Here is a 57,065-nt window from a genome sequence, read left to right on the forward strand (position 1 = left end):
CCCGACGCTTCGCGAACGACGGTCTTCACCTTTGTTTCTGGCAACGCGCTTGCGTCAGTCCTGAAGTCGATGCTTCACTGGTTAGTAGTGTTAGTAGTGATGACTAAAGTCGTTGATCGTAAAGCTTCAAGGACTAAAGTCATTACTACAAACAAACTGCTACGGGACTTACGCAAACACCAAAGTTTCTCTGAAAAATCCTTGGTTTGGCAACTAGAGATCTACGTAGAAACTTTGGTGATAGGACTAAAGTCCTTACTACAAACAAACTGCTAGTCTGGCTGATCTTCTGGTAAATGCTTTTTAATCAATTGCAGCAGTTGCTCGGCTGTAAAAGGTTTGGCTAAAAAATCGCTGACACCGACAAGCTTGGCGCGGACTCGGTTAATAGTATTGTCCCAGCTGGTGAGCATAATGATGGGAGTTTTGCGGAAAATAGAACTATGGCGTAAAAAATTACAAACGTTATAGCCGTCGGTATCGGGCATGACTAAATCTAACAATATTAAATCGGGTTTGTATTTAGCGAGGAGACCGATCCCCTGAATTGGATCTTCAACGTACAACAGTCGGTAGCCAGCGGGGGGGAGAATTTCTTTGAGATAGCGTCCGATTAAAGGAGAGTCGTCTATGCAAGCGATCGCAAACTGCTTTTTGCCAATTTTGTCATCCCTCAAGTGACATAGAAAGGGAGGCGTTATATCTGACACCGCTTGCAGTTCCACCACGCCTTGTTGACGGAAGTGATGCAACAAGCGCCCTACCCTAGTCAAGGGTTGCTTCATCTTCAAAGCAAGATCCCACAGGGTGTATCGACCTGTAAATAAGGCGGTTAAGTCGAGAAAAGTATCCACCGAACATTGATCGAGTTCGCAAGGGGACGGTTTGAGGACGGGTACCAAGTCGGGATCGATGTTGCCTATGCCTATCTCCAGCCATTTTTCGTAGAAGCTTTGGCTTTGCTTGATCAGTTGCTTGACTTCTAAAGGACACAAACTCAGGTAAAAAGCTACTTGCAACTTGCGATATTGACGGGGTTGCCAATATCCTGCCAAACTCGCTTGCCGAGTCATGGAAAACAAAACTTCTTGCGTGGTTTCCAGGACGACTGCTTTGACTTGAGCAGCACTCAAGTGACCTTGTGCCATCCCCTGATGCAGCAGCTGACATTCCCAAAGTTCGCTGCTAACCAGTTGGTCAGTTTCCACCACCCAATTCGGACAATGTCGTTTGAGCGCTCGTTGCCAACGTCGGACGCGGTGGTTTTCCCCAATCGCATAAAACAACTGTCCCAGGAAAAAGCAAAGCCGCCACTGGGAGGTGCCGCTGCAAATCATCAACTCTCCCGTAGCTTGCTTTTGGTTGATAGTTAGGAGGTTTCGGTCTAGTTTGCTCAGCCAGTAAGCTGCCGATACTGTTTGCATATGCGTGCCACCGCCAGCCAATTTTTTTGGCAACTACTTACATAGCATAAGCAGTGGCATCGAGTCGGCATAATGGTGGAGTTACCTATTTTTTTGCAGGGGTTGTGTAAAGCTTGGGTGAAATTAAAGATCGCGCTACCTACTCGTGCCACTTACGCAATTTAACTTAAATATTCAAGTTAAATTTATTACTTTTTATGATTCACCTCAATCGTGGTATGGACATTGCCGCGAGGGGAAAAATCGCCTTTAATATGGACTTCCAAGGGGTCGCAAGCGGCAACAAAGTCATCGAGGATTTGATTGACGGATTCTTCGTGGGAAATGTAGCGGTCGCGGTAACTATTGATATACAGCTTCAACGCTTTCAACTCGACTACGGTTTGGTCGGGAAAGTAGGTAATGTAAATCGTGGCAAAGTCCGGATAGCCAGAAAACGGACACTTGCAAGTAAATTCCGGCAACTTAATGTTAATTTGGTAACGTCGCCCCTGGCGCGGGTTGGGAAATGTAATCAGTTTTCCCTCAGCAATGTGACGTTCGCCGTACTTCATTTCTATTGTGGCTGGCTCAGTTTCAGACTCCAAAGAAAAATCGTCAGTAATTGGTAAATCTTTCATCATTTAATAGTTCCTGTAACCTTCCCAATCTGGACAATTTTCTGCTTCCCAACCATAGGGATGCATTCCACAAACGAGTAAGTTACCTCCGTATACTTGACCGTGATAGTGACGGCAACCAACACAAGCGGGATGTTGTTGGGGTGAGGGTTCTACGGTATCAGTTAGGGGCCATTCTGACTCAAAGCTACTTGGATCAAACTCGGCACATGCGTCCAGAATCGGTTGAATTATATCGTTCAAAAACAGTTCGATTTCGGTGGTGATGGCGTTGTTTACTTGGTGGGCGACTTCTTCCGATAGTAACGCGATCGCATCCACTGCGTCGGTAACATCGCTGAAGAACTTCTCTACCTCCTCAGTTACTGTTTCTAGCATGTCGGTTAAATTTTTTTGCCAGTCTTCCATAAGCGCTACGCTACCACCCTTGCTTGTTCTCAAGGGAAAAATTTGCTTTTGTTCGGGAGGACTTTTAGTTTAGATCTCCCTGATACAATTATCAATGGCAATTGAGCGATCGCGACCGTTCGTAGTAGGCGCTTCAGCGACCGTTCTGGAGGCGGCGCAATTCTTCTTGCAATGCGCTTACTTGATCTCTTAACGCATCTACATTTTCCGGCTTGGCTGGGGTTGCTTCTTCTTCATCAGTTACGATTTCAATCCGTCGCGGTTCGCCACTAGGGGCGTTATTGGTAGGCTCTCCAGGCGACTGTTGCTGCGCCCGCTGGATCATTTCGTCCACCATCCGCCTAGCTTCTTCGGTGGTCATTTCGCCCTTTGCCACCATCTCATCGGCTAGCTTTTGGGCTTGCTCTTTCAGTTCGGCTAGAGTTCCACCCGCTTTTTCACCTGCTGAGGCTGCTAGCCCCACTCCCAGGTAAAACGCTTTTTTCACCAGATCTCCGAAACCTGCCATAGCCGCTGCCGTTGCTTAAAAAAAGGGCCTAAAAAAAGGGCGACCCGGAGTCTACGCCTACTACAAGCATCCCGTGTTGCTGCTACCTTCCGGTCCTGACAAGGTTTGGGCGTTGCAATCGCATAGGTCCAGGTCTAAATCTAGAATAGCATCAAATTTGGTAATGGGTAATGGGTAATGGGTAATGGGTAATGACTTTTATTCGACTATAATTTTCCACTCATACAGCTTGTAGGTGACGCAATTATTTTGCACGAGGGGGTCTTGGGCGACAATGGCTTTGGCTTCATCGATGCAAGTCGCTTGGAATATCATCATCCCGCCGCCCCGTTGCGCCCAGTACCCGGTACGCGCCTGGTGTCCTTTGGCGATCAAGTCCTCGACGTAAGCTTTGTGGGCGGGGACATGTTGGTCAAAGGTGGGTTTATCGACTATTCCTTCTTCGATCTTTACAAACCAAGGCATTTTGGATTTTAGATTTTAGATTTTAGATTGGAGATGCTGTTGAGATTATAGATATGGACAAGCGTACAAGCCTTTATTTTATTGCCCTCCTGCCTCCCCAAGAGATCCAAGACTACGCTAATCGAGTCAAGCAGTACTTTGCCTCGCGCTACAATAGTCGCCACGCCCAGAAGTCGCCGCCCCACATTACCCTGCAAGCGCCTTTTGAGTGGGATCAAGAGTCGGTTTCGGTGTTGGAACAATCCTTGCAGAATTTTGCCAATCAAAGACCCAGTATCCCAATTTCCCTATCGGGTTTTGCGGCGTTTCCTCCCAGGGTGATTTATATCAATGTTGTCAAAACGCCGCCACTCCTCACTTTACAAGCTGACTTGATGGATTGCATGATGCGGGAATTGGGTATTGTCGATCCGATGGCGAAGCAACGCCCCTGGGCCCCTCACATGACCGTGGCGTTTAAAGACTTAACCAAGCAGAATTTTAAAGCCGCGTGGCCTGAATTTGAGCATAAACCCGTACAATTCGAGTTTACCGCCAATTATTTGACGCTGCTGATTCACGATGGCGGGCGGTGGCATGTGAGTGCGGAGTTTCCTTTTTTACCTGCAAATGGGTGATGGAGTGCAAAATTGATGGTTCAAAGGCAATATGTAGGGCTCGCTCTAGCCTGTCTGATGGGCATTTTACCAGCACTGGGGGTAGTCCCTCTTGATATACCTGCTCCTGTAGAAGAGTCTCCCTCCCAAGTGCTTGACGCTATTGTGGCTGATAGCGGTTTATCTTCCCCCACGATCGCAATTTGCGACCTTGAGCGCAAATGCCTTAACTATCGCGGTTCGCGCCCACCCCAAAGTGCCGCCAGTTTGATTAAAGTGCCGATTGCGATCGCCCTCCTCCGCAAACTTGCCGCAGATAATCTTAGTTTGGATACAGAGATTTACGTAGAACCCAGTAATTATACGGAAGAGAATTTCTCGTCTATTCGGGTTGGCAGGTCTTATTCTTTTAAGTATTTGCTGACGCAAGCGATCGCTTACAGCAGCAACATTGCGACGAATCAAATTATTGATTATTTGGGATGGGATTATATCAATAAAACTTTGGGCGAACTTGGATATCCCACAACGCGAGTCAGTCACAAACTGAAAGGTTCTGTCACCGATCCATCTAAAAATGTTGGTTGGGAACCGAACCGGATCACGAGTAACGAACTAACTGCGATGATGGTAGAAATTTACAATCGCAAGCACCCAGAATATGAGGTTTTGGCGGAAGTTCTCAGCTATCAGGTAGAAAAAGTGTTGGGATTTCAGGCGTTAAAAGAATCTCCGGGTCGCTGGTTGGGGGAGAAAACGGGAGAAACTTCCCTGGTGAGAGGGACGACAGTTGCTGTAGAAATTCAGGGAAAGATTTACATAATTACGGTGATTGGAAATGGTCGCAAGCGCGAGAGAAAAATTCGCCGATCTCTGTATAAAATTGTGGATTATATTGCTAGTCACGAGGGGATTTAGAAACCGGGTTTCTTGAACAAAGATTTTGCATCATTAGCATCAACCGCCAGGGAATTAATTCCCTGGCTAATAGCGCAAGTCCTCTTCAGAGGACTAAAAATTTATGCAACAAGGATTTCAGTCCATTTTAATGGACTTTGGCTATTAGCCCGGAAATTGATTTCCGGGCGGGTTGGTGGATAAGGAGCAAGATTTAAATCTAAGAAACCAGATTTCTAATGCATCATTATCTCGGTCTGTGGATAATGGTTTCCATGACGCGGCGCTTGGCGTTGGGGTCGATTCCAACTAAGCGGATATATTCGTCACCGTGTTCGGCGAGACAGTTTTCTAATGCTGCGATCGCTTCCCCTTCTTGATTTGCTGCAATCGAAGCGCAACTGATCCAAGAATTCGTCCGAAAGCGGCGTTCATCTACATACTCTATGCCAATTCGATAACCGCTGTTCACCAGTTGTTGCAATTGCTGAATCATTTCTGGACTCAATTGGGCGTTCTTTGCTTGACCGTTGCTTCCATAACCGTTACCATTGCCGGGTGTTTCAGTTTGGATAGCTTGATTTGCTACCTGATGATGTTGCTCGTGGAAGTTTAAAGACTGGTTATATTCTCGCACGAGCCGCATCTTTTCTACCCGCGTTTGTTCGGCGACCATCAGGTTGGCAAATTCGAGTAAGCGCGACAAATTGAAGTCTGGTTTTTGGAATTGAGGTGGCCCTTCTAAACTATTAACCACCCGCGAGGATATTTTTTCAATCCCTACTTTATGGATAAATTGACGAATTTGTTCGTCATAAATTCGCGACCTTAAAGCGCTAAAGAAATCAATCGCTTGCTTGGGAAAAGTATCAACTAGCTGTTCGATGTCGCGCTGAGATAATCCATCTTCTGAAAAAATCCCGCTGACGATGCCAATTTTATCGTCTCGGTTGGGTTCCCAGTAAAATTTTTCCATCCGACCTTCGCGAATTAACGGCGCGTACAGGGTCGAAAAGTCGTTTCCCGTGACGATAATTGGGACGCGGTGGAGGGGATTTTCATCATAACTTCCAGGTAGCTGGACGTTGGTAGGATTATCGGCAATATTCATCAGCGTGGCGTTGACTAACTGAGTATTGACCGTGTATTGCGTCCCTTCATCGAAGCGCCCTGCACCCGCATCCAAATCGTTAATCATGAGTGCGGTCATTCTACCCCGAACTTTGATAAATTCGGCGGCTTCCCGATAGCGTAAGCGAATTAAACGCGCCGGATCTCCGGCGTCGGGACTTTCGAGTTCACCGCCGGAAATGTGTAGGACTTCGATGCCCATTTTCTCGAATACTAATTCGCATTGAAACGATTTACCTTCGCCTTTGCGTCCGTGAATTCCCAAGATCAGGGGGACTCGGATTTTGGGGATGTCGAGGAAGTTTTTGGTGATATGAACGGCAAGTTTGTCAAGAAACCGAGGAGAGATATAGTAGGTCATGGTGTACTGAGTGCGATCGCTTTTCTGCCCATCGTTAAAATTTTATAAAAATCTGGGTGACAATTGTTTAACCAACTGGGTTTTTAGGAGATTTATTTTTATTTAACCGCAGAGGCGCAGAGGACGCAGAGGAAGAAAGTAGAGAGAAGCGATCGCGATTGTGCTTTAGTTATATTTAGTTTTCGATTGTTCATCTAGTTTATGGCAGTCATCAAATCGCTAATTTACTTTATTTTAGCCGGGTTATGCGAAATTGGAGGCGGCTACCTAGTTTGGCTATGGTTACGCGAAGGCAAAAGTGGCTGGTTAGCTTTGGCTGGTTCTATATTACTAACTATTTATGGCTTTGTTGCGACGAAACAGCCTGCTAATTTTGGTCGCGCTTATGCAGCATATGGAGGTATTTTTATTATCCTCTCGATTGTTTGGGGTTGGAAAGTCGATAAGGTTCCCCCAGACCGCTATGATTATTTAGGAGCGGGTATTATTCTTTTAGGCGTTTGGGTGATGATGTATCTACGAAAAAGTTAGCTTTTATACACCTGGCTAAAAGAAACCCGGTTTCTCTGAAAATGAAGAAACCGGGTTTCTGTCGCCGTCGGCGTAAGTACCGATGATATTATTTGATTTTTAGGGGTTATTTAAGCATGAAGCTGGCATTTTTATGGCGAAATTTAGGTAATTCAGTCGTTTACTATCCCAAGCTGGCTAAGGTAACGGGTGGGGTGACGGCGGCGGTTTTCTTTTGTCAGCTTGTCCAATGGCAGTCTCAATTAAATAATCCCGATGAGTGGGTTAAAATTAGCGTCGATGAAATTGAGCGAGAAACTGGTTTGAGTAAGGTGGAACAGCAATATGCTAGGAGTCAATTGGTTAAGCGATCGCTCATCCAAGAACGCGCTGGCGATAACAGCAACATGCTAGAGTTTTGGCCTAATATTGATGCATTTGAAACGATTTTAGAGGCTTTTTGCGATGAAGATTATAAAAATCACTATCAAGTTAGTAATGGTAAAAACAACCACGCTTCTCTAGAAGTTGAAACAGTTAAAACGGATAAGTTTTTCCCGGGTCAGCGTCAGCCAATTTCAGTCAAAGTAAATCCTAATTATCAATTTAGCGGTCCTTGGAATTCTCAAGAGCAATTTGAGCAGTTTCAAAGAGCTTTATTAGAATATTTTAAAGAGAAAGGATACGATAACCCAGGTGGATGTGTTTTTAAAATTATAGATGGTATGACCAAAGGTTTGGTATCGCCGTTTTGGGATGAATTTATTTCAGGAATTCCGCTGGGAGCTAGTCAAAAAGTTAAGCGAGATTGGGAAATTGAACCAGGAATTCCTTATCCAGTTTTTGAAGAGGAACGCATTCAATACTACGTTCATAAAGGAGAACCATTGGAGGTTGCAGTTGCAAAAGCACGTTCAGATTTAAGAGATCCGGTACTAGGAAAAAATTTGTGGGAGGGATTCTTGAGGAAATGCGATCGCATCGCCGATGAAGCGATCAAAGCGAAAAAATTAGGAGTAAGAACACCTTATCTACCCCCCTCTTTTACAAATAAACCTGAAATCACCAAAGAAAGTGTGATGAATAAACTAGCTGCTGTTGCTCCCGACTTTTCTCTAGAATCATCCACTACAGCATCTTTACCTAACAGTCGTTTAGAATTGACCGAAGTTGAGGATAAATCACCCGCTTCTACCGGCGATATTCCCAGTCTTGCTGCTTTACAGTCAGCTTATAAAACTCCTATGGGTCGCACTTTAGTTGAACGGCAAATTGCCGAACACCCAGAATGGGGATACGGAATTGTAGATGGTGAAGTGGTGGATTTAATGCCTTTTTAGTCATAAAATAAAAAACGCCAGGGGATAATTTGCCATGAAACACATTGGTGACATAGATCCGCTTGTTCCGGGACGCCCTAATCTTTCATCCCAAGAAAGAGAAAATCTCAGTAAAGCTAGATTGCAGCAACAGAAAGAGGATGGATATCAACAGTTAGTTGAACTTTGTCGTCTGGGTGAGTACGACGCAGCAAGGCAACTTGCCAACCGAAATTCTCGCTGGGGTTATCAAATAGTTGGCGGTGAAGTAATGGAGAGGATCGACTAGATAAGCTAGTTTAACTAGAATGCTGCTGACAGTCTCAATAAAAATATTCCAGTAATTCCCAAAAACTTAGGTCGCTGTTTGCTATCCAAAACTCGGCAAGATTGCTTTGTCTGAGGTGTATGAGAGTGTCGTCAGGTAAATTTCTAGCTTTTAGTTCATTCAGAAACATATCCCAGTTCGCTTCAAAAAAGGGAACTTGTTTGAGTTTCTCATATCTGATTAGTTCTGCCTGTTGAATCTCTTCAGCAGTTCCCACTAACCGGGGAAGTTGCAAAAGGATGGACAAATTACTGACTTCATTTTCGTTCATCCTGAAATAATTGAATTATAACTAATCGAATTAAATGATTCCAATTAACAATTAGCAATTAGCAATTAGCAATTAACAATGACTTTTTGCCCAATATAGAACAAATAATTGTTTCTTGCTTTCTACCTCGCAGTTGAATACTTTTGACTGCTTTTGCCTTGTAGCGTTCGCTGACATATTGCCAAGTTTCGTTAGTAATTAAAATCCCATAGGGATTATCTTCTTTTACTTCTTTATTCATCGCCTCCAGTCGCGCCGCCACATTAACTGTATCGCCCAAAACGGAAAAATTCAAACGCTGACCACCCCCAACGCTACCTGCTATAATAGCTCCAGTATGAACGCCAATTCCAAATTTAATTATTGGCTTTTTTTCGGCTTCAAATTGTTGATTTAATTTTTGCAATCGTTCGTACATGTCCAAACAAGCAGCCATGCAATTTAAAGCATCTTGTTGAATTTCTTCTGGTTTAGTGCGGGGAAACGGGATGCCGAAAATTGCCATAATTGCATCCCCGATATATTTATCTATTACGCCGCCACGATTCATAATACACTCGCTCATGGCATTCAGGTATTGGTTCAGCCAAGGCATTAATTCGCGGGGCGATAGTTGCTCTGAAATTGTGGTAAAACCGCGAATATCCATAAATAATACAGTCGCTACCATTTCTTGCGGTTGCAATTCGCCATTTTGAATAATTTCGTCTTTGCGCTGCCAAATTAAATTAGCAGTTTCTTTAGCCATGTATTTTTCAAATAGGCTCATTAATTGTTGCTTTTCCTGCTGTTCTCGCAGTTGCAAACCAATTGCCGCTAACAGAATTGTACCGATAGGCGCAGCAATGGGAATCCACCAGGAATTTAAGGAAAATAACGCTAGGGAAACACCATACCAAGATAGAGGGAGTAGGAGAGCAAGCGCAACTCTTCCCCCTGCATTCAATTTTGACAATATCCCGCTAGTAACTGGGCCAATTAAAAGCAATAAAACTGCGGTTTTCCAATCTGGTAAAGGTTGCAGCAATCGATTATTTAGCAAGTTATCGATTGCGGCTGCATGAAGGTAAACTCCGCTAGTTGGTGGGATTTGATTTAACGGCGTCACCAACGGATCGAAACCCGTTGCGGTTATACCTACTAATACAAATTTGCCAGTAAAAGCATTTTTAGATACTTTCCCTTCTAGAACATCCGCAAACGAATAAGTGGGCAAAGATTGCGTCTTTCCAGGCCAATTTAGCCAAACATAATGAAATCGGCGATTATCCTGACTCAGGGATGTTAAAGACTTTTCTAACTGTACCGACTCCCCTGGACGATCGCTAGAGTAGAGTTGCACCATCGCCAATCCCAGGGAAGAAATCCCCCGGAATTTCAGCGCTGCTTGACGACTAATGCCATCTGTATCTGGGTTGTGCGATATATGACCTCGGTCGGCGACAGCTTGGTCTAAAATCGTCTCGATGGGGATGATTTGTTCTTTATCATCCAAAGCTTGAGCCAAAATTACATTACCGCTAGCGCGGATAGCGTCAGCAAGTTGGCTATCTTCGGGACTTGGTTCGGCAAATATAATGTCTAAACCAACTGCTGCGGGGCGAGAAGGAGAGAGTGTTTGTAATAGTTTAGTGTAGCGATCGCGCGAAAACGGAAATCTCCCCAACTTCCCCAAACTCGCTTCGTCAATTGCAATAACTGCTATCCGCTTATCCCAATTTGGTTTAGGTAAAATTCCCGTATCCCGAATTTGAAACAACGAGTTATAACTGATTTGTTCCAACGCTTTCCACCCACCCAACTGCCACACACCCAAGGAAATAATAGCAGCAATAAATCCAGGCAATAGTGCCTGAATGCGGGCAACATAACGATACAACTCATTACTCATAGAATGATTTTAGATTTTAGATTTTAGATTTTAGATTTCAGATTTCAGATTTTAGATTTCAGATTTCAGATTTTAGATTTCAGATTTCAGATTTCAGATTTCAGATTTCAGATTTCAGATTTTAGATTTTAGATTTTACTTCAATCTCACATTCTCCTTAATCTGCAATCTGCAATCTAAAATCTAAAATTACCCATTCCCACTATTTAAGCAAATCCGATCCAATCATGTGAGTTTCCTGTTTTCCCAGGGGACTGCGAACCACTACCCTGTATTCAGAATTAGCTGGTCTGGGCAGTATTGTGTCAACTTTACCCGTTCTATCCATTTCTAAAGGTTGGTCGTTTAAAAATATCAAATTCAGCGGATCGACCGTACAAATTAATCGCACTCTGTTTTGATCGATAGGTGATAAACTAATCAACTCGTACTTCAAATTTTCTTGGGTTAATTTGGGTGGAGTTGGGGGATCTCCGGGAAAAACGATGGAAGAATAGCCACCATTTACCGTCACCGTTCTTCTTTTGGCAGTTGTGGCGACTGCGCCTTCAAGGGTAGAAACTCCTGTTTTACCATTTGAACCAACACCGACGCCAAATTCAGTCCCGCGAACCCCTGTAACCCCTGCTGGACTGCTAATTTCTAGGCTCGAATTTAGGTTGGTCAAGGGTCGCGCTTGTATTCTCGCTTGTCCTCTGGGTACGAAAAGGCGCGTCACTTTGCCGCCATTGGCAACCATAGAAAGACTTTGAACTTGGACGGTGGTTAATTCAGCAACGTTGATCGTAGCAATACCACTATCTACAGTCAAAACCGCACTAGATTGTCTGCCTGTAGAGATTTGCTGACCGGGGGAAGTTAAGCGAGCGCCCACTCGTGCTGGTCTTCCTTGATACGTGACCGTACCGCGAATTTGCCTAACTTCTACGAAGCGACTAGCAGGTAGCTGAATATCTCTAGCTAGCAAGGGTATAGAAAAGGTTAATAATATACCGACAATTAGTAATGCTACCAATCTAGAAATTTGCGGAAGGGATTTCATCGCGCCACCATATGAATAACGCAAATCTATATTAGCCTCTTCCTCTCTGGTGCCTATTTATCCGGAATAAAGAGAAAAGGTAGGGACAGTTTTTGTCCCTACCTGCTCAAGGTTGAACTATTCTTTGTTTGCGGTTTCAGATTTAGAAACGGTTGGGTTTGTGAACGATGAAGCTGAGAACTTGGCACTGCTTCACGTTATCGAAACCCATGACGCGGATAAAGCAGTTGCCGTACTCAGCGCGGCAAGCTTTGATTTCACTCAACACTTCGTTGGTGGTGGTAGCGTTGAACAAAGGCAGCTTCCACAGGGTCCAGTAGTGCTGAGTCGGTTCGGAACTTTCGCTGAATTCCACACCGGGAATGTAGCCCTTATCCAGAATGTACTGGAGTTGGCGGGTAATTTGGGCATCCGAAAGGGGGGGCAAGTAGGAGAGAGTCTCGAAACGGCGCTCTTTAGGTAGAGTTTGCATGGCTTCCTTCGTGTCTATCTGATGTTGCTACGGTAATTGGTGATTGGTAATTGGTGATAGGTAATTACAGATTGCAGATTTCAGATTTATATTCAAATCTAAAATCTAAAATCTAAAATTACCCATTACTCATTACCCTCTGCTAAGAGTCTTTTTCCTCTTTGGGGCAGGTACTGGAGTCAGTGACGCCTTGTTGCACGAGTCGCTCTAGATGATGGCGCTGATGTTCCATATTTGCTTGCTCAATTCCAGAGCGAACCATTTCTGGTAAGTAGTCGGCGACTTCTTCTGCCAGGTGCTTTCGCAAGGTCATTAGCCGAAACGCTAACTCTTGCTGTTCTTGCAGCAACGCTTGCAGGAAGGCTTCTCCATCTTGGACGCTGTGGCGCGCGGCGAAGCCACTCAACCACAACGCTTGGGGCGGGTTGGTTTCGCTCAGCTGAGCCATTACGGTTTTCAGCGCTTGATACGTCAAGTAGCTGCTCAGTACCTTAGACGTGTCTTTGGCAACTTGTTTTAAGTCCATGAACTGACCCCAGCTTAAATCTCAGATTTTAAATTTTTCGATCTTAGATGAGGGATATCAGAGCAGCAACCAAAATCGCTACCAACTTAAGATTTCCCTCAACATCTAAAATCTCAAATCCAAAATCCAAAATCGCTTAGAGGGTGTCAACGGCTTGGAACTCGAACTTGATTTCCTTCCACAGTTCGCAAGCTGCGGCGAGTTCGGGACTCCACTTGCAAGCTTCGCGGATGACGTCGCCACCTTCGCGCATTAACTCGCGACCTTCGTTACGTGCTTGGACGCAAGCTTCCAAAGCGACGCGGTTAGCGGTAGCGCCAGGAGCGTTACCCCAGGGGTGACCCAGGGTGCCGCCGCCGAATTGCAAGCAAGCGTCATCTTGGAAGATTTCAACCAGCGCAGGCATGTGCCATACGTGGATACCGCCGGAAGCAACGGGGAATACACCAGGCATAGAAGCCCAGTCTTGGGTGAAGAAAATACCGCGAGAACGGTCTTCTTCGATGTAGTTTTCGCGCATCAGATCGACGAAGCCCATCGTGATCGCTTGGTCGCCTTCCAACTTACCGACAACGGTACCGGAGTGCAGGTGGTCGCCACCAGACATCCGCAAGCACTTGGCGAGTACGCGGAAGTGAATCCCGTGGTTCTTCTGACGGTCGATTACGGCGTGCATCGCGCGGTGGATGTGGAGCAACAAACCGTTGTCGCGGCAGAAGCGAGCCAGAGTGGTGTTAGCGGTGAAACCACCCGTCAGGTAGTCGTGCATGATGATCGGGGTGTTGATTTCCTTGGCGAATTCAGCCCGCTTCATCATTTCTTCTACTGTGGGGGCGGTCACGTTCAGGTAGTGACCTTTGATTTCCCCGGTTTCAGCTTGAGCTTTTTCGATGGCTTCTTGAACGAACAGGAAGCGATCGCGCCAGCGCATGAAAGGCTGGGAGTTGATGTTTTCGTCGTCTTTGGTTAAGTCCAGACCGCCGCGCAGACATTCATAAACTGCACGTCCGTAGTTCTTCGCAGACAAACCGAGTTTCGGCTTAATCGTACAGCCCAACAGGGGACGACCGTACTTGTTCAACTTGTCGCGCTCAACGGTGATCCCGTGGGGTGGCCCTTGGAACGTCTTCAGGTAGGCAACGGGAATCCGCAGGTCTTCCAAACGCAGGGCTTTGAGAGCTTTGAAACCAAACACGTTACCTACGATGGAGGTTAACATGTTAGTTACGGAGCCTTCTTCAAACAGATCCAGCGGATAGGCGACGAAGCAGAAGAACTGGTTATCTTCGCCTGCAACTGGCTCGATGTCGTAGCAACGGCCTTTGTAACGATCTAGGTCGGTGAGCAGGTCAGTCCACACAGTTGTCCAAGTACCAGTGGAGGATTCTGCTGCTACTGCTGCACCCGCTTCTTCGGGAGGAACTCCGGGCTGGGGCGTGACGCGGAAACACGCCAAAATATCAGTATCTTTGGGAGTGTAATCGGGAGTGTAATAAGTCAGCCGATAATCTTTTACGCCAGCCTTATACCCAGATTTGGACTGAGTTGCAGTTCTTGAATAGGACATGTCTTCCTTCCCAGGAGTCTCTCGAATTCTGATTGCCTGATTGGCTCGTCGTTTTACACTATACCAATAAAGCAATAAGTTAAACTTCAAATTTTCTTTAGATTTTCATAATTATTTATAATACTTTAAGATTTATTACAATATTTTGCATTATTTGTTACAAAAAACTCCCGGCGAGCGTGGTAAGCAGGTATACTCAACTTTTGTGCCAGGAAAGGCGAAATGGGTCAGATGCCCGCAGCAGTCTATGTTATGGAAAAGTGAAGCCTCAGCAATTGCACTTTGAGGGCTGGATAAATTAGAAACAACTTGCACGTATAGAGCGCTCGCGAGCAAGTCTTTGCAGGAGGTGTAGTGATGTTAAGGTTGAGCGGACGCAGTATTTACCTAAGTGCCATCCTGGTGGCGCTAGGAGGAATTTTTGGGCAAATGGGGATGAATAGCAGCGTTTTAGCCCAATCTACCCTCAGAAACGATCCAACTCCCCTTTATCCACCCACCGCGCCGCCACCGAATGTAGATCCGCGCAGGATACAGCGCCGTCCTTTAGAAACCGATTATCGAGTCAGTGCCTTGCAGCGGGATGTAAATGGTAACCTGTGGGTAGGCTCGTGGCGGGGATTGGCGCGACTCGACCCCAATACCGGCAGCGTTTTGGCGCGGATTAGTTTAGCGAACTATACAATTTTCGCGCTCGCGCAAGATAAAGTAGGACGGATCTGGGTCGGAACCTACGAAGGATTGCAGCGAGTAGACCCCCGCACCAACGAAACGACAGCGCAGAGTTACTTTTTCCCATCGCGTAAAGTTTTGTCCCTATTAATTGACAAACGGGGTTACTTGTGGGTGGGAGGAGATCGCGGCTTAGCCTTAATTAGTCCAGACCAAGGATTATTGATGACCACCCTGCGAGACTTACCAGGCGTGAGCGCAAATGCACTGAGTTTAGATCCCGAAGGTCAATTATGGGTAGGAACCCTAGATGGATTAGTCAGAGTTGATACCGCCAGCGCCTTTCCCATTAACCGCATCAAAGATCTGCCAGGTACGACAGTACAAGCACTCGCCACAGATCTGCGAGGTAGTCTTTGGGTAGGAACGCCCAACAGTTTAATCGAAATTGACCCAATCAACGGTAGAGTATTGCAAACCGTCACCGAACTAGCCCAACGAAATATTACAGCACTCCACGTAGACCAACTCGGTAGCCTGTGGGTCGGAACCGATCGAGGTTTATATCGATACAACCCATACCGAGGCACATTGCTAGGCGAAGTAACTGGATTACCAGCCGCAAGAATACTAGCAATATCTGCCAACACTGATGATAAATTATGGGTCGGCACAAGCGAGGGACTAGCGTGGGTAGACACAATGACAGGTATCGCCACCCCCCATCAAACATTCAGTCGCAGCACACCTGAAGAATAAAACTCACTCTTCTTCTTACCTCTGCGTCCTCTGCGTCTCTGCGGTTCAAAAAAAATGGTTACCAAAATCCGGCAATTAATTGAATGGAAACAACAAAAGCGCCCCATCGTAGTTTTAACCGCGTGGGATTACCTAATCGCCCAGATACTAGATCAAGCCGGAGTAGACTTAATTTTAGTCGGCGATTCTTTAGCAAGAGTAGCGCTGGGATATAAAAACGAATTGCCCCTAACCCTCGATGAGATGATCCACCATGCCAAAGCAGTATGTCGGGGGGTAAAACAAGCTTTAGTTTTAGTAGATTTGCCGTTTTTAACTTATCAAGAAAGTCCGCAACAAGCGATTCATTCAGCAGGGCGAATTTTAAAAGAAACTGGAGCGCAGGCGGTAAAATTAGAAGGCGGATATCCAGCGATGGTAGAAACAGTATCCCGTTTGGTGCAAGCTGGAATTCCCGTAATGGGGCATGTAGGGTTAACGCCGCAGTCGGTGTATCAGATAGGTTTGAAGCAGCAAGGGAAGACAAAAGAGGAAGCAGAGAGAATTTTAGGGGAAGCGATCGCGCTAGAACAAGCAGGCGCATTCGCCATGTTACTAGAACATATACCCGCAGATTTAGCCGCCCAAATTACCCAAAAACTATCAATTCCCACAATTGGTATTGGTGCTGGTCCTGATTGCGATGGTCAAGTTTTAGTCACCGCTGATATCTTGGGACTGGTAGAAAAATCCCCGCCATTTGCCAAAGCTTATGCAAATTTAAGGGCAATTATTACCCAAGCGGCGCAAGATTTCGCCACTGAAGTTAGAGAGAAAAAATTTCCCGGATAAAATGCCGATCCCCCCTAGCCCCCCTTGCCAAGGGGGGAACATCAAAGCCCCCCTTGCCAAGGGGGGAACATCAAAATCAAAGCCCCCCTTGCCAAGGGGGAAACATCAAAATCAAAGCCCCCCTTGCCAAGGGGGAAACATCAAAGCCCCCCTTGGCAAGGGGGGTTGGGGGGATCGTGCTAACAACCGCCGGGACAAGGATTTTCGCATTGGATATTTGTTGCTGGGATGCTTTCGATTTTTTTGCTGGTTAAATTGATGCGCCATGCTAGTCGCGCGGGATAAAAGTTGGCATTTTGGTAGCCATTTGTTTGAGCGAGCGCCACAAATATATTTTGAGTTCTTCTTTCCCGCATCTGACAGTTAGTTTGCCAATATTCACCCCGGCGAAGTTTGGGGACTGTTTGCACATCTAAAACTGCGTTAATTGGTTCTCCCGTGCCATCAGGTCGATTGAGCATTCGCAGATTTTCTTCTAAAATAATTATGCCCCCAAAATTAGTTCTTTCTGCGCCTGGATTGACGAACGCAACGCCGTATTTACAAAGCGGAATCCCCACACAAGAACCTCCAAGATACCAACTGGGTAGGGGGTCAGTACTGGGGGTTGGACGCTGGATTCTCTCGGCGGTAAATTGCCAGTAAGTCCCTAGCGCTTGGCTTTTATAAGCGTTGCTTAAATTGCCCGATTGGTTAAACAAAGTTGCTGCTTGTTGGAAGTCTGCGATCGCGCCTTGATAATCTTCCTGACGTGTCTTGGCAATGCCTTGATTATAAACCTCTTCTGCCCTAGTTTGACTTCTTGGTTGAGCCTGCAACACCCCTGGGAAACATTCCAAGAGGGCGACTGCACTTAAAAATATAATACTTAGACGTTTAGTCATCTCATTAATTGATATTCTTGCCTTATTTTATGGCTTTGCTTCTGGAAACCGCGCCAATTTTAACCAAAATTAAAACAAATACAATAAGAACTTACTCAGGGAGACTAAATAAGATGTAATGGTGCGTTACGCGCTTCGCTAACGCACCCTACATATAGAGAGTTTGACTCTGCCTTTAGAGAAACCGGGTTTTTTTTGGCTAATTCTAACTTTCAGGGTTTCGATCTTGAGTATGGGATACAGGTTTTGGTCCAGCGTTGCGAACGTTGATAAACTTACCAAGCATATCGAACCAAAAAGGCGCACCCATTGCAATAGCGATCGCGCTCACAATCCAACCTATCAGCCTTTTAAGATAAGAAAAAGACCATTGATTAATTCGCCATTCTTGACTTCCTTCTGCTTGTTGTTGCAGGTTAGTCGAACTCCAACCAATGGGTAAGGAAACATTCTCTAAAGCTTGTTTAACGTTGTTTATATCATCCCCTTGGCGAGTGCGAATTGCCCTTTCTGTAATCGTATTACGTAAAGCCGAATCTTTCGATAGCCTGCTAACAATGTGAAGCGTATCAGCATTAGTTGCGGTAGCGACTAGCATTCCAATTAAAATCGCCACGCCTTTAGCATTCCGCTTATAAACACCCGATGCGCGATCCATTGACCGATCGAACCAAGTTTCAATTTCTTTCTGAAACTGCTGTAATTCCTTGTCTATATCTTCAATTTTTATTTTAGTCCGTTTGGCAATAACAGAAAGAGTCTCTACTAGAGACTCCGGCAAATTTTTCAGTATTTTTTCCTCAACCAAATTTTCAACTGAACCGTAAATTTCTTGGATTTTTCTATAGCTTTCGCTGTTTGGCTCTTCCAAAGCTTTTTTAAGGATTTTATAATCTGCTAAAACTTCAGTGACGCTACGTTGTAAGCTTCTCAGCAATACAGCTTTATTGGTCGAATTAAAAGTCTGAAGGTTCAAGGATCTTATTCTGCGTAAAATTTCGCTGTTTTCGGGGAGGAAATATCTAACATTATCTAGATAAATATTTAAAGTACCTTCCAGCCTGCTGAGGCTAGTATTCAAAGTAGCTTTATTGTTTTTTAAATCTTGGACAATTCTCTTACAACCTGTTTCTACTAAATTCAATTCTCGTTCCAGATGAGATTTAATTTCATCGCTTAAGTCTGGTTCGGGAAAAGAATGAACAATCGATTTTATATCCTCGATTAGATCTTGGCTAAATTTTTCTAAGCTGACTCCACTAGCTTTTTGCAGCAGTTTCTGAATTCCTATTGTTTTAAACAGTGTCGTGGCAAATGTTTCGGCTTGGATGTAAGAAGGGCCGCTATCTTTATGTCCAAAAATTCTTTGCTTTACCTCGTCTTTTTTCTGCATCCAGCAATACATTTTAAACCATAACCAACCGCCAAATTTAGCCAAGTTGCGAAACCAATTTACAATTGGCCCTCTGGCTTCTTGATTCAGCGTATTAATCAAGGGATCGTTGTAAAGTTCATTGGCGATAATTCTGGCTTTACTCAATTCTCTGTCTGTACTTTCGCCGCCTCCTACCAAGAGTGATTCTATCGACTTTTTTAAATGCTTGGCTCTCCACTGGACAAGGGTAGCAAGCAATTCTTGAATTTCCGAGGCGAGCAAACTCAAAATCAAGTAAATAAACAATAAACCGATAGCAATGTCTAATATTTGGGGTAAATTCATACTTGAATAGGTTTAAATTAGATAAATGTCCGGTATCATAGTTCAATGCAATTATGGGTGGTTCAAATTTTGCCTGGGGTAATGCCAGAAACAAATTTCGCGCGACTGAAAAATGGAGCGAGGTTTTCTGTATCGTAGGATTGCTAGTGGCGGCAGTTGTGCTGTATGGAATTAATCTGGGAGGATTGGCGCTGCGCGATTGGGATGAGGGAATTGTAGCTCAAGTTGCCCGCGATATTTTCCATGCCCCGGCTGAGTCTTTACGCTGGCTTTATCCAACCATAGCAGGGGAGCCATACCATAACAAGCCGCCGCTGATGCACCTGTTAATTGCATTGACTTATTCAATCGGTGGCGTGAATGAATCGACGACGCGCTTACCAGGGGCAATGCTAACTGCTATTTCCGTGCCGCTATTGTATGGGATTGGGCGGGAAATTTTTCCTCAACGTCTGGCGGCGATTTTCTCAGCTTTAATTTACCTGACTTTGCTACCCGTCGTGCGTCACGGACGTTTGGCGATGTTGGATGGGGCAATACTGTGCTTTTTTTTGTTAATGGTATGGTGTTTGTTACGCAGTCGCCGCGATTTGCGCTATTGTCTCGGCGTCGGTATTGGCTTCGGGTTGATCTGCCTGACTAAGGGTATTTTAGGGATTTTGTTGGGTGCGATCGCTTTCCTCTTCATCTTCTGGGATACACCCCGACTCCTGACATCTTTCTATCTCTGGATCGGACTAATTCTTGGCAGCATTCCGGTAGCGTTGTGGTATGCTGCCCAATTCTTACACTACGGTGAATCTTTTATCACAACCAGTCTCGTTCGTCAATCCTTTGAGCGAATTTGGACACCAGTAGAAAATCACACTGGGCCACCTTGGTATTATCTGCTGGAAATTCTAGAATCAAGCTGGCCTTGGCTGCTGTTTTTACCCCAAAGTTTCCAACTCACCTGGGAAAATCGCAATCTCGGCTGGGCTAAATTAATCTTGGTTTGGAGTAGCGTTTACTTATTGGCTATCTCCGCGATGACGACAAAACTTCCTTGGTACGTTTTGCCAGTTTACCCGGCTTTAGCCCTAGCAGGGGGTGCTTACTTAGCAGAAGTTTGGCATTTTCCGGCGACAAAATCTTATCCGCGCGCTTGGGTTGTTATTTTAGCATTGCTGGCTGTTGCGGGTTGGGGAGGTAGTATTTACTTTGGCTTCTTCGCGCCGACGCGGGAAGCGGATATCGGATTAATTTTAGCTGCCGTGGCGATCGCAATGACGTTAGGGGCGGTTTTGGTGGCGCGTTGCGATCGCCAATTTATGGGTATATTATTTTGGGGGATGTACGTGTCGTTAATGCTACTGATGACTTCCCAACATTGGGTTTGGGAGTTAGCCGAAGCTTATCCGGTGAAACCCGTTGCTCAGATGATACAGAATAGCGGGATTCCGGAGGGTGAAAAGATTTATACATCCTATCCTTACAATCGTCCGGCGTTGAATTTTTATAGCGATCGCCAAGTCATCCCCGCTTCAGTTGATAATCTGAAACAATACTGGCAACAAGATTCTTCCCCCTACTTGCTCATCGATCCAGACACGCTGGAAAAACTAGCCCTAGAGCAGGTAAAACAGCTAGGAACCGTACCAGATTGGATGCTAATTACGCGCCAGAGAGCATAGGGCATAGGTTAAAAATTACCAATTACCCATTACCAATTAACCATTACCAATTACCCATCCAAACTTTTTGTCACCCACTCCCAAATTTGGTGTAGGGGATTTTGCCGATCTTGCCTGCCCTCTGGCGTTGTTAAGGTAACACCCAAGAAAATTGCACTACCTACAAGGACGATCGCCGCGATGGGTCCACCAAAGCGGAAATCGCGGCGCATTCGAGCTAGAGGGCGACTCTGACGCCGCAGCATCTGGCTGTTGGGACGGCGTTTAAGCGGTACGGGATCGCGGACGTAATGACCGCTTTGACTCACTACAAAACGTTGCTCGCAATAGGGGCAAGTATAAAGTCCACTGCCCGATCTGCCCAGCTTCATGGGTCTGGAACGATGGCAAATCGGGCAAACAGCGGAACGTCCATCAAATGTGTGAGCACTCATCAGAATTTCCTAATTTCCCCACCGGATGTGATTATTTTTAAGCGTTGAGCTGCTGACAGTGTGTTGATGCCAAGCGCCTCGATCCGAGTTTTTCCTGGTGATAGCTTGCGCCACCTGTAGTGACTTTTAGCAAGGCGCATCTCCACCCAACCCATCCTTGGTTTGAAGTGGTATCCAAACGCCGACGCCAGATCAACATTTTTAGCATTCGATACGGAATTATGAACCCTAAGATGTTTAAGCGCATTGCCCCAAAAGTTTTGTTACGAGTAGTAACAGACGGATTGATTCAACCATCTTCTTCCCTAGTCTACCCTTGTTGACTTGCCTTGCTGCAACCCCAGTGGGGTTCTTTATCTATACAATCAAATTGAGAAGCCAGTCACAAAATTTAAGCTTTCTCTAAGTACTAGATATAGTCGTCTCTATAATGTCATACCTACCTCCCGCTGCGGCCTCGCTGTCTGAATCGACAGCACTCAGAACGGGCACTTCTTGTCGCGTGCCTACTTCTACATCCAGACTCACCCGCCTACTTAACCATCTCCAGCCTTCCCCAGAAACAATGGTATTGATTTTGGCGGTGCTGATTGGAGGTGGAACGGGGATGGGTGTGGTCACGTTTCACTATTTGATCGAGCGGATCCACAGTTTGATGTTAGAAGATCTGATGGGTCACATCTCGGTTTGGGGTTCCTGGAGTTTAGCCTGCGTTCCCACTATCGGCGGATTGCTCATCGGACTAATGCGCTGGCGCTTGCAAGACTTTGGGCCGAGCATTTCTACTTTAATCGCCGCCACTGAGGACGCAAAACTTGCTTTGTCGCGGGAACTCAGACCCGTTACGAAGATGGTGGCAGCTGCGATTTCTCTCGGAACTGGCGCTTCTTTGGGGCCAGAAGGTCCTTCTGTGGAAATCGGCGCCAATTTTGGCATGTTAGTGGGTCAAGTGCTGCAAGTGTCCCGCGAACGCCACCGCCTGCTGTTGGGTGCTGGGGCGGCAGCTGGTTTGGCAGCTGGTTTTAACGCCCCTATTGCGGGCGTTTTTTTTGCCCTGGAGTTGGTTTTGGGCACAACTTTTGCCACTTCAGCCGTGAGCGTGGTGCTGCTAGCTGCCGTTGTAGCGGCGTTGGTTGCCCAAATTGGATTGGGTGCCCAACCTGCTTTTAGTTTGCCTGCCTATGACGTTCGCAGCCCTCTAGAATTGCCTCTTTATATGGTATTGGGTTTGCTCGCCAGTCTGGTATCTCTCACCTATACCCAAGCAATTCAACTGGCGCAACGCTGCTTTCGCGGTCAGGTAGCAGGGTTTGGCTGGTTGGGTCGTATTCCACGATACATTCATCCTGTAATTGGGGGACTCGGCGTCGGGTTGGTGGGTTTGCAGTTGCCCCAAATTCTCGGCATCGGTTACGAAACCGTTGGCGCGATGCTGCAAGATGTGAAATTTTCCCTCCAGTTGTTGCTGCTTTTGCTAGTCGTCAAGTTAGTGATGACCGCGTTTAGTTTGGGCAGCGGATTGGTGGGGGGTGTGTTTGCTCCCGCGATGTTTTTGGGTGCTTCTTTGGGGGCAGCTTATGGAAAAATTTTGCCCTTATTGCTGCCTGGGTTAAGCCTACATATTGCCGCCCCACCCGCTTATGCCATGGTGGGAATGGCGGCGGTTTTGGCTGCTAGCGTCCGCGCTCCTTTAACGGCTATTTTGTTATTGTTCGAGATGACGCGGGACTATCGCATTGTTTTGCCTTTGATGGCGGCTGTGGGTTTAAGCGTGTGGCTGGTGGATACCATTAAGTCAAAGTCAACGGTAAATAAGGGCTTAAATCTGCAACAAATGGGCGTGAATGTGGAGAAAGACCAGAATCTGGAACTTCTAAAACAAATTCCAGTTTCGGCGGCGATGCTTAAACCTCGCCTGATGCTATCTAGCAGTTGCAGCGTCTTAGAAGCCGGTTTGGCGATGACGAACGAGCGCTGTCACACTGCTTTAGCAATCGATGATGATTTAAAACTAATTGGTCTGGTCACGCTTCAGGATATCGATCGCGCGATCGCTGCTTCCGAATCCGATGCTTCTACAATCAATTTAGTCGATTTAACCCTCGCTGCGATCTGCACCAAGGATCTCCTCTATGCCTATGCAGATGAGCCGGTTGCTGATGCTTTAGACCGCATGGCAGCGCGAGGTTTGCATCAGCTTCCCGTGGTTGAACGCGACAACCTCAAACGGATTTTAGGCTTACTCGAAAAAGAAGGAATTACCCTGGCATGCGACGTTGCCGTTACTACTCGAGCAATTAACCGCTACCTCTCCCCTCCTGCACGAACTACCCAGGAGTTGCCTTTACCCAAACTCACCCAAACTGCCTGAACCTTTCAGGTATCCCTTGACCAAGTTATTAGTTTTTTGTAGGGTGGGCGAATGCTCACCCTACAACTTTTAGGGGAATTTGTCTTTGCTTGGGCATAGATAAGCAAACTATTCCCTTGCTGTACGCCTTGCCACACGGTATTTGGCGCTTAGGTCTTGAAGGTTGCGGTTGCTCTGGGCGAGATCGTAGCGGTGTAGTCTTTATTCCTCGTCTAGTTCGATCTCGTCTCCACCGATTTGTTTGAGACGAATGTGCTTGCGTCCCAAGGAAATTTCAAACTCATCTCCTGGTTTCAGCCCCATCTGTTTGGTGTAAGCCGAACCAATCAATAAGTTGCCGTTGGACTGGACGCTGATTCGATAACTTGCACTGCGTCCGCCGCGACCATTACCGCCTTGTTTGCTGTCTAACTGAATCCCCTCGGCATCAATCAGGGCATTCAAGAATTTCATCATGTTTACCCGCTCTACACCGTTTTTAGTCACGGTGTAGTAGCCGCAGGCTTTGGCTTTTTCCTCTTTGCTGAGATTTTCTAGCTCTTTGACTTTTCTCAGGAGAGCTTCCCCTTCTAGGGTTTCGATCTTTTGTGTTTTTGGCATTAACTTCTCTCTACAACAAATCCATCAAGTAATTTATAGTATCTTACTTTAGCTGAAATTCACACTGGTTGATATGAAGCTTTAGCTTTATATCAGCTTACACCCCTATGTTAGCCCTCGAAGGTAAAGTTCTTTAAAGATTGACTGGGGTCTGTTTAGTAGCATCTTTGTTGAATTAGGGTGAGGGAGGAGCGAGAGCGAGAGGGAAAATACTCGCGCCCAGTTCCTGGCAGATTGGTATGACCATCGCTGAAGCTGATGCTGGGCAACAGAAAGCCGTTTGTGAAGGAAACGATCCTCAACTTGGTGGATGATAGACAAAGGAAGGTTTTGGTTACCGTAGCTCGAATGAAACTGACAACGAGGGCGCACTATAGTGTAAAGGCACTACTAGATTTGAGTTTACAGCCGGGATATGGCCCGACTTCTGTAAAAGCGATCGCTCGTCGCCAAGATATCCCCGCTCCCTATCTGGAAAAATTACTGATCGAGATGCGTCGCGCTGGGTTAGTTAACTCGGTTCGCGGCGCCCTGGGAGGATATCAATTAGCTCGTCAACCTGGCAAAATCTCTTTAGGACAAATTTTAGAAGCGGTGGGAGAAACGATCGAACCCCTACCTCACCACACTGCGGATGCAAAAGCAACTGAAGATTGGGTAACGCTGACCCTGTGGCGACAGTTGCACCAAAAGCTAAAAGATGCTCTCTATAGTATTTCCCTAGAAGATCTTTACTACGATGCCCGCAGTTGGCAAGCTGCTTGTGGGGAAGAAACAAGTTTTGTTGTTTAGCAATCGCTAATCGGTAATGGGTTATGGGTTATGGTTAGTGGGAATTACCTGGTTCTAGCGATCGCTGCCAGTCTAGATTACCTGATTGGCGATCCTTGGGGATGGCCTCATCCAGTGCGAGGGATGGGATGGATAATATATCAGTTTGTTCGAGGCATTGTAAATGATCCGGTGGCAAGAGAAGAGGCTTATTTTACCAAAACAAGGATAATAACTCACCGAATCAGGGGCATCGTTTTAGCAATTGTACTGGTAATGGGTAGCGGCGGCTTGGGTTGGATAATTGTTCAAGCTGCTAGATTTATACATCCTTTATTGGGTGTGGCTCTCGAAAGCATAATATTGGCAAGCTGTTTTGCAGCGAGGAGTTTGAGAGATGCTGCGGATGATGTTTTACAACCCCTGACTCAAGGAGATCTAGCGAAAGCACGTAAGACTTTAAGTAATTATGTCGGTCGCGATACAGAAAATTTATCTTCATCAGAAATTTTACGGGCAGTGTTGGAGACGGTGACGGAAAATGCGACCGATGGAGTAATGGCACCGCTATTTTATGCGCTCGCTGGCTGTTTTATCCCCATGGTGGGTGCTGCACCCCTTGCTTTGGCTTATAAAGCTGCCAGTACCCTCGATTCAATGGTGGGTTATAGCGATGCACCTTATACATATATAGGATGGTTTAGCGCCAAAATGGAGGACGTTTTAACTTGGCTTCCTTGTCGGTTAACGGTATTGACTTTAGCGCTTTTATCGGGTAAGCCTGGTTATGTTTTGCAAGTATGTCGGCGAGATGCAACTGCCGATCCGAGTCCGAATTCGGGTTGGAGTGAATGCGCTTATGCTGCTGTATTGGGCGTGCAGGTGGGAGGGATAAATTTCTATCGGGGAGTGGCGAAGCACAAACCGCTTTTGGCAGAAGCTATTCATCCGATTACGTCAGAACGAATACAGCAGGCGACTCGCTTGACGAGGAATTGCTTTTTGATTTGGTTAGGGCTCGCGCAAACCGCGCTCATCTTGCTTGCTTGGCTTTAAAATGAGATAGGATTTCCCAGGTTGAACCGCATGGTGACGATAACATCCCAAGAAATTGCTCAGTATCGTTCGCAACTATCAGCTGATCCCGACGCCCTCAAAGCTTTGGATGTAATTGAAGACTGCGAGGGAGATCTGGAAGATGCAGCGATCGCCTTGGCAATTGGTGCGGGACAACAACCAGACACATCCGATAATTGGTTAGCGCTTTTAGCCAAACGGTGTCGCGTTCCCATCTGCGAAAAAGATTTTAGGGAAGATTTATTAAATGGCAACTGTACAAAGGCAGTAGAATATCTGAGTTCGACGAAACTTTGCCCCGAACTGTTGGTAGCGCCAGTGGTAATCTACGCGATCAAGACAGGGGTGAATCAGTTTTGCGAACCTTTGGAATATAAGCTTTGATGCTCAAGAAACCGGGTTTCTCCGAAAAATATTCGGTTTGGCAACCAGAGATCCCAAGCAGAAACCCGGTTTCTCAGCTCCAGCAACCGGGTTTCTCGGAAAAATCTTCGGTTTGGCAACCAGAGATCCCAAGCAGAAACCCGGTTTCTCAGCTCCAGCAACCGGGTTTCTCGGAAAAATCTTCGGTTTGGCAACCAGAGATCCCAGCTTGAAACCCGGTTTCTCAGAATCAACCCAAGAGCGTAATATTCGATGCTGTTGGTTCGGCATCAAGGCGGACAATATCGACAGCACTACCAGCAGCATTTGCTACCGGATCGTAACCCAAATACCGATTTCCACCACTCGTGTAGAGGTAGAAAACTGGGTTGGCAGAACTACCTCGTTGTGTAGCTAATGCTGCATCTACCTCGCTAACATTAGCAAACGAAAGATTGGGAGCGAAAACGATCAGGTTATTGCCGCTAATGTCTGTACCGTTAGCATTCAGACTCGTAACGGTTACAGATGTGAGATTAGAAATATTGCCGAAGCTGGATCTGGCAAATTGCAGTTGGTCTTCATCAGGAGCAAAGCCTGCGATCGCATCTACAACACCTGGTGCTGGAACGTTCCCCCATGCAATAATATCAGCCCCGCCACCCGGAGTGATAATTTCAACAGTATTACTGTCTCCCCGAATGGTGTCCGCACTCGCGCTTCCATCAATGCGAGTTCCATTTGTCACCGTTGCACCAATTACAAAATCAAACGGATTTTCATCGGTGTCATCGTTATCAAACGACAAAACTCCTTCCAGATTCCCTGCCGCTGTAGTATTAACTTTTACCGTAAAAGTCAATTCTCCATTCGGTGGAATTGTAGAGGGAAAATCGCCTTCCAAACGGAAACCATTAGGCAGTTGTAAATTACTCAAACTTACCGGGAATAAGGCGCTTGTATTTCTGAGCGTGAAGGTTCTAGATAAGTTTCCACCCAGCAAAATACTGCCGAAGTTCAGAGCTGTTGTAGTACCATCCACCGTGTCAGTAGTACCATCAAGGATTTCGATTTCCCCACTAGATGGCGTTGTGGATGATTGATTTACCGTAGCTTTGAGGATGAAATTAAACGGATTTTCATCGCTATCACTCGTATTAAAAGAAATCGTTCCTTCCCGATTAGCTGGGGTGGTTGTATTGACATTAATCGTAAAAGAACCCGTTGCATTTGGTGCGATGGTTGCCGGAAATTGCCCTTGTAAACTAAACCCTTCTGGCAAGGTGAGATTGCTCAAAGTTAGTGGAGTGGTACTGGGATTTCTCACCGTGAAGGTTTTGCTTAAGTTTCCCCCCACATTCACGTTACCCAAGTCGAGGGGTGTCGAGTTCCCATCGGCGAGTGAGGTAGTACCATCAAGGATTTCGATTTCCCCACTAGATGGCGTTGTGGATGATTGATTTACCGTAGCTTTGAGGATGAAGTTAAACGGATTTTCATCGCTATCATTGGTAATCAAAGAGAGATTACCTTGAAGATTACCTGCCTTGGTTGTATCGACTTTGAGGGTGAATGTTTGCGAACCATTAGGTGCGACAGTTCCAGGTACAGTTCCTACTAAACTGAAACCTTGTGGTAAAGTCCAACCACCCAAGTTGAGAATATCTGTGGTGCTGACATTTTTGATGGTAAAGGTTTTGGTTAAGTTAGCACCCACATTAACGGGGGCAAAAGTAATGCTTCCGGTATTATCAGTAATTTCCGTTGCCCCATCTAATACGCTAATCTCTGCTTTGCTGGATGAGGATGAACCGTCATTATCGATAATTGTGAGGACGGCAGTATTTTGCCCTCCAATTGTCGCTTTACCTGTAGCATCGGATAAAGTTAAAATGAGGGTTTCGTTATCTTCTGCAACCGGATCGTCGGCAATGGGAATGTTGACAGTTTTGGGCGCAGTATCTCCATCACCCCAGTTAATGGTGATGATGCTGTTATCGTAATCTATGGCATCTCCTAAACCAGATGCGCCGCCGATTGCAGTACCGCCATTTAGTAGCACTTGGACGCCAATTGCACCGCTACTACCATCGGTGCGATTGATGTTTACGGAGGCGATCGCTTTCCCGTTTTCATCGACGGCAAAGTCGGGGTTGCTAAATTGAAGGGTTCCCGCTTTCGATGCTAGGGATGGAGTGGTACTACTATCTGCGATGGCAACAATTGCCGTCTTCGGCGGTGCAACCGTTGCGCCATTAAACGGAAAACCTAACGCTAAATTAAACGTTTCCTCGCCTTCTACTAACTCATCTTTGGCAATGGGAATCGTCACGGTTTTGACGATTTCTCCCGGTGCAAAGTTAATCGGCAGCGGGTTGAATTTGTAGTCATCGGGTGCTTTGGCAGTGCCATCGCTGGCGAACAAGGTAGCACTTACCGCTTGATTAATACCACCCGTGCGATTAATTGTTACGCCAACTTCACCACCGTCTTCAGTTGTACGATAAATCGGTTGGCTAAACGACAAGTAATTATCGATGCGGATTGTAGAGTAGGTGAAATTAGCTTTGGTCAGATTGCTGAAATCAAATCCTTTTAGATTTACCAAATACTCGCCAGTGACTTTATCCTGAATCAGAGTATTGCCTGCATTTTCACCGCTACCTTGAATAATGTTGAGGTCTTCATAAGTGAGTCCGCCAGTTAAGGCAATTAAATCTAAACCCTGACCGAAATCTGCAATCAAGTCGGCATCGGTAATCGTAGAACCACCTGTAGATTTAAACCCATCTCTATCAGTGCGTCTGCCAATGACAAATACATCATCGCCGCTACCGCCACTGAGAGTATCTGCACCTAAATCTCCCCAGAGAACATCGTTATTTTTGTCGCCAAAAAGTTGGTCGTTATCTTGACCGCCGAATAGAGTATCGTCGTTTTGACCTGCATAAAGAATGTCTCTGCCTTCGTTACCATGAACGATATCTGATTGTTGATTACCAAATAGCCGATCATCGCCTTTTAAACCATAAACAGTGTCGTTTCCTAGTTCGCCGTAAACAACATCGGTACCATATCCGCCAAATTCTGCTTCTGGTCCAGTACCGCCATATAATTGATCCTCGCCATCACCGCCAAAAACCGTGTCGTTGCCTAAATCGCCAAAAATTGTATCGTTGCCTGCATCGCCCGCAACAATGTCATCTTCCTGACCGCCACGCAGCATATCATCGCCGCTATCGCCACTTATTAAATCTTTGCCTTGGTTACCCTGAAGGTAATCCGATTGTTCGTTGCCAAATAACAGGTCATCGCCACCCAAACCATAAAGCGTATCTTTTCCTATTTCGCCAAACAAAACATCCCTGCCACTACCACCAAAGTTTCCTTCTGGTCCAGTACCGCCAAATAATATGTCATCATCGGCGTTACCAAAGGCGGTATCGTCACCTAGATTGCCAAAAATCGTATCGTTGCCTTTTTTACCAACAAAAACCTCATCGTTTTGACTGCCAGTCAAGCTATCAGGGTTTTCTGTTCCAATAATTGCATTGTTACTGTTGATGCTCATTGCTTGTTGGCTCAACAATGGGTCATTCTTTAAAAGTTCAAAAATTCTATTCTCCAGATTTAAATTCATTAAAGAACCGTTCTTATCGGTTGCTTGAAAAGCAGCCATTTTTGACTCCAATTTGGTAGATACACAGTGTTTAGCCTACCGAAGGCTTGGAGTGTTTACTTCATCATTTGTACAGATATTTGGTGCGCCTATAATCGTCAAGTTTATTTTTGCTTCTCTCTAAATGCAGGTTGAGTATCTACCTCAAGAAATAACATACAAATTTTATTAAAAAATAATATAACGGCTAGGGTTGCTTTATTATTTAGGTTTGACGACAAATAAAATTGATAAAATTAAAACATCTCAGTTCGATTTTTGATACTCTTGGGCAGGCACCGACGCCTACCCCACAAGAAAAAATGCTCTGTTGTGGGAGGTGCAGGAAACCGGCAGGCACCGACGCCTACCCCACAAGAAAAAATGCTCTGTTGTGGGAGGTGCAGGAAACTGGCAGGCACCGACGCCTACCCCACAAGAAAAAATGCTCTGTTGTGGGATGGGCATCCTGCCCGTCAGAATCATTTTTGCCAGAAGTCTATTGTTTTAGGGGCAATGACTAATTTGATATGTTATTACTTCAAATCAAGCAAACCGCTGTCTTTGAGTTTAGGATTAAAGCGAATTTCGGTTTGAACGCCACGGCTTTTTAATTCGGCAATAATTTCAGCCTCAACTCGTCGGGCGACATTTTTTAATATCTTAGATTGCGCCAATTCCTCACCCGCAGCAGTAGCATAATTCGCCTGTTCTTCAGGCGTCATCAGAGGTTTGACATTAATAGATTGCGTCCATTTCGCTTCATCGGTACTATTTCCAGAGGGAGTCGTACCATTTTCCGCAATCCAAGCAGCCTGGATATTTTCTAGAATTGTGCGGTTAGGGCGGTCAATGGTTTGGACTTTCACCCAATAGCAGAGTTGGGGTTGACGCACCAAATGCTGTTTGAGGCTGAGATAAACATCGCGAGAATAGCCGATAAATTGCAGGACTTGGTGGCGATCGCATATCGCGTAGGCGCCTACTTTCCCTTGTAATTGTGCGGGCAGTTGCCCGGTTTCGTCAATATAAGGGATAAACTCTAAACCGGCGAGGGAGGGAATAGTTTCGGTAGTCATCGGTTAGTTTTTAGCTAATTTTTCGATAAATGGCACAAAGGCGGCTGGGATTGAATATCTTAGCTTTGAACATAAAGTTAGGTGGTACGTTAATAATTGCGTACTCGTCGGATTGGTGATACATTTCAAATTCAGCAGGCATCCCTTTAGGCGTTGTCGTACTGTAGGGAACCGGCTGAAACAACAATGAGGTAAACTCAACGCGCGAGCATTTAAGTTGTTCGCCAATTTGGGAAAGAAACGCTTCTCCCGTCAATAAGGCGAACAGGGTGGCTTTGGCTTCCGCGTCGAGGGCGACAGTGCCATCAAAGTTTTCGACTATCTTGAGAGCCATAGGGACGATGGGTTAAAGCTTAAAGCTGCTACTTGGATCAGCGTATGGGATTGGGTGCGCGACGTGGTATAAAGAATTGTAAAATTGGCGGCGAGGGCGATCGCTAAGAACCGCGCGTGTTATTCTAGCTGCCTAGAGGGAGCAGCGTTTGCAGCGCGCCTGACTCGTCTAAATTGTTATTGGTTAAAGGTTGCTGGGTATGAGCGATCGCATTCAAACCGAATTAGTAATTGAAGCAGGTCGCACCGAAAGCCAGTATTGGAAAGATTTGTGGCGATATCGGGAGTTATTCTACTTCCTAGCATGGCGAGACATTCTGGTACGCTACAAGCAGACAGCAATTGGCATAGCCTGGGCATTGATTCGACCTTTCCTAACAATGGTTGTTTTCACGGTAGTATTTGGCAACCTAGCCAATTTACCATCTGAAGGCAATGCCCCTTATCCAATTTTGGTATTTGCAGCCATGCTACCCTGGCAATTTTTTGCCAATGCACTTGCCGAATCCAGTAATAGCTTGATCGGTAACGCTAACTTGATTTCCAAAGTTTACTTCCCCCGCTTGATTGTGCCTGCTAGTTCAGTGATTGTCAGCTTTGTAGATTTCCTAATTTCTGGGATGATATTGTTAGCGCTGATGGCTTGGTACAACTTTGTACCCAATTGGCGCATAGTGACGCTACCGCTGTTTATCTTAATTGCTTTTGCCGCAGCGATGGGAGCAGGACTGTGGCTAGCTGCACTCAATGTAAAATATCGTGATTTTCGATATATTGTGCCGTTTATCGTGCAGTTTGGCTTGTATATCTCTCCTGTTGGTTTTAGCAGCAACATTGTCCCCCAACAGTGGCGATTGCTCTACTCTTTAAATCCGATGGTGGGGGTCATTGATGGCTTCCGCTGGGCTATATTGGGTGGAGAGTCCAAACTTTACTGGCCTGGATTTACCCTATCTTTGGGATTAGTTGCTTTATTGTTTGTCAGCGGTGTATTATACTTTCGCAAGACCGAACGCACGTTTGCAGACGTTATTTAGGCAGGAAGCGATCGCGTGTCTGATACCGTAATTCGCGTTGAAAATCTAGGTAAAAAATACATCATTGGGCATCAGAAGCAGGAGCCTTACAGGTCGTTGCGAGACGCAATGGCTAATGGAGTTAAGCAATTAAGTCGCCAACTGCTTAAGCCTTCCTATGGTCAAAGCACTTTAAATCAAAGCTCTGAAGAATTTTGGGCATTAAAGGATATTTCTTTCGAGATTAACCAAGGCGATCGCGTTGGTATAATTGGTCGTAACGGTGCCGGAAAATCAACCCTATTAAAGATTTTAAGCAGGATCGTAGAACCAACCACTGGGCGGATTTGGCTCAAAGGGCGAGTCGCAAGCTTATTAGAAGTGGGAACTGGCTTTCACCCAGAATTGACGGGTCGAGAAAATATCTATCTTAATGGTGCTATTTTAGGGATGAGCAAGGCAGAAATCAAAAAAAAGTTTGATGATATCGTAGGGTTTGCGGAAGTAGAAAAGTTTTTAGATACCCCCGTGAAGCGGTATTCTTCAGGAATGTATGTGCGCCTTGCCTTTGCAGTAGCTGCTAATTTAGAACCAGAAATTTTAATAGTAGATGAAGTGCTAGCAGTAGGAGACATTGAATTTCAGAAAAAGTGTTTAGGCAAAATGGGGGAAGTGAGCAGAGAGGGACGAACTGTACTATTTGTCAGTCATAGTATGGGAGCAATATCCTCGTTAACAGATAAGGTTTTTTGGCTAAACCAAGGAACTTTGAACCTGAGTGGGGACACAACTAAAGTTGTTACGAGTTATCTGAATCAAGGTTATCAACAAGTATCGGTATGGGATGCCTCCCGCTTGAATAGAAATCCCCTACAGATTTTACGAGCTGAAATTTGCTCGGATGAGGATTTAATCGACGTGAGAAAAGGATTTACGATTATCATTGACTATGTAGTTCGTCAAGTCATCTTTGGTGGAGTTGTCGCAGCTATTATTCATGCCTTGGATGGAACTCCTTTAATTAGTACAGAAGATGTGGATACTAATCTAGAATTACTGAATAAACGCCATCCAGGTAAATATAGAACTTCTGTAAAAATTCCGGGAGATTGGCTAAACGCTGGCATATATATGCTGAGATTAGTTTCTACGATTCCTTACCAAATCGAGTTTGATAATATCGAGGCATTTCGTTTTGAAATAACAGAAACAGGTAACCCCAAAATCAGGGCGCACAAGCAAGCCTACTTTCTACCCTATATAGACTGGGAGCAGAAAAAAATTGATGAGTACAAGGAAGCAGAAAAAAATTAATGAAGAAGTATTGCTCGAGATAAAGCAGATATAGTAAATAGGAAGAATAAAGTTATGATCAAGATATTAATTACAGGGGGAAGTGGATTCGTTGGCTCTAATCTGGCTCGATTTTTTGCCAAACGTAAGTCAGTGTTTGTCAGCAAATTAAGTGCGCCTATAGCTGCGGATTTACTATCATCCGTCGCCCAGCCAGTGTCATTAGATGTGCGGGATGCCAATGCAGTATTTACTAGATTTGAAGAGGTATTGCCAGAGGTAGTAATTCATGCTGCGGGCAACAAAAATGTCAAGTATTGCGAAAATCATCCCGATGAAGCCTACGAAACCAATGCGATAGGAACCAAGAACGTAGCTCGTGCCTGCCGCAACATTGGGGCGCGGATGATTTATATTTCCACCGACTTAGTTTTTAGTTGCACAGACGGAGGCTATAAAGAAACAGACGTACCACAGCCCAGTTTAGTTTATGGGAAAACAAAATTGCAAGGAGAAGAATTAGCTCAACAGGAATTAGACAAAGTAGCAATTTGCAGAAGTGGTGGAATTTACGGCAAGGCTTCGCCTCTATTAAAGTGGTTATCAGCACAGATCGAAGCTGGTCAAACGGTGGAATGTTTCGCTGACGTACTTAACACGCCAACTTATGTGAATAACTTGGCGGAGATGATAGAAGTAATAATCCAGCAACGCTTAAGTGGTATATTTCATACAGTAGGACGAGAGCGGGTGAGCCGCTTCCAGTTTTTTCACTCTTATGCCAGTATCTTTGGACTCAATACCGAGCTAATCTCTCCTGTAGAAGCAGGCGATCGCAGAGAGCAGATGTTACTACAACCAGATGCTTCTCTTTCGATTGAGCAAACATCTGCAATTCTGGGAGTCAATTTTAATTCTGTAACAGAAGGATTATCTCGGTTAAAGTTAGCAGGTGGCGTGTAATGCCAAACATTTATTAGGAGCGTGCTGGGAGCAAGTAATAACCATGACTTCTGTAAGCGATCGAACAATCAATTTACCAATTTGGCGAGTTAAGTTTTTTGAAGATTTAAAACGCTCGGTACAACTAGAAGGTAAAAAAGTATTGGAAATCGGTTGCGGGGATGGAGCAATTGCCAAATTAGTGGCAAGGCAGACAAATCCTCAGTTTGTCTATGGGATAGATCCCTATTCTTATGCGATTTACCCAATTTATGAAGAAGAAAAATTAATGTGTCTGAACCTGAACGCAGACAATTTATTATTTCCGAATAGCTATTTTGATGTAATTTTTTCCCACAATGTTTTTGAACATATTTTAGATTTGCCACAGGCGTGGCAGGAAATCAAAAGAGTTTTAAAACCGGGAGGCATCTTTTATACTCATTTTGCTCCTCTATGGACTCATGCTTACGGACACCATTACTATGATGAAACCGATGAAAGTTTCTCTTGCATAATTCCCCCCTATGGACATTTGTACATGAAGCCAGAGCAAATTAATCAATTGCTCAAAGCCAATACCACATTACGAGAAGAACGGAAAAAAGCGATAAGATTTATATTTGGAGATGTTTGTAATAAAATGTTTCCATCTGAGTATAGAAAAGTTTTCCTGTCAAACGATGATTTTAAAATAGAAGAGTATTTAGAGATAAAACAGCATCATCACAATCGACCAATTCCTCAAGAGGTGCTTGAGAAATACCCGTATGTACCAAAAGAAGATTTTGAAATATCGGGAATCACTGTCAAAGGAGTAAAATTATACCATACTCAACCAGACAGTGAATCTTTGAAAGAAATTTATAGATTTTACGCCTATTACACAGAGTCCCAAAATAAAAAAGTGCTGCGGCGGTTATCAATCAAAATAAAAAGTATTTTTAGTGGGTAGTGATGGATGAAAATGGAAAAATGCTATGTTAATTAATCGAGGTAAGCCAAGCCAGAGGGTAAGATGAAAAAACTGTCTCCTTATATGAGAAAAGCAGATGCTCGCGGTGGATTCTGGGGAATTACGCGGGAGAGTTGGGCTGAGATTAACTTTGTGGAAACAGCAGGCAACCAAGTACGCGGGAAGTATTACCACAAGGAAACTTATGAGCTTTTTTTTATTAGATGAGGCGAAATTGAAATTGAAATTGATAACTTGCGCTCGGGGGAACAGATTGAATTTTGTGATAAAAAAGGAGATGTGTTTATCATCGATCCCTATGAGATGCACAATTTCCGAACTAAGACAGATTCCCAATGGAGCGATATGCTATCTAAGACGCTAAACTTAGAAAATCCTGACTTTCATAGAGAATGAGGCAGCTTTATGGGGCGTAAGTGGAAGATTGGGTTACGTTTGTTTCATATCAACACACTGGATGTCAGCAAGCCTGGTAACGTTCATGGTGACGAAGTAGTAGCGCGCGGCTGGGAGAAGTATCTATTGAGGCGCGACGATGTTGAGTCAGTGTATGTGTATGGAGCGAGTGGAGCGATCGCAGAAGAACTAGATGTCCTGATTCACTTCAATCCTTTCTTAGAATTACATCCTAAAGTGAAGAATATTTTATATCTCCAAAACGCTTTTGCTAAAGAAAAATATCCAGGAGGAACATCAGGAGTTTTTCAGGAAGTTAAATCCAAATTTGATGGTTACTTATTCACCAGCCAAAAGTTGATGGAAGTATGCGCTAACGGGGCGGTTGTTCCTTTTGCTACCGACCCCGAATATTTTTATCCGCAACCATCAGAGGTTTACCAACATCCTGTATCCTTTGTAGGGAATGATATTAGAGGACCTATCGTGAACCTACGCTACTTTGTACCCGCCATACCCTTTGGGTTGACGATTTATGGAAATCTGTGGTCTGAACCCTTATCGCAAGTTTGGAAAGGCAAGTTGCCAATGCCCGATCTACCTAAATTATATACAAGTAGCTTGATTAATTTAAACGCCCATATTCTAGAACATATTGAATTGGATACGATCAACTTAAGAATTTACGACATCTTAGCTTGTGGCGGTTTCATCCTATCTGACTATGTAGAGTCCATATCATCTATGTTTGGAGATGCTGTCGTGTGTACTGAAGGATATGAAGACGAGTGGGCAAAATTAGTTCGTTATCTAGCCGACCCGGAGGAGCGACAACGGCGCAGTCAAGAGGGACGTAAAATTGTTCTGAACGACCATACTTATAGGAACCGCGTAGAAACTTTAATCAATTATTTGCAGCAAGTTTTGTAGTTATTTATATTCAAGATTGGGGTAGAGCTAATAAAAATAGATCGGGAGATAAAAATGAAAGTACTTTTCGCAAATATACCCTTCATCAAGTATGACAATCAAGGTAAGATATACACGGGACCTAATGCAGGATCGCGCTGGCCTTGGACGCTCCCAGGGATTCATGGTTACGCTTGTTTTCCATTTTTCATGGGGTATGCTGTTAGCTACTTAATCGAGCATGGAGTTGATGCAAAGTTTTATGATGCTGTTGCCCTGCATCACTGGGATTATGAATTAGTCAAACAAAATATTGCTAAGTTTAAACCCGATGTTTTATTTCTGGAAACATCTACGCCTTTGTACCGCAAGGTTGAAGAATTTGCCATCTGGGCTAAGGAAAAATTTTCCAGTCGTATTGTTTTGGTAGGCCCCCACGTTCAAGCTTATGTAAGGGATTTAATTCAAAAACCATTTGTAGATCACTGTGTTATAGGCGAATATGAAAAACCCGCTCTTGATATAGTATCCAAGCTGGATAAGGCAAAGCAGATTTACACCTACGAACACGTAGAAGACATTAATTTTTTGAATGGTAAAAATTTTCTACCCTTTAGACCTTTTGAGTATCTATATAACTACTGGGAACCTACAATGAACACGCCGCGCCCTCAGTTAGCAGTCAGCACTTCGCGCGGTTGTCCATTTAAATGTACGTACTGTCAATGGCCTAAAGTGATGAATAACGGGCAGTACCGTAACCGACTGCCTGAATTAGCGATCGATGAAATCAAGACAGTGATAGAGGAATACAAAACCTATGAAGAAAATATTCAAAGAGAAGAAACTCTATTAACCAAAGTCCAAAAGTATAGTATTCGCAACCTGAAAGACACGCTCAAGGGAAGGCAAAGTATAATAGAAGGCATTCAAAAAGTACGACGTGGTTATGATGTTAAAGGGATAGGGAGTATTCTCTTTGACGATGACACTTGGAATTTGGGGACTAAGAGAATTACAGAACTTTGCAAAGGGCTTAAAGAGATTGGTCTGCCTTGGACAATGATGGGGAGAATTGATACGTCTAGTTTAGAAATATACGATCTGATGGTCGAGAGTGGCTGCGTTGGAATGCGGTTTGGAGTTGAGAGTTTCAATCAAAAGTTAGTTGATAACGTTAAGAAGAGCTTGAACACTAAGAGAAGCTACGAAAATATTAAGTATTTGATTACCCGCTTCTCTAACATGGAATTCCACTTTACGACAATGAAAAATCTACCGGGAGAAACGGATGAAGATTGGGAAAACGATCTCAAAATTTTAAATGAATTAAAGGATATAGGATCCAAGTCAAACAACATCATCCACTGGCAAAACTCTGACTGTGTGGCGTTCCCCGGTACGGAGTTATGGGAAGAAATGGTAGCTCTTGGCAAGGGAGAGGAATTAAGAAACTTTGAACTTTACGATGGGGGAACGCATAATGATGCAAAGCTGGCTGAAGCCGTTGGCTGGCTTGGCAAGGACTATAAACCAAAGTGGTCAAAGTATTCTAAGATGGGAGAACCAACTAATATGCCTGCGGAATGATTCAAATGAAAATTCTGATCGATGGCTGCGTATTTACTCAGAATAATCACACCGAAGCTATTCAGTTTTGGCGGCAACTAATACCACCTTTGATATCTCAACTACAGGGGAATACAATATATTTCCTCAATCGAACTTCAACCCCTGCTTTCCCAGAAGTTAACTGGAGCAAAAATCTGTTTGCCCCTGGGGTTGACTTCTCAAATTTTGCGATTGAGACTTGTCGCTTATCAGCTCTGTGCCAAGAGCTTGACATTGACTTGTTTATCAGTACTTACAACACCAGTGCAGGCACTAAAGTAAAGTCATTGTTTTTGTTAGGGGAGCCATTTTCGTCAACCACTTTGCCAAATCACGATTTGGTCTTAATATCCAGGCAGCGTGCTACGAAAATGGCTTATCTTTGCCTGCTCTGTCAAGATGGTGCTGAAAATCTAGAAGCTCTGGGTATTGTAAAGCCATATTGTATTTGGTTATCTGGTTGCGATCGAGTACATGGTCTTCAGAACCAGTCCGAATTAAACTGGATATCTGTTGCTAATCAGATCGTCACGGCTATACACGAACTGCTGAACTATGAACCGACTGCTGAGACTATTGCTCGTCTGAAAGCTGAGGAGGAAGCAGTAAAAGCAGAGGCGCTGGATATTAAACTCAGAGCAGAGGAAGCAGTTAAATCACAGGCATTCTATCCCGATTATAACCCTAACACAACCCAAAAAACAGCTTATTTTATGTATTTGTCTCGGATATATTATGGATTGAAAAGAGTAAATAAATATCCAGAATATGCAATCAGGATTTATCAATGGTTTAAAACAAAGATCGTAATAGTACAAAATAGTACAAATGCTGATTAATGTTTAGCTATTCACATGATTTATGAAAAAATTGCTGTCTATTTGCTATAATTTACCACCAGAGCCAACGACAACGAGTAATCGGATAGCCAGAATTATGAAGTATTTACAGAAAGACTGGCAGATTGAAGTTATAACACCAGTGGAAGATGGATATTTAGGAGAAGAAATTGCGGTTCATTCAGTCAAAAATTGGTATCCAAAATCTTTGATAGATCTGCTAATAAAACTAAAGTTGGAAAAGTTATTAGAATGGGTCATTCCTTTTTGGGGGGAACCAGCTTTTTTTTGGGTGGCTCCAGCATTAAACAAAGCTAGAAAATTAATCAAGCAAGAAAGACCTGATGTTATTGTTGCATTCATGATGCCTTATTCTATTGGAATAATTGGTGTTATAACGAAGTGGTTAACCGGGTTACCTTTGGTATTAAACTTTGATGACTCGCCCACTTGTGATGATATGCATAGCAGTTTTTACAGTTGGTTCCATTATCGCCTGACGTTATGGATGGAAAATTTTTACGTCGCTCAGGCTGATGCAGTTATCTACGTTTCACAACTAAACTTAGAGAGGGTGCGATCGCGACAACCTCAACAGGATCGTTCAAAGTTTCACCTGGTGCGATATGGAGCAGATCCAGAAGAGTTTTCTCAATCTCCAGCAAGAACCGATAATGAGTTTCACATTACCTACACGGGAGCAATGGCTGGCTGGTTTGAATTTTATTATAAGCCTGGAGAAAAAAAATGTATTAAAAAAATTTATCAAGCTTGGGTGAAATTAGGGCATTATCAGATTACTAAACTTGACCAGCGAAGCGCCAGTCCGATGTTTGTGGGTCAAGCTGTGCAACAAGTGTTAATCAATTATCCAGAGTGGGAGGGAAAAATTAAAATTAAAATTTATGGAAATTTGTTTGCTAAATACGTTGTTGACCGAGCTTTACAAAACCAGAATCTTACAAATATTGTTTCTGTTTCTAGTCCAGTCTCCAATGAAAAGTCTATTGAATTAGCTTGCCAATGTGACCTGTTGTTTCTGACGCTACCGGCACGTCCGCCTGGGTCTTGTCCTGGGGGTCGCATATCAGGCAAAACCTATGAATATTTAATGACTGACCGCCCGATTCTAGCAGCGGTTCCAAAAGGAGAAAACTGGGATTATCTCGAAGGTAAGCCAGGAGTTTGGCTGGTGGAACCAACAGACGTATCTACCATGATAAAAGTTATTAGTAAAATTGCTGCTGCAAAGTTTTCAGGAAAACAGCTAACCTTCGACCGTACTCATTTATATGATGAACTGAGCTATGTAACTCGCGCCAAAGAGTTTTCTGATGTCTTGGATAAAGCTATATATATTCGCCAAAGTTATCCAAAAATAATGATATGATCTAAGAAATTCGCGATTACATAAAAGTTACAGCTTGATTTAGCCGGTGTCAGGATAGCAAAATGTTTAACAATTTTAGTTGATTATTGGTAAGAAGATGACTGCTACAACCTTAAGAACAATTTATAAACAGCTAGTCCCCTCAGCGATAAGAGATGCAGTGCGTCCTCTAAAAGACCCATTAGGTCTGTATGTCTCACACGTTATTAGACAAAAATCTAACTGCGAGGTCATGTCTGGGCCATTTAAAGGGATGAAGTACAATAAAATGGACAATACACATCCATTATGGTTGCTCGGAACCTACGAAATGGAAATTCATCCAGCTATTAATCTCTTGCAAAGCTTTGAGTTCGATCAAATTATTAACGTGGGTGCAGCCGAAGGTTATTATGCAGTAGGTATGTGCCTACTGTATCCAAAAGCATCGATTTACGCCTTTGAGGCTCAAACCGACACTTTGCATCCCACAATTTCAAAATTAGCTTCAGAAAATTTGGTGGTTGGAAGGATTGAAATTATTGGGGTGTGTCGCCCAAGTGATTTAAACAAATTGTTAGAAAAAGAAACTAAGAAAAGCTTGTTGATTATGGATGTTGAAGGCGCGGAAGTTGAGCTTTTAAATAAATCGAAGGTGAGGGGATTGGATCGGACTGCTGTTCTTGTAGAGCTTCATGATATGTTTGTTCCGGACTGCTCTAAAATAATTTATGATAGATTTAAAACTACTCACAAAATAGAGAAGTATACCACCCGTCCGCGCACCTTAAATGATTTTCCTTTCAAAACTTTTACTATTCCTAGTTGGCTGACAAAGCAGGCTGTTTTAAATTTCATGTATGAACCTCGTTTCAGCAAAGAGGTTACACATCAAGATTGGTTTTTAATGCTCCCTTTGTTAAGGTGAAATCAAATGGAGTTGTTTTTATGTATTTTGGCCCTCTTATACATGATGACTCAGCTTTCACCGCTCAATTGAACCAAATGCTTACCGTACAAGCAAGTCTATTTGCCATCCCATATGCCCAAAGAAACCCGGTTTTCCAGAATAAGTACGGCAGATTGAGTTTTTCAACATCGTTTGGTAAAAATAGAAAGCGATTTTTATCATTGTTTAAACGAATTAATGATTTTTTAATGGATCAAAAATGGATATATCGTGTATGTTGGGTTTAAAAAATAAAATAAAAGAAAGTGTAAAATACAGATTTTGGTATAGTTATTATAATTTACTTCGGCAAATTAAATGCCTTCAACGTCCTAATATAAAGTGGAAACCTCTAGAACGCTGTTTGCCAAGGTTTGTTTCAATTGTGCATGAAGCTGATGTGCCGTTACTGGCATATAGCCTCAACTCTTTGATGCGACAAGTGGATAAAAGACCTAATTTTTGGCTGGTTGGAGATTCTGATGCTGCTCATGGTAAGCTACAATCTTGGCTTTCAGCTTCTTCCCCAACCGATGTGGAGTTTTGGCATTGGGAAACTTTATTGTCCAAGTTAGATTCAAGGTATCAAACTTTTATCCAAACTTGGTTGAACTCTGGAAAGTGGGGGGGATATGCCAAAAAGTTTGCGATTACTTTAGCAGCAAATGCGGATTCAGATATTCTACTTTTTGATGCAGATGTTTTATGGTTTGGTGATTTTCCCTCGATTTTACAATCTTTGCGCCAGAAAAATCCGACTATCTTAGCGGGTCAAGATTATCAGCAATCCTATGACCTGGAGGTGATAGAATTTTTAGGCGATCGCAGCATCTTAGCAGGCGCTCCTTTAAACTGCGGCTTGGTATATTATTCTCAGGGTATTTTACCCCAAACTATCCCAGCCGAAAAGTTGATGAATTTGCTTCCTTATGCGAAACAAGCAACAACCCACCTGGAGCAAACCATTATTGCTCATGCTTTTTGGCAAGCAAACGGTGAATGGTTTGATTCAGACACCCTTGCGACTACAATGATAGATAACTTCAAACTCAGAAGACAAACTGAATCATTGGCTCGTCACTACGCTGGAGGAAAACATCTATTCTGGCGCGATGCCTATTAATTGTTAAATGATTTAAACGTCAGGTAATGAAAATCCTTTTCTGTAGTCCTGCCCCTCTAATTAAAGAACTTGGCGCTCCGAAAATTTGGATTGAACTCGCTGAAGAAATGGAGGAAATCGGATGGGAATGTAAAACAATTTCTCTACAGCAACTTGCAACCATACCAAAGCATCTGAAAAATCATCAACTAAGTTGGCAACTTATTTTTTCTGAAGCATTACGACAATATTTGCGCGAACATGCTGCTGAATATGATGTCATAGACTATGACCAGAGTTATCTTCCTTACTCTAGAAGCGAATTTCACCCACGCACCCTTTTCGTCGCTAGAGCTGCACTGCTTGTCCACCATTTGGAAAAAATAAATATTCCACAGCCAAAAACCTGGAAATCTAAAATTCGCGGTTTAATCAAAGGTAAACGCGATGCTATAGACAAGCAGAAAATAGCAGAGCTTGCTCACAAAACTGTAATTGAATCTGACTTAGTCAATGTGGCGAATTATGACGATAAAGATGAGTTGGTTAGGTGCGGAATTCCAGCCGAAAAAATTATTGTAATTCCTTACGGAATTAGTCGCAGTCGCCGACCACTATTTGATGGGATTTCAAGCGAAGTTCCAGGGGAACCAAAAGTAGTTTTTGTCGGCACATTTGATTACCGTAAAGGAGCCAGTGACTTTCCAAGTATTGTAGAAAATATTTGCGGTCGCATTCCGAATGTAACTTTTCGTTTATTAGGCACGGCTGGTTTATTCCAAACTAAAGAAAAAGTTTTATCTTTCTTTCCCCATGAGTTAAAAGAGCGAATTGAAGTAATTCCTAGATTTAACGCCCAAGAGTTACCAGAACTTTTAAACTCTTGCTCGGTTGGAATTTTTCCCTCTTATTTAGAATCCTTTGGCTTTGGAGTTTTAGAAATGCTTGCAGCTTCTATTCCTGTAATTGCTTATAATGCACCGGGACCACCGATGATGTTACCATCAGAATATTTAGTTGCTCCAGGCGACACTGAAAGTATGAGTGCAAAAGTAATTGACCTGCTAAAAGATAAAAGCAAACTGGCTCAAGCACGAGTATGGGCGAAGGAGCGATCGCAGAAATTTTGTTGGCAGGAAATTGCGAAACATACCAGCCAAACTTATTTAGAATATTGGCAAAGGAAGCAAGCCAGTTTAAATAGCTAGTCGATATGTTTTTGCATTCTTACTTTAGATAACATGAATTTTCAGTCAATCGTTGCCTCGCTCCCGTCCTATCTCAGACGTCATAAGCTAATCCAGTTCCTCTTGCTTATTTCACCAAACTCACGTATCCAATTAATTCAATTCAATGGTACAGCCAGACTCTTTGCAGACCAGGGAGACCCTTGGCCTAGACAAATTTTGATTGCAGAACACTGCGAACCTGAGTTCTTTTAACTAGCAACTTGAGTTAATATTAATTACAGAGGTCGCAAATAATTTGAGAGTAAAAATGAAAATATTATCCATTAGCAATTGTCCCCTAATAGAATATCAAGGTTCAGGCTATATTATCCTTAACTTCTGTCGGGGTTTGCGTGATAGGGGGCATGAAGTAGACTTATTTGGGCCAGAATCTTATGAACCTTTTGAATTTTTAAAAGGACGAGCAACCAGTTATCGTCAAGCTGTGGGAATCTTGTTTTTGACCCTAGGTCAATTAACCAAAAAAAAGTATGATCTAGTTGAATTTTATGGCGGTGAGTCTTGGTTAACTGCTTTAGTTTTAAGCAAAATTTACCAGCGAAATTTTTTAATGGTTAGCCATTCCAATGGTCTAGAGACGCGCTTATACAAAACCTTAGTTGCAGCATCTAAAACAGGTGCTATGACCAGTCCTTTTACAAAGTGGTATCAGTTCGATCAAACAGCTTTGTTTAAAAGTGCTTTTACTCAAGTCGATGCACTTGTGACCCTGAGTGAAGACGAACTTAAGTATGCTTTAACCTTGGAGTACATGGACAGATATCATGCCATTTTTGTAGAAAATGGACTGAGAGAAGACTACTTGAATTTAAATGTTGAATTTGAGAGGCAACCCGTAATTGGTTATTGTGGTACTTGGATAGAACGAAAAGGCATTAATTTAATTAAATCGGATATTTCTCAGGTGCTAGCTGAGTTTCCCAAGTGTAAATTTAAACTGATTGGAGTCGGATATAATTTCAAAAAAGAGGAGCATTTTCCAAGAGAGGTATGTTCGCAAATTGAAGTGATTCCTTTAGTAGAAAATAAGCAAAAATTGCGAAGTATATACCAGTCAATATCTATATTTATTCTGCCATCATTTTACGAAAGTTTTGGAATTGTAACAGCTGAGGCAATGGCTTGTGGTTGTGCAGTTGTTGTTAGTAAAATAGGATTTGGTGCAAGTCTTAAACACCGCCAAGAAGCGATTGTCATGGAAAAGCTGACGTCTCCAACTCTCTATCAAGGCGTTAAGGATTTATTGCAAGATCAAACACTCCGCTTAAGGATTGCCAAAGCAGGTTACCAACGAGTACAAAATCTCAGGTGGGATTTAGCTGTAGAAGTGTTGGAAAATAATTATTTGAAATGGTTAAATGAATTTCACCAAAAAAAGCAGTAAATTGAGGATGAAACTCGGAAAAATTATCACTATTACGGGGAGAGTCCATCCTCATACTTGTGGGGTTGGGGATTACTCGGTAAATTTAGCCGCATACTGTCAAAATCAGTTGGGTGTGACGATTGATATAGTTGTGGAACAAGGTTGTCAGGAATCAGACAATCCTGTCAAAGTTTTCTCTACAGTAGAAAGTTGGTATAAATTAGGTTGGCAGCAACTTCTAGAGTGGCTGAAATCAGAAAATGTTGAAACGGTAATTTTACAGTACACTCCGTGGCTTTATTCTGACAAAGGCTACAACTTGGCATTATTGGATTTTTGGCAACAGTGTCACAAAAGCTTTGAAACCTTATTAATTGTTCACGAAACCTACTTTTGGTTTCTTAAGTATCCGGGGACGTGGATGGTGGGGTTATTACAACAGTATGTATTGCGATCGCTCCTCCATTCCAGTCATCACGTCTTCTGTGCTTCCGAATTTTACCTGCATCGCTTGAAAAGATTCAGTAACTCAAAATCAAAAATTCACTATCTACCAATTCCCAGTAACATTCCATTCCAACCCCTTTCTTCCTCCCAAAAACAATCGGTTCGTCAAAAATTAGGAATTGCCCCGGAACAACTGGTAATAACACTGTTTGGTTGTGGTGAGTCAATTCTGCCAAACTGGATTTCGGCATTAGATCTTTACCTCAATTCCAACTACTCTATTATTTGGTTATTATTAGGAAACGCCCAGTCACTCAAACCCCTAAAAAATCCCGCCATTCGTCCTGGTTATCTCGCTCCGATTGAATTGTCCCATTACTTACAAATTTCCAATTTAATGTTAATGCCTCACCGCTTCGGCATCAGTGCTAAACGCACATCGCTCATGTCCGCTTTAGAACATGGCATACCCGTAATTGGAACGGATGGAATGCTTACAGACTCTTTCTTACGGCAACTCCCCAGCGTATTTTTAGCCCCAGAAAATTCTTACCCCGCTTTCGAGAAACAAGTAGTAAATAGTTTGACTCAACTCCCCAACCTTGATAATTTAGCTAAAGTAACTCAAAACTACTACGACTCAAATCTCAGTTGGAGCGTCGTCACTAAAACTTTGCTTCCTTATTTGCAACAGTGAGGAAAATGTCAGGCAAAACGGCTCGCAGAATCTCAATTTTTCTCCATTCGCTCCTGTTTTTAGCGATCGCATCCGCCGTACTGACGTACTCGTATGTATCAGAGTATGCCTTAAAAGGCAACTGGCATCCGGAATATTACACAAGAGTCAGTTACATTTTGCTAGTACCGACTTGGCAAAAAGTTTTGAAAGATGGCTTTACCTTGTTACTGCTGTTGTTTAGTGCTTTATTACCACCAACCAATACTGGCAAAAGTTTTTCTAGTAATAGAGGTTTAAAAGCCAGTTACGCACTGTGTCTTTGCGTTTTGGGAATTGCTATTGCTAGAAGCGTCACCAGCGAACTGAGCTTGGTAGCAATTATATCCTGTTTTAGACCGATATTTGTTGTCTTTGCCCTGTTTTTCTTTTGTCACCGTCACATGAATCGATCTTCTCTTCGCTGGGTTTTTGAATGGGTAAATGTTTTAGCAGTGATTCAATTTTTCTATGCAATTCGTCAGCGATTATTTGCGGTTTTATACAATGGAGTATCCTGGATAGACAATGGCACAGTCCGCTCTGTGGGAACTTTTATCGGTCCCAATACAATGGGGTTATTTTTAGCCTTAGTTTTTTACTTAAATCTTGAAATTTTACCTCGACACAGGTGGCGTTATATTCTTTTGTTATTCTGTTTAATAGGAGTTTTTTTCTCAGGTTCCCGCAGCGCCACCTTAATTGTAGTTTTACTGACTTGCTTCAGTTTATTTAATCAAATTAAGCGAGCGTTTAAAACCAACAAAGAACGATCGTTAATGACAGCATTGGGAGCGATATCGCTGCCTGCTGTTTTAATCCTTTTAATTCTTCAAGTCAATAGTTTAAATACCCGTGCCACTGGCACGTCTGCGTCTAGTGGAAGATTAGAAATTATTTTAAACTACATCGATCGCTCCGATACTTTTTCTCTATTGTTTGGCAAATATTTAGGGTTTGGGTCAGAAATTCTGTTCACTTTACATAAAAATGGAATACTGAAAGCAGATAGCAGCAGTTTATTTTTAGCTGACTCTACTTGGGCTTCTTTGCTAGCTCAGTTTGGCTTTTTAGGAATTTTTGCTATTTTTATTACAATCTACTACCTTTGGAAAACTCCTGAATACATTATTCGTCCTTATCAACCAGCTCTAAAAAATAACTTAATCGGTCAAAGGAGCGGATTGCTGGTTTTTATCGCGATTATTTCTTCGGTGGCAGTTTTGCAGGAATCTTATGCTATTTTGCCAATGGTATTGGCGCTATTATTTGCACTCAGATTAGAGCTACCCTTATATCAAACCTATTATACTATCGCCAATAATGATGCTTATGCCAATCTCGATCAAGGAGAAAATTAATGGAAATTACACGGTCATCGCTCCATATTTGGCTGCCTAATTTGAATCCATACAAAAATATCAAAGGAGGAATACAAGTTTATTCTGAATTTCTGATTCAAGCTATGCAGAACCTCTATCCCAAGATAAATTACGAGATTTTTTCCAAACACGATACCAGCGAACCTCCAGCAGCTTTTACCGTTAGCAATACCAGATTCAATTTTGTGGGAAATTGGCCTTTAGCTTTACGAACTGCTGTTTTTGCCATCCAACTTTTGCTATTGGGAATTTGGCAACGTCCGCGCTTAGTTTTAACAATTCATCTCAATTTTACCCCAGTAGCTTACTGGCTGAAACGCTTGACGGGAATTCCTTACTGGACGGTTGCACACGGGGTCGATGCTTGGGATATCAAAAGTCCTAGTTTACAGAGAGCTTTGCATCATGCCGATCGCATTTTATCAGTTAGTGGATATACGCGCGATCGCTTGCTCAAAGAACAAAATCTCGACCCCAAAAAAATATCAATTTTACCCAACACATTCGACGCCAATCTATTTAAAATCGCTGCCAAACCTGTGGAATTACTCACACGATATAACCTGACACCCGCACAACCCGTTATTTTAACCTTGGGACGATTATCAAAACTCGAACAGTACAAAGGATATGACAAAATTCTGGCAGCACTCCCCCAAATTCGGCAAACTATTCCTAACGTTCACTATATTATTGCTGGAAAAGGTGATGACCGCTCGCGCGTCGAAAATTTAATCGCCGAATTGAATTTACAAGATTGCGTCACCCTGGCAGGTTTTATTCCCGATGCAGAACTTTGTCAACACTATAATTTGTGCGATGTCTTTGCCATGCCCAGTAAAGGCGAAGGATTTGGTATCGTATATTTAGAAGCCCTCGCTTGCGGTAAACCAACATTAGGTGGAAATAAAGATGGCGCTCTTGATGCCTTGTGTCATGGAGAATTAGGAGCTTTGGTTGACCCAGATAATGTCGATGAAATTGCTCAAACTCTAATTCAAATTTTACAAGGCAAATATTCACATCCGATAATTTATCAACCTGAAATATTACGAAAAAGATCGAGCGAAATATTTGGATTTGAACGATTTCAGCAAACCTTAGCTGAATTAATAAAATACTCTACGATAGGAGCAAAATAGTGAAAGTTTTGCATGTGATTTTTTCCGTTTCATCCTTGCGAGGCGGACCTAGTCAAGCAGTATTGAGTTTGGTGAAAAATTTGATATCCTGTGGCGTTGATGCTGAAATTGCCACAACAAATGAGGCTGGAACAACTTTGTTAGATGTACCTTTAAACCATAAAATTGAATATGAAGGCGTGCCTGTTTGGTTTTTTGAACCATTTTCACCGCCGAATCAAGGCGTGTCAATTACTTCAGATAAAGGGTTTATATTCTCAGCAACTTTAACGCAATGGTTGTGGCAAAATATCCGAAATTATGACATTTTAGATAACCACTATCTCTTTTCCTATGCATCAACTTGTGCTGGTGCGATCGCTCGCTGGCAAAATGTTCCTTATACCGTCCGCACCACCGGACAACTCGCCCCTTGGGCGCTTGCTCAAAGTCGGCGAAAAAAACAACTTTATTCCTTTCTAATTGAACGACATAATCTAAATCGAGCAGCGGCAATTCATTGTGCTTCTTCTGGCGAAGCAGAAGATGCCCGCAATTTTGGCGTCAAAGCCCCAATTATTACCCTACCATTAGGCGTTGAACAGATACAATATCAACCGGCAGCAAAACAACAACTCAGGCAGAATTATCAAATACCTGCCACAACACCCATCGTGCTATTCCTGGCTCGAATTCACCCCGTAAAACGTCCCGAATTACTATTAAAAGCACTCGCTCAATTGGCACAAAAATATGATTTTCACCTAATTTTGGCAGGAACGGGCGAAACTAGCTATCTCGACTCACTGAATAATCTAGCATCATTACTGGGTTTAAAATCTCGGATTTCCATGCCCGGTTTTGTCACCGGCGAAGCTAAAGCTTTACTATTACAAGGAGCGGATATTTTTGTGTTGCCATCGGTAATCGAAAGCTTCGGGATCTCCATCGCTGAAGCAATGGCAGCCGGATTGCCCGTAATCGTCACTGAAGATGTTCAAATTTCATCAGAAATTTTGGCAGCACAAGCAGGACTTGTGGTTCCTGGAGAAGTGGAAGCGCTTGCCCACGCCCTGGCAAAATTACTCCCGAACCCCAATCTCCGCCATCAAATGGGCGAAAATGGCAAACAAGTGGCAACTCGTCGTTATAGTTGGGAAGCGATCTCCTCCCAACTTGCCTCGGTTTATAATGCCATTGTTCAGCAACAACCCCTTCCCCAGTTTCCCGAAACATAGTAACCCAAGTTGCTAGTTACATCTAAAGATATTGGTAATGGGTAATGGGTAATTATCAGGATTTTACCACCAATGAATCAAATTACCAATTACCACTGTCAGAAACCCGGTTTCTGCGTCGATTTCTCGCTGTCAAACCCACGATTTTTCAGAGAAACCGGGTTTCTTTGCCAAAGCTTATAACTAGCAACTTGAGTTAGTAGCATCAATGTGATAAACTACACTTGCTATCTTCTTGACTTGGCAGTTAATTGTCAAGCGGTTTACCTCTAAATTTAGGGATCGTTATAACGGGTTTTTCAAGGACAATTAAATGCTTAACTACAACTTGCTCGAAACTCGCATCGATGAATTTGCCAAAACCTTTGCCGAAGCTAAACCTTTTAGACACCTGATTGTTGATGACTTTTTAGTACCAGAAGTAGCCGCCGAAGCTTTCAGCGTTTTTCCCAAAATGGAAGAAATGGATACGCTGAAAGATTTTAGACAGTATAAAGCTCAAGACCCAGCTATTGATAAGTTCAATCCCGTTTTTAGCCAAATTATATTTAAACACCTACAATCCCCCCGCTTCCTGGAAATTATGACCAAAATCAGCGGCATTCCCAACCTGCTTGCCGATGGACAGTTATATGCATCAGGACTGGCTCAGGGGGCTAATGGCAGCTTCTTAAACGTTCATATCGATAACAGCTCTCACCCTAAGACAAAACACTATCGCAGGCTGAATCTTCTGGTTTATTTAAACAAGTATTGGACCCAAGAAAAGGGAGGACACTTAGAACTCTGGTCAGCAGATATGTCCGATTCAGTAGCGATTCTACCTACCTTTAATCGCATGGTAATTTTTGCGACCGATAAACAGTCTTGGCACGGTCATCGCCACGTCAACACCCCAGACGGAGATACGCGCAAGTCTATTAATATCTATTATTTTACCGAAGAATCGCCCGATAAAACAGATTATTACCACGTTACAAGTTTCCGAGCCAGAAAAAATGAAATCCTCAATCAAGTACTCTACCCAGTCGATAATATGGTTCGCACGATGGCTCGTAATATCAGGCAAAAAAAAGATCAACATGCTGTTTTGTTTGATAAGAATCAGAAGCAAAATGACCAGTGAATTAGCATAAATGAAAACAATTGTATAATTAGCAAATGTCCTACTCTCAACGCATTCTTCAGCAAGGCAACCAACTTACTCGTCTCGCTCATCGCTCTAGATTTAGTGCAGTTTTAGATGCGATTGGTAGCGAAAAATATACACAGGCACTCGACTATGGCTGTGGCGATGGTTGGCTGCTTAAAAACGCTTACGATCGCGGCATCATCACCTCTGGAATTGGTGTCGATATTGAGCCGTCGTTGCTATCAGCTAGTCAGGAAATATTCGCCGATATCCCCAATTTTAATTTTTTCCATGTCCGCGACATTGCTGAAAAAATACCCCCGCACAGTTGCGATTTAATTTTTTGCACCGAAACCCTAGAACATGTAGATAATGCAGAAAAAGCACTCGAGCGAATGCTCCAGTGCAGTAAATCTAATGCCAAAATGATTATCTCAGTGCCAATTGAATTAGGGCCATCGCTTTTAGTCAAACAAGTTGGACGCTATTTAGCTAACCTCAAAGGTGGATACGGTTACGAACGATATAGTCCAAGCGAATTATTTTATGCCGCAATTCTCTGGGATACTAATAGTTTTCCCTCCTCTCACTCGTTAAACGAAACCAACAAAGCTCACAAGGGATTTGATTATAGAAAAATGGAAAAATTGCTACAGGATAAAGTAAAAATTGATCGAATAATTTTCTCCCCTTTTCCCTGGTTTGGCAACCGGCTGAACAGCACGGTGATTTGGATTTGTAGAACTTAAATTTTGGATAAAAATACTATGTCGGGCATAAAACGAACTATTAAGAATTTGGGAAAACGCCATCTTAGAAATATGCTTGAATTTGGGCAAAAAATTGGAATTTCTATTCTGCCGCTTCATTTTTATTCAGAAGTTCCAGATTTGCAAGAATTGAGGAAAGAAGATTATTGGAAGCAACCCCACAGCATGTTCGGTGTGAATGGAAACGATCTCCAAAGTCAGCTTTCTTTTGTCAAAGAGTGCTGTAGCGAAGAATTGCAAGACAGACTAAAGAAAGGAGATATATACCCTCATGCTTGTGCAGAAAATGGAGAACCAGGTTTTGGATTGATAGAAGCTGATTTCTTGTTCTGCTTTGTATGCAGTAAGCGTCCAAAACGGATTATTCAAGTGGGTTGTGGCGTTTCCACATCTGTCATGCTGCTTGCCAGTCAGGAATCAGACTATCAACCGGAAATAATTTGCATTGAGCCTTACCCGACTGAGTTTTTGCAAAAATCTGACAAAATGGGTAAAATAACGCTAATTCCTGAGAAAGCTCAAAAAATTTCTTTAGATATTTTAACAAACTTGGGTGATGAAGGAATGCTGTTCATCGATTCCACTCATACCGTCAAACCAGGAAGTGAGGTGAATCGGTTGATTCTGGAAGTATTGCCAAGATTAAAACCAGGAAGTTTTGTTCACTTTCACGATATCTACTTTCCCTATGAATATAGCAGAGATATACTGAGCAAAGCTTTGTTTTTTCCAAATGAGACTGTTTTATTACATGCGTTTTTAATCAATAATAAAAATTACTGCATCAAAGCATCACTTAGTATGCTGCATTATGCAAAAAAAGAAGAAGTTCAAAAACTTCTTCCTAACTATGAGCCAGAAGCTAACGAATATGGCCTAGAAGTATCAGATGCCAGGGGTCATTTCCCTTCATCTGTATATCTCCAAGTTATATAGTAAATTAGATAGAAACACTGCATAAAAATATAACTATAATGTTTAACTCAAAACTTAAAACTTAAAACGGTTGACACTCCCCGGTCTCTTGACGCGGGGATTCTTAAGAGATTTTCACCCTTAACGGAGTTGCCAAGACTCCTCTAGACACTAGGTTGAAACCATCGTGCTTACTTTTGATTCCGATATTGCAAGCCCCATTACAGTCCGCGTTGACCAGCCAGCCCCCAGCAGTGCGGTAAAGTCCCCGCTTGACTCGCTTACCGCTGAATCGATATTCAGTCGGATTATCGGCATTGTAGGTCGGCAAACTATCACCATCCAACGCACTTGCTTTCGAGGTGTACGATTCTTCCTGCTCCTTAAACTGCAAGCCATAGCGCTCACAGAGCGATTGCAGTTTCAATCTCAGCAGGGAATGCGGAATCTGCACAAAGTTTTGATTGTTGCGCTTACCAATATTGATGTCTTGCTTCATGCCAGGATTGAAGCCGACAATCACGGTTCCAATCTGACTGGTAATGCAGAAATCAATAATGTATCGCGCCGCTTTGTTCAGATAGTCTCTGACTTGATTATTGCGCTTGCGAGTCAGCCTTGCTTGTCGCTCGGTTGTTCCTTTAATCCCCTGCAAATCTTTGATGCTTTGCAAATTGGCGTTGACCTTGTTGAACCACTGGTTAATTGCTTTGAGCGGTTTTCCATCCACGATAAAGGATGCCCCAGTATTACTAACACAAGTTGCCAGATTGTTCAGTCCCAAATCAATTGCAAGTGCTTGATTGGGGTCTACAGGTTGCGGTTCTGCTTCCTGCTCCACAATGTATTCGACTTCAAAAAATCGAGCATTGTATTTAGGCAGAATCCGAACTTCTTTGAGCTTCCTTCCTTGCAACCGCTCTGGAAACGGAATGCGAACCCTTGCGAATTGCTTTTTGAAAGCGTTCGACATCGGCACCTCAAAGAATCCGTCCTTCACTTTGATACGCGGCACGATCAACGGGAAATACCCGTCTTTGGGCAAGTATTTCGGCAATCGAATCTGCTCAAAGCGGTACAGTCCGTTTTTTGCTGCCTGAATCAACTTGAAGAACGAACGAAACGAGCGGTCTACCACTTTCAAGGTTTGTTGAGCGATATCAGTGTTGAGAAGCTGATAGTTCTCGTTCCCCTTGCAGTGGTGATAGTTCGATTCATATCGAAGATATTTCTGTTCAGAAAAATAGAACTGCCTAACCGAGTAAAGCCCTACGTTGTAGAGGTTTTTGCTCAGCCTGCACAGTTCTCTCAAAGCCGTGAATTCAGGCTTGCTGAGTCCGCGAATTTGGTTTTTCTGAGTCAGATACATAACAGTACTCTCGCTATATCTGATTATATCAGCGAAAGTAGGGTAAAAGTGCAAGCGATGGTCTGCTTTGACTGTAGGCGGCTTTAGCCCCGCGTGTCGCTTTTCCTCCCAGGGCTGAAGCCACTGGGTTTCGGAGGTTCTTTATGAAATTACCGGCAAAATACTGGATACCAGGGGGATCGATCGCACTTTTAGTCGCCACTGAATTAACCCTCAGATTCGCCTTTGGCTTGGGAAGACCTGTTTTAGTCCAAGCCGATCCCCAAACCGGGTATCGATTTCAACCGAATCAAAAAGTATTTCGATTTGGCAAAAGAGTTGAGTACAACCAGTATTCTCAACGCTCCGAACCTATTACATCCCAAAAACCACCGGGAAAGCTGAGAATTTTGATGGTAGGAGACTCGGTGCTAAACGGCGGCAATCCCACCGATCAGAGTCAAACAATTACCGAATTATTTGAAGCAAAGTTAGCTGCATCCGGGCAAAAAGCCGAAATTCTCAACGCCTCGGCTGGTTCTTGGGGCATCGGCAACCAATTAGGATATCTGCGGGAATTTGGTACGTTTAACGCCGATGCCGTCATCCTGCAAATCGGCACCCACGATCTGACTCAACCTACCAGCAATAGCGCTAACGTTGGCAATCACCCAGCTTTTCCCACACAAGCGCCCCTGTTGGCAATTCAAGATGCTTGGACTCGCTATCTTTGGCCTGCCTTAGCTGGTAAATTAGGGCTTAACTCATCGGGAGCGGATTTTTCAGCTTCGCCTACGTCCCAAGATCCGGAGCAACAGTATCAGCAAAACATGCAGCTGCTCAAAGAAATAGTAAAGTTAGTTCGCAGCCAGAATATACCCGTTTTTGTCCTGTTCACGCCGAATCGGGACGATTTGATCCCCAAGGCTAACCAGCCCAAGTACAAATCCCAGTTTCTGCGGTTGTTATTGACTTTGCAGGTTCCTATCATTGACTCTCATCAAGCCTGGTCAACCTTGCCCCCAACAACGGTAGAATCCTACTTTCGAGATCAAGTGCATTTGAACGTGGCAGGGAATGGTGCGATCGCCCTTGAGCTGTTTGGGCAACTTTGCATCCGTCGTCAGTTACCAGCTTGCGCTCCCTTAGGGCGTTCTCCTTCCCCAGGTAGTCGTTAAACCATCTTGCAGCAACGAGGGGTCTTTGGGAATGAGTTAATCGCGCGAAAAAGGCCGATCTAGATCTATACAGTTTGTGGGGGTTAAAATCCGGAATCTTGACGGAAGACTTTGTAGTGGCCTAAATAAAAGTTTCATTGCAGGTCACAGGCAGAAGCAGAAAGCCGCTCACCAACCCTGCCTTTGAAGCCCCAGATCTTTAAACCGGGGAGGATGGCAGTACCGGAGTTGGTTGAAAATTGTTCATTGTTGCTTTCGTTTTTGACCTGGCAGAAACCTTTAGGGCATGATAATTGGGACTTTATAGGAGGGGGGTATAAATTGTACCAGTCCGCGACTCATAAGCAAGGTGGCATCGGTAATGATAAAGCTCAAAAACTACAGCCTTCGATTAGACTGTCGATTATTACCCAGTTTTATCCGCCCGATTACGCCGCTACCGGACAGCTAATCGAAGAGCTAGCGATTCAGTTGAGAAATACTGGCACTTACGTCCACATTTTTACGGGACAGCCTGGTTACGCTTTCCAAAAAAAATCAGCGCCAACCATCGAACGAAAAGACAAACTGCTGATTAGGCGATCGCGCACTGCCAGACTTTGGCCTAAACGAATTCGCGGCAAAGCCATCAACGGCCTTTTATTTTGCCTGCGTTCGGCATTCCATTTACTCAAAAACTGCTGGCGGGGCGATGTTTTGCTCCTCACCACCGCACCGCCGTTTTTACCGTTGCTGGGCTATTTAGCTCACCTGATCTTTAAACTGCCCTACGTTTGTTTGCTCTACGACTTGTATCCCGATGTCGCCGTCGAACTGCAAGTCGTCTCCGAAACGCACTGGATGGTTCGCTTTTGGCACCTCGTTAACCAAGAAATCTGGAAACATGCCGCTGGCATCATCGTCCTCAGCCCCAGCATGGAAAAGCGGATTGTGGCAAAATGCCCAGAGGTGGCGGATAAAATTGCCGTAATTCACAGTTGGGCCAATCCTGATTGGATCGTTCCCCTGGCAAAACAAGATAATTGGTTTGCCCACAAGCACAATTTAGTTGACAAATTTACCGTTCTCTACTCTGGCAACATGGGGCGCTGTCACGATATGGAGACGATCCTGGAAGCGGCAAGTTTGCTGCGAAATGAGCCGATCCAATTTGTCTTCATCGGCGACGGTGCCAAGCGTAAAATTTGCCTGGAACAAGCCGAAACCTTGGGCTTGACCAATTGTTTATTTTTGCCTTATC

54 protein-coding genes and 1 other RNA gene (1 of these 55 running past the window's edge) are annotated in these 57,065 nt (G+C 43.7%); 34 read left to right on the forward strand and 21 right to left on the reverse strand.

From position 1 onward, the window contains the following. Positions 1-272 precede the first annotated feature (272 nt). The 6 genes from ACE1CM_RS36660 to ACE1CM_RS36685 form a co-directional block, all read right to left on the reverse strand. Positions 273-1,424 carry a response regulator gene (locus ACE1CM_RS36660; RefSeq protein ID WP_374883863.1) on the reverse strand — a complete coding sequence of 384 codons (1,152 nt, stop codon included), beginning with the start codon at positions 1,422-1,424 and terminating at the stop codon, positions 273-275. Between the two features lie 188 nt (positions 1,425-1,612). After that, positions 1,613-1,978 (reverse strand): preQ(1) synthase, encoded by a 366-nt coding sequence (queF, locus tag ACE1CM_RS36665; RefSeq protein ID WP_374883931.1) that lies wholly within the window; start codon positions 1,976-1,978, stop codon positions 1,613-1,615. 69 nt (positions 1,979-2,047) lie between these two features. Beyond that, positions 2,048-2,452: a hypothetical protein gene (locus tag ACE1CM_RS36670; RefSeq protein ID WP_374883864.1), complete on the reverse strand. Its 405-nt coding sequence runs from the start codon at positions 2,450-2,452 to the stop codon at positions 2,048-2,050. 133 nt (positions 2,453-2,585) lie between these two features. Then, positions 2,586-2,960, reverse strand: coding sequence for a phasin family protein (locus ACE1CM_RS36675; RefSeq protein WP_374883865.1), 375 nt, complete (start codon positions 2,958-2,960; stop codon positions 2,586-2,588). 38 nt (positions 2,961-2,998) lie between these two features. Continuing rightward, positions 2,999-3,095, reverse strand: an RNA gene (gene ffs, locus ACE1CM_RS36680) — signal recognition particle sRNA small type. A gap of 63 nt (positions 3,096-3,158) precedes the next feature. Next, complete coding sequence (locus tag ACE1CM_RS36685; protein ID WP_374883866.1) at positions 3,159-3,425, reverse strand: YciI family protein; 267 nt, start codon at positions 3,423-3,425, stop codon at positions 3,159-3,161. Positions 3,426-3,478: 53 nt separating this feature from the next. On the opposite strand from ACE1CM_RS36685, the gene ACE1CM_RS36690 reads away from it, so the two are divergent. Together ACE1CM_RS36690 and ACE1CM_RS36695 are read left to right on the forward strand one after the other, a co-directional pair. Beyond that, entirely contained in the window at positions 3,479-4,042 is a 564-nt protein-coding gene (locus ACE1CM_RS36690; RefSeq protein ID WP_374883867.1) for a 2'-5' RNA ligase family protein, read from the forward strand. Between the two features lie 15 nt (positions 4,043-4,057). Then, complete coding sequence (locus tag ACE1CM_RS36695) at positions 4,058-4,939, forward strand: serine hydrolase (RefSeq protein ID WP_374883868.1); 882 nt, start codon at positions 4,058-4,060, stop codon at positions 4,937-4,939. 226 nt (positions 4,940-5,165) lie between these two features. Here the strand turns inward: ACE1CM_RS36695 and ACE1CM_RS36700 are convergent, their stop codons facing one another. After that, a complete protein-coding gene (locus ACE1CM_RS36700; RefSeq protein ID WP_374883869.1) occupies positions 5,166-6,410 on the reverse strand; it encodes a ribulose bisphosphate carboxylase small subunit in 1,245 nt (414 codons plus the stop codon). Between the two features lie 201 nt (positions 6,411-6,611). Here ACE1CM_RS36700 and ACE1CM_RS36705 point away from each other — a divergent pair, with 201 nt between their 5' ends. The 3 genes from ACE1CM_RS36705 (at position 6,612) to ACE1CM_RS36715 (ending at position 8,528) form a co-directional block, all read left to right on the forward strand. Then, complete coding sequence (locus tag ACE1CM_RS36705; RefSeq protein WP_374883870.1) at positions 6,612-6,941, forward strand: YnfA family protein; 330 nt, start codon at positions 6,612-6,614, stop codon at positions 6,939-6,941. 116 nt (positions 6,942-7,057) lie between these two features. Then, positions 7,058-8,260: a hypothetical protein gene (locus tag ACE1CM_RS36710; protein WP_374883871.1), complete on the forward strand. Its 1,203-nt coding sequence runs from the start codon at positions 7,058-7,060 to the stop codon at positions 8,258-8,260. 34 nt (positions 8,261-8,294) lie between these two features. Then, a complete protein-coding gene (locus tag ACE1CM_RS36715; RefSeq protein ID WP_374883872.1) occupies positions 8,295-8,528 on the forward strand; it encodes a hypothetical protein in 234 nt (77 codons plus the stop codon). Positions 8,529-8,562: 34 nt separating this feature from the next. On the opposite strand, the gene ACE1CM_RS36720 is transcribed toward ACE1CM_RS36715, so the two are convergent. From ACE1CM_RS36720 to ACE1CM_RS36745, 6 genes are all read right to left on the reverse strand, one after another. Beyond that, positions 8,563-8,838, reverse strand: a complete 276-nt coding sequence (locus ACE1CM_RS36720) for a hypothetical protein (protein WP_374883873.1) — start codon at positions 8,836-8,838, stop codon at positions 8,563-8,565. Between the two features lie 58 nt (positions 8,839-8,896). After that, positions 8,897-10,729 carry a CHASE2 domain-containing protein gene (locus tag ACE1CM_RS36725; protein ID WP_374883874.1) on the reverse strand — a complete coding sequence of 611 codons (1,833 nt, stop codon included), beginning with the start codon at positions 10,727-10,729 and terminating at the stop codon, positions 8,897-8,899. Between the two features lie 202 nt (positions 10,730-10,931). Continuing rightward, positions 10,932-11,771, reverse strand: a complete 840-nt coding sequence (locus ACE1CM_RS36730; protein WP_374883875.1) for a FecR domain-containing protein — start codon at positions 11,769-11,771, stop codon at positions 10,932-10,934. Between the two features lie 142 nt (positions 11,772-11,913). Then, positions 11,914-12,243, reverse strand: a complete 330-nt coding sequence (locus tag ACE1CM_RS36735) for a ribulose bisphosphate carboxylase small subunit (RefSeq protein ID WP_226577297.1) — start codon at positions 12,241-12,243, stop codon at positions 11,914-11,916. Positions 12,244-12,385: 142 nt separating this feature from the next. Next, positions 12,386-12,769 carry a chaperonin family protein RbcX gene (locus ACE1CM_RS36740; protein WP_374883876.1) on the reverse strand — a complete coding sequence of 128 codons (384 nt, stop codon included), beginning with the start codon at positions 12,767-12,769 and terminating at the stop codon, positions 12,386-12,388. A 136-nt stretch (positions 12,770-12,905) separates the two neighbouring features. Beyond that, the gene (locus tag ACE1CM_RS36745; protein ID WP_374883877.1) at positions 12,906-14,336 is read right to left on the reverse strand and encodes a form I ribulose bisphosphate carboxylase large subunit; all 1,431 of its coding nucleotides are present in this window, start codon (positions 14,334-14,336) and stop codon (positions 12,906-12,908) included. Between the two features lie 357 nt (positions 14,337-14,693). Here ACE1CM_RS36745 and ACE1CM_RS36750 point away from each other — a divergent pair, with 357 nt between their 5' ends. Next, positions 14,694-15,767, forward strand: a complete 1,074-nt coding sequence (locus ACE1CM_RS36750) for a two-component regulator propeller domain-containing protein (protein WP_374883878.1) — start codon at positions 14,694-14,696, stop codon at positions 15,765-15,767. A gap of 54 nt (positions 15,768-15,821) precedes the next feature. Then, complete coding sequence (gene panB / locus ACE1CM_RS36755) at positions 15,822-16,598, forward strand: 3-methyl-2-oxobutanoate hydroxymethyltransferase (protein WP_374883880.1); 777 nt, start codon at positions 15,822-15,824, stop codon at positions 16,596-16,598. 179 nt (positions 16,599-16,777) lie between these two features. Here the strand turns inward: panB and ACE1CM_RS36760 are convergent, their stop codons facing one another. Both ACE1CM_RS36760 and ACE1CM_RS36765 read right to left on the reverse strand, forming a co-directional pair. Continuing rightward, the gene (locus tag ACE1CM_RS36760) at positions 16,778-17,482 is read right to left on the reverse strand and encodes a hypothetical protein (protein ID WP_374883881.1); all 705 of its coding nucleotides are present in this window, start codon (positions 17,480-17,482) and stop codon (positions 16,778-16,780) included. Between the two features lie 205 nt (positions 17,483-17,687). Continuing rightward, a complete protein-coding gene (locus ACE1CM_RS36765; protein WP_374883882.1) occupies positions 17,688-19,202 on the reverse strand; it encodes a hypothetical protein in 1,515 nt (504 codons plus the stop codon). Between the two features lie 53 nt (positions 19,203-19,255). Here ACE1CM_RS36765 and ACE1CM_RS36770 point away from each other — a divergent pair, with 53 nt between their 5' ends. Beyond that, positions 19,256-20,875, forward strand: a complete 1,620-nt coding sequence (locus tag ACE1CM_RS36770; protein ID WP_374883883.1) for an ArnT family glycosyltransferase — start codon at positions 19,256-19,258, stop codon at positions 20,873-20,875. Positions 20,876-20,925: 50 nt separating this feature from the next. Here ACE1CM_RS36770 and ACE1CM_RS36775 read toward each other — a convergent pair whose 3' ends face one another. Further along, the gene (locus tag ACE1CM_RS36775; protein WP_374883884.1) at positions 20,926-21,309 is read right to left on the reverse strand and encodes a hypothetical protein; all 384 of its coding nucleotides are present in this window, start codon (positions 21,307-21,309) and stop codon (positions 20,926-20,928) included. 430 nt (positions 21,310-21,739) lie between these two features. On the opposite strand from ACE1CM_RS36775, the gene ACE1CM_RS36780 reads away from it, so the two are divergent. Then, positions 21,740-23,680: a chloride channel protein gene (locus ACE1CM_RS36780; protein WP_374883885.1), complete on the forward strand. Its 1,941-nt coding sequence runs from the start codon at positions 21,740-21,742 to the stop codon at positions 23,678-23,680. A 201-nt stretch (positions 23,681-23,881) separates the two neighbouring features. Here the strand turns inward: ACE1CM_RS36780 and ACE1CM_RS36785 are convergent, their stop codons facing one another. Beyond that, complete coding sequence (locus ACE1CM_RS36785; RefSeq protein WP_374883886.1) at positions 23,882-24,280, reverse strand: AbrB family transcriptional regulator; 399 nt, start codon at positions 24,278-24,280, stop codon at positions 23,882-23,884. Between the two features lie 348 nt (positions 24,281-24,628). Between ACE1CM_RS36785 and ACE1CM_RS36790 the strand changes: the two genes are divergently transcribed. From ACE1CM_RS36790 to ACE1CM_RS36800, 3 genes are read left to right on the forward strand one after another with little or no spacing between them, the layout of a single operon-like run. After that, a complete protein-coding gene (locus ACE1CM_RS36790; protein ID WP_374883932.1) occupies positions 24,629-25,072 on the forward strand; it encodes an Rrf2 family transcriptional regulator in 444 nt (147 codons plus the stop codon). Positions 25,073-25,102: 30 nt separating this feature from the next. Continuing rightward, positions 25,103-26,107, forward strand: a complete 1,005-nt coding sequence (cbiB, locus tag ACE1CM_RS36795; protein WP_374883887.1) for an adenosylcobinamide-phosphate synthase CbiB — start codon at positions 25,103-25,105, stop codon at positions 26,105-26,107. 30 nt (positions 26,108-26,137) lie between these two features. Beyond that, positions 26,138-26,512 carry a hypothetical protein gene (locus ACE1CM_RS36800; protein WP_374883888.1) on the forward strand — a complete coding sequence of 125 codons (375 nt, stop codon included), beginning with the start codon at positions 26,138-26,140 and terminating at the stop codon, positions 26,510-26,512. A gap of 229 nt (positions 26,513-26,741) precedes the next feature. On the opposite strand, the gene ACE1CM_RS36805 is transcribed toward ACE1CM_RS36800, so the two are convergent. The 3 genes from ACE1CM_RS36805 to ACE1CM_RS36815 form a co-directional block, all read right to left on the reverse strand. Continuing rightward, a complete protein-coding gene (locus ACE1CM_RS36805) occupies positions 26,742-30,170 on the reverse strand; it encodes a choice-of-anchor D domain-containing protein (protein ID WP_374883889.1) in 3,429 nt (1,142 codons plus the stop codon). Positions 30,171-30,685: 515 nt separating this feature from the next. After that, positions 30,686-31,228 carry a GIY-YIG nuclease family protein gene (locus ACE1CM_RS36810; RefSeq protein WP_374883890.1) on the reverse strand — a complete coding sequence of 181 codons (543 nt, stop codon included), beginning with the start codon at positions 31,226-31,228 and terminating at the stop codon, positions 30,686-30,688. Positions 31,229-31,238: 10 nt separating this feature from the next. After that, positions 31,239-31,562 (reverse strand): hypothetical protein, encoded by a 324-nt coding sequence (locus tag ACE1CM_RS36815; RefSeq protein WP_374883891.1) that lies wholly within the window; start codon positions 31,560-31,562, stop codon positions 31,239-31,241. A gap of 199 nt (positions 31,563-31,761) precedes the next feature. On the opposite strand from ACE1CM_RS36815, the gene ACE1CM_RS36820 reads away from it, so the two are divergent. The 20 genes from ACE1CM_RS36820 to ACE1CM_RS36915 all read left to right on the forward strand — a co-directional run bounded on the left by ACE1CM_RS36820 (position 31,762) and on the right by ACE1CM_RS36915 (position 53,320). Further along, the gene (locus ACE1CM_RS36820; RefSeq protein WP_374883892.1) at positions 31,762-32,598 is read left to right on the forward strand and encodes an ABC transporter permease; all 837 of its coding nucleotides are present in this window, start codon (positions 31,762-31,764) and stop codon (positions 32,596-32,598) included. A gap of 15 nt (positions 32,599-32,613) precedes the next feature. Then, positions 32,614-33,891 (forward strand): polysaccharide ABC transporter ATP-binding protein, encoded by a 1,278-nt coding sequence (locus tag ACE1CM_RS36825; RefSeq protein ID WP_374883894.1) that lies wholly within the window; start codon positions 32,614-32,616, stop codon positions 33,889-33,891. Positions 33,892-33,945: 54 nt separating this feature from the next. After that, positions 33,946-34,833, forward strand: coding sequence for an SDR family oxidoreductase (locus ACE1CM_RS36830; RefSeq protein ID WP_374883896.1), 888 nt, complete (start codon positions 33,946-33,948; stop codon positions 34,831-34,833). Between the two features lie 43 nt (positions 34,834-34,876). Beyond that, on the forward strand, positions 34,877-35,767 hold the full coding sequence (locus ACE1CM_RS36835) for a class I SAM-dependent methyltransferase (protein ID WP_374883897.1): 891 nt from the start codon (positions 34,877-34,879) through the stop codon (positions 35,765-35,767). A 63-nt stretch (positions 35,768-35,830) separates the two neighbouring features. After that, on the forward strand, positions 35,831-35,995 hold the full coding sequence (locus tag ACE1CM_RS36840; protein WP_374883898.1) for a hypothetical protein: 165 nt from the start codon (positions 35,831-35,833) through the stop codon (positions 35,993-35,995). Positions 35,996-36,193: 198 nt separating this feature from the next. After that, positions 36,194-37,114 carry a glycosyltransferase gene (locus ACE1CM_RS36845; RefSeq protein ID WP_374883899.1) on the forward strand — a complete coding sequence of 307 codons (921 nt, stop codon included), beginning with the start codon at positions 36,194-36,196 and terminating at the stop codon, positions 37,112-37,114. A 54-nt stretch (positions 37,115-37,168) separates the two neighbouring features. Next, on the forward strand, positions 37,169-38,683 hold the full coding sequence (locus ACE1CM_RS36850) for a B12-binding domain-containing radical SAM protein (protein ID WP_374883900.1): 1,515 nt from the start codon (positions 37,169-37,171) through the stop codon (positions 38,681-38,683). A 5-nt stretch (positions 38,684-38,688) separates the two neighbouring features. After that, the gene (locus ACE1CM_RS36855) at positions 38,689-39,543 is read left to right on the forward strand and encodes a hypothetical protein (protein WP_374883901.1); all 855 of its coding nucleotides are present in this window, start codon (positions 38,689-38,691) and stop codon (positions 39,541-39,543) included. A gap of 22 nt (positions 39,544-39,565) precedes the next feature. Beyond that, positions 39,566-40,933 carry a glycosyltransferase gene (locus ACE1CM_RS36860; RefSeq protein ID WP_374883902.1) on the forward strand — a complete coding sequence of 456 codons (1,368 nt, stop codon included), beginning with the start codon at positions 39,566-39,568 and terminating at the stop codon, positions 40,931-40,933. Positions 40,934-41,030: 97 nt separating this feature from the next. After that, the gene (locus ACE1CM_RS36865) at positions 41,031-41,840 is read left to right on the forward strand and encodes a hypothetical protein (RefSeq protein WP_374883903.1); all 810 of its coding nucleotides are present in this window, start codon (positions 41,031-41,033) and stop codon (positions 41,838-41,840) included. 241 nt (positions 41,841-42,081) lie between these two features. After that, positions 42,082-42,984, forward strand: coding sequence for a hypothetical protein (locus tag ACE1CM_RS36870; protein WP_374883904.1), 903 nt, complete (start codon positions 42,082-42,084; stop codon positions 42,982-42,984). Positions 42,985-43,010: 26 nt separating this feature from the next. Further along, positions 43,011-44,171 (forward strand): glycosyltransferase family 4 protein, encoded by a 1,161-nt coding sequence (locus tag ACE1CM_RS36875; protein WP_374883905.1) that lies wholly within the window; start codon positions 43,011-43,013, stop codon positions 44,169-44,171. Between the two features lie 289 nt (positions 44,172-44,460). Continuing rightward, complete coding sequence (locus tag ACE1CM_RS36880; RefSeq protein WP_374883906.1) at positions 44,461-45,597, forward strand: glycosyltransferase family 4 protein; 1,137 nt, start codon at positions 44,461-44,463, stop codon at positions 45,595-45,597. A 7-nt stretch (positions 45,598-45,604) separates the two neighbouring features. Beyond that, a complete protein-coding gene (locus ACE1CM_RS36885) occupies positions 45,605-46,723 on the forward strand; it encodes a hypothetical protein (protein ID WP_374883907.1) in 1,119 nt (372 codons plus the stop codon). Positions 46,724-46,728: 5 nt separating this feature from the next. Continuing rightward, positions 46,729-48,102 carry a hypothetical protein gene (locus tag ACE1CM_RS36890; RefSeq protein ID WP_374883908.1) on the forward strand — a complete coding sequence of 458 codons (1,374 nt, stop codon included), beginning with the start codon at positions 46,729-46,731 and terminating at the stop codon, positions 48,100-48,102. Next, positions 48,102-49,265, forward strand: coding sequence for a glycosyltransferase (locus ACE1CM_RS36895; protein ID WP_374883909.1), 1,164 nt, complete (start codon positions 48,102-48,104; stop codon positions 49,263-49,265). The genes ACE1CM_RS36890 and ACE1CM_RS36895 overlap by 1 nt, the downstream gene beginning before the upstream one ends. Continuing rightward, positions 49,265-50,482 carry a glycosyltransferase gene (locus ACE1CM_RS36900; protein WP_374883910.1) on the forward strand — a complete coding sequence of 406 codons (1,218 nt, stop codon included), beginning with the start codon at positions 49,265-49,267 and terminating at the stop codon, positions 50,480-50,482. Before ACE1CM_RS36895 ends, ACE1CM_RS36900 begins: the two co-directional genes overlap by 1 nt. Positions 50,483-50,795: 313 nt before the next feature. Beyond that, positions 50,796-51,608 carry a 2OG-Fe(II) oxygenase gene (locus ACE1CM_RS36905; protein WP_374883911.1) on the forward strand — a complete coding sequence of 271 codons (813 nt, stop codon included), beginning with the start codon at positions 50,796-50,798 and terminating at the stop codon, positions 51,606-51,608. A gap of 35 nt (positions 51,609-51,643) precedes the next feature. Next, the gene (locus ACE1CM_RS36910) at positions 51,644-52,363 is read left to right on the forward strand and encodes a class I SAM-dependent methyltransferase (RefSeq protein ID WP_374883912.1); all 720 of its coding nucleotides are present in this window, start codon (positions 51,644-51,646) and stop codon (positions 52,361-52,363) included. Positions 52,364-52,366: 3 nt separating this feature from the next. After that, a complete protein-coding gene (locus ACE1CM_RS36915; RefSeq protein ID WP_374883913.1) occupies positions 52,367-53,320 on the forward strand; it encodes a class I SAM-dependent methyltransferase in 954 nt (317 codons plus the stop codon). 103 nt (positions 53,321-53,423) lie between these two features. Here ACE1CM_RS36915 and ACE1CM_RS36920 read toward each other — a convergent pair whose 3' ends face one another. Then, positions 53,424-54,668: an RNA-guided endonuclease InsQ/TnpB family protein gene (locus ACE1CM_RS36920; protein WP_374883915.1), complete on the reverse strand. Its 1,245-nt coding sequence runs from the start codon at positions 54,666-54,668 to the stop codon at positions 53,424-53,426. A 143-nt stretch (positions 54,669-54,811) separates the two neighbouring features. Here ACE1CM_RS36920 and ACE1CM_RS36925 point away from each other — a divergent pair, with 143 nt between their 5' ends. After that, on the forward strand, positions 54,812-55,825 hold the full coding sequence (locus tag ACE1CM_RS36925) for an SGNH/GDSL hydrolase family protein (protein ID WP_374883916.1): 1,014 nt from the start codon (positions 54,812-54,814) through the stop codon (positions 55,823-55,825). A gap of 321 nt (positions 55,826-56,146) precedes the next feature. Next, a protein-coding gene (locus tag ACE1CM_RS36930; protein WP_374883917.1) for a glycosyltransferase family 4 protein crosses the window boundary here: on the forward strand, positions 56,147-57,065 show its 5' portion. Its footprint extends 410 nt past the window's final position; 919 of the gene's 1,329 nt are visible here — the first part of the coding sequence; its start codon is at positions 56,147-56,149; its stop codon lies beyond the right edge, outside the window.

This window comes from Microseira sp. BLCC-F43 (assembly GCF_041929235.1).
Classification (GTDB): Bacteria; Cyanobacteriota; Cyanobacteriia; order Cyanobacteriales; family Aerosakkonemataceae; genus Microseira.

Excerpts from the sequence above, each read along its gene's own strand:
- ACE1CM_RS36805 (WP_374883889.1), bottom strand. The coding sequence starts at position 30,170 with ATGGCTGCTTTTCAAGCAACCGATAAGAACGGTTCTTTAATGAATTTA.
- ACE1CM_RS36670 (WP_374883864.1), bottom strand. The coding sequence starts at position 2,452 with ATGGAAGACTGGCAAAAAAATTTAACCGACATGCTAGAAACAGTAACT.
- ACE1CM_RS36830 (WP_374883896.1), top strand. The coding sequence starts at position 33,946 with ATGATCAAGATATTAATTACAGGGGGAAGTGGATTCGTTGGCTCTAAT.
- cbiB (WP_374883887.1), top strand. The coding sequence starts at position 25,103 with ATGGTTAGTGGGAATTACCTGGTTCTAGCGATCGCTGCCAGTCTAGAT.
- ACE1CM_RS36695 (WP_374883868.1), top strand. The coding sequence starts at position 4,058 with ATGGTTCAAAGGCAATATGTAGGGCTCGCTCTAGCCTGTCTGATGGGC.
- ACE1CM_RS36790 (WP_374883932.1), top strand. The coding sequence starts at position 24,629 with ATGAAACTGACAACGAGGGCGCACTATAGTGTAAAGGCACTACTAGAT.
- ACE1CM_RS36920 (WP_374883915.1), bottom strand. The coding sequence starts at position 54,668 with ATGTATCTGACTCAGAAAAACCAAATTCGCGGACTCAGCAAGCCTGAA.
- ACE1CM_RS36905 (WP_374883911.1), top strand. The coding sequence starts at position 50,796 with ATGCTTAACTACAACTTGCTCGAAACTCGCATCGATGAATTTGCCAAA.
- ACE1CM_RS36765 (WP_374883882.1), bottom strand. The coding sequence starts at position 19,202 with ATGAATTTACCCCAAATATTAGACATTGCTATCGGTTTATTGTTTATT.
- ACE1CM_RS36865 (WP_374883903.1), top strand. The coding sequence starts at position 41,031 with ATGACTGCTACAACCTTAAGAACAATTTATAAACAGCTAGTCCCCTCA.
- ACE1CM_RS36760 (WP_374883881.1), bottom strand. The coding sequence starts at position 17,482 with ATGACTAAACGTCTAAGTATTATATTTTTAAGTGCAGTCGCCCTCTTG.
- ACE1CM_RS36780 (WP_374883885.1), top strand. The coding sequence starts at position 21,740 with ATGTCATACCTACCTCCCGCTGCGGCCTCGCTGTCTGAATCGACAGCA.
- ACE1CM_RS36845 (WP_374883899.1), top strand. The coding sequence starts at position 36,194 with ATGGGGCGTAAGTGGAAGATTGGGTTACGTTTGTTTCATATCAACACA.
- ACE1CM_RS36735 (WP_226577297.1), bottom strand. The coding sequence starts at position 12,243 with ATGCAAACTCTACCTAAAGAGCGCCGTTTCGAGACTCTCTCCTACTTG.
- ACE1CM_RS36885 (WP_374883907.1), top strand. The coding sequence starts at position 45,605 with ATGAAACTCGGAAAAATTATCACTATTACGGGGAGAGTCCATCCTCAT.
- ACE1CM_RS36895 (WP_374883909.1), top strand. The coding sequence starts at position 48,102 with ATGGAAATTACACGGTCATCGCTCCATATTTGGCTGCCTAATTTGAAT.
- ACE1CM_RS36840 (WP_374883898.1), top strand. The coding sequence starts at position 35,831 with ATGAAAAAACTGTCTCCTTATATGAGAAAAGCAGATGCTCGCGGTGGA.
- ACE1CM_RS36730 (WP_374883875.1), bottom strand. The coding sequence starts at position 11,771 with ATGAAATCCCTTCCGCAAATTTCTAGATTGGTAGCATTACTAATTGTC.
- ACE1CM_RS36855 (WP_374883901.1), top strand. The coding sequence starts at position 38,689 with ATGAAAATTCTGATCGATGGCTGCGTATTTACTCAGAATAATCACACC.
- ACE1CM_RS36685 (WP_374883866.1), bottom strand. The coding sequence starts at position 3,425 with ATGCCTTGGTTTGTAAAGATCGAAGAAGGAATAGTCGATAAACCCACC.
- ACE1CM_RS36710 (WP_374883871.1), top strand. The coding sequence starts at position 7,058 with ATGAAGCTGGCATTTTTATGGCGAAATTTAGGTAATTCAGTCGTTTAC.
- ACE1CM_RS36925 (WP_374883916.1), top strand. The coding sequence starts at position 54,812 with ATGAAATTACCGGCAAAATACTGGATACCAGGGGGATCGATCGCACTT.
- ACE1CM_RS36870 (WP_374883904.1), top strand. The coding sequence starts at position 42,082 with ATGGATATATCGTGTATGTTGGGTTTAAAAAATAAAATAAAAGAAAGT.
- ACE1CM_RS36725 (WP_374883874.1), bottom strand. The coding sequence starts at position 10,729 with ATGAGTAATGAGTTGTATCGTTATGTTGCCCGCATTCAGGCACTATTG.
- ACE1CM_RS36740 (WP_374883876.1), bottom strand. The coding sequence starts at position 12,769 with ATGGACTTAAAACAAGTTGCCAAAGACACGTCTAAGGTACTGAGCAGC.
- panB (WP_374883880.1), top strand. The coding sequence starts at position 15,822 with ATGGTTACCAAAATCCGGCAATTAATTGAATGGAAACAACAAAAGCGC.
- ACE1CM_RS36705 (WP_374883870.1), top strand. The coding sequence starts at position 6,612 with ATGGCAGTCATCAAATCGCTAATTTACTTTATTTTAGCCGGGTTATGC.
- ACE1CM_RS36675 (WP_374883865.1), bottom strand. The coding sequence starts at position 2,960 with ATGGCAGGTTTCGGAGATCTGGTGAAAAAAGCGTTTTACCTGGGAGTG.
- ACE1CM_RS36880 (WP_374883906.1), top strand. The coding sequence starts at position 44,461 with ATGAAAATATTATCCATTAGCAATTGTCCCCTAATAGAATATCAAGGT.
- ACE1CM_RS36720 (WP_374883873.1), bottom strand. The coding sequence starts at position 8,838 with ATGAACGAAAATGAAGTCAGTAATTTGTCCATCCTTTTGCAACTTCCC.
- ACE1CM_RS36660 (WP_374883863.1), bottom strand. The coding sequence starts at position 1,424 with ATGCAAACAGTATCGGCAGCTTACTGGCTGAGCAAACTAGACCGAAAC.
- ACE1CM_RS36875 (WP_374883905.1), top strand. The coding sequence starts at position 43,011 with ATGAAAATCCTTTTCTGTAGTCCTGCCCCTCTAATTAAAGAACTTGGC.
- ACE1CM_RS36785 (WP_374883886.1), bottom strand. The coding sequence starts at position 24,280 with ATGCCAAAAACACAAAAGATCGAAACCCTAGAAGGGGAAGCTCTCCTG.
- ACE1CM_RS36810 (WP_374883890.1), bottom strand. The coding sequence starts at position 31,228 with ATGACTACCGAAACTATTCCCTCCCTCGCCGGTTTAGAGTTTATCCCT.
- ACE1CM_RS36715 (WP_374883872.1), top strand. The coding sequence starts at position 8,295 with ATGAAACACATTGGTGACATAGATCCGCTTGTTCCGGGACGCCCTAAT.
- ACE1CM_RS36775 (WP_374883884.1), bottom strand. The coding sequence starts at position 21,309 with ATGAGTGCTCACACATTTGATGGACGTTCCGCTGTTTGCCCGATTTGC.
- ACE1CM_RS36745 (WP_374883877.1), bottom strand. The coding sequence starts at position 14,336 with ATGTCCTATTCAAGAACTGCAACTCAGTCCAAATCTGGGTATAAGGCT.
- queF (WP_374883931.1), bottom strand. The coding sequence starts at position 1,978 with ATGAAGTACGGCGAACGTCACATTGCTGAGGGAAAACTGATTACATTT.
- ACE1CM_RS36815 (WP_374883891.1), bottom strand. The coding sequence starts at position 31,562 with ATGGCTCTCAAGATAGTCGAAAACTTTGATGGCACTGTCGCCCTCGAC.
- ACE1CM_RS36700 (WP_374883869.1), bottom strand. The coding sequence starts at position 6,410 with ATGACCTACTATATCTCTCCTCGGTTTCTTGACAAACTTGCCGTTCAT.
- ACE1CM_RS36890 (WP_374883908.1), top strand. The coding sequence starts at position 46,729 with ATGTCAGGCAAAACGGCTCGCAGAATCTCAATTTTTCTCCATTCGCTC.
- ACE1CM_RS36690 (WP_374883867.1), top strand. The coding sequence starts at position 3,479 with ATGGACAAGCGTACAAGCCTTTATTTTATTGCCCTCCTGCCTCCCCAA.
- ACE1CM_RS36860 (WP_374883902.1), top strand. The coding sequence starts at position 39,566 with ATGAAAAAATTGCTGTCTATTTGCTATAATTTACCACCAGAGCCAACG.
- ACE1CM_RS36835 (WP_374883897.1), top strand. The coding sequence starts at position 34,877 with ATGACTTCTGTAAGCGATCGAACAATCAATTTACCAATTTGGCGAGTT.
- ACE1CM_RS36800 (WP_374883888.1), top strand. The coding sequence starts at position 26,138 with ATGGTGACGATAACATCCCAAGAAATTGCTCAGTATCGTTCGCAACTA.
- ACE1CM_RS36910 (WP_374883912.1), top strand. The coding sequence starts at position 51,644 with ATGTCCTACTCTCAACGCATTCTTCAGCAAGGCAACCAACTTACTCGT.
- ACE1CM_RS36820 (WP_374883892.1), top strand. The coding sequence starts at position 31,762 with ATGAGCGATCGCATTCAAACCGAATTAGTAATTGAAGCAGGTCGCACC.
- ACE1CM_RS36770 (WP_374883883.1), top strand. The coding sequence starts at position 19,256 with ATGGGTGGTTCAAATTTTGCCTGGGGTAATGCCAGAAACAAATTTCGC.
- ACE1CM_RS36750 (WP_374883878.1), top strand. The coding sequence starts at position 14,694 with ATGTTAAGGTTGAGCGGACGCAGTATTTACCTAAGTGCCATCCTGGTG.
- ACE1CM_RS36850 (WP_374883900.1), top strand. The coding sequence starts at position 37,169 with ATGAAAGTACTTTTCGCAAATATACCCTTCATCAAGTATGACAATCAA.